Annotated in this window: 63 protein-coding genes and 1 tRNA gene (1 of these 64 only partly in view); 17 read left to right on the top strand and 47 right to left on the bottom strand. The window is 44.8% G+C overall.

All coding sequences use genetic code 11. The features are described from left to right. The 5 genes from HNQ56_RS21650 to HNQ56_RS21630 form a co-directional block, all read left to right on the top strand. Positions 1-66: the 3' end of an ImmA/IrrE family metallo-endopeptidase gene (locus HNQ56_RS21650; protein WP_429150357.1), read on the top strand. 630 nt of this gene lie to the left of the window's left edge; the window shows 66 of its 696 coding nt (coding positions 631-696); the start codon falls outside the window, past its left edge; the stop codon is at positions 64-66. An 86-nt stretch (positions 67-152) separates the two neighbouring features. Beyond that, positions 153-590: a TM2 domain-containing protein gene (locus tag HNQ56_RS21645; RefSeq protein WP_429150355.1), complete on the top strand. Its 438-nt coding sequence runs from the start codon at positions 153-155 to the stop codon at positions 588-590. 168 nt (positions 591-758) lie between these two features. Beyond that, the gene (locus HNQ56_RS21640) at positions 759-1,145 is read left to right on the top strand and encodes a hypothetical protein (protein ID WP_429150354.1); all 387 of its coding nucleotides are present in this window, start codon (positions 759-761) and stop codon (positions 1,143-1,145) included. After that, on the top strand, positions 1,120-1,908 hold the full coding sequence (locus HNQ56_RS21635; RefSeq protein WP_429150352.1) for a class I SAM-dependent methyltransferase: 789 nt from the start codon (positions 1,120-1,122) through the stop codon (positions 1,906-1,908). The genes HNQ56_RS21640 and HNQ56_RS21635 overlap by 26 nt, the downstream gene beginning before the upstream one ends. A 22-nt stretch (positions 1,909-1,930) precedes the next feature. Further along, entirely contained in the window at positions 1,931-2,518 is a 588-nt protein-coding gene (locus HNQ56_RS21630) for a TetR/AcrR family transcriptional regulator (protein WP_429150350.1), read from the top strand. Positions 2,519-2,717: 199 nt separating this feature from the next. On the opposite strand, the gene HNQ56_RS21625 is transcribed toward HNQ56_RS21630, so the two are convergent. The 22 genes from HNQ56_RS21625 to HNQ56_RS21520 form a co-directional block, all read right to left on the bottom strand. After that, positions 2,718-3,245, bottom strand: coding sequence for a DUF3267 domain-containing protein (locus tag HNQ56_RS21625; protein WP_429150348.1), 528 nt, complete (start codon positions 3,243-3,245; stop codon positions 2,718-2,720). A gap of 327 nt (positions 3,246-3,572) precedes the next feature. Beyond that, on the bottom strand, positions 3,573-4,943 hold the full coding sequence (locus HNQ56_RS21620; protein WP_429150346.1) for a serpin family protein: 1,371 nt from the start codon (positions 4,941-4,943) through the stop codon (positions 3,573-3,575). Beyond that, entirely contained in the window at positions 4,940-5,494 is a 555-nt protein-coding gene (locus HNQ56_RS21615; RefSeq protein ID WP_429150344.1) for an RNA polymerase sigma factor, read from the bottom strand. Before HNQ56_RS21615 ends, HNQ56_RS21620 begins: the two co-directional genes overlap by 4 nt. Before the next feature lie 434 nt (positions 5,495-5,928). Continuing rightward, positions 5,929-6,963 (bottom strand): P63C domain-containing protein, encoded by a 1,035-nt coding sequence (locus HNQ56_RS21610; protein WP_429150342.1) that lies wholly within the window; start codon positions 6,961-6,963, stop codon positions 5,929-5,931. A gap of 162 nt (positions 6,964-7,125) precedes the next feature. Then, on the bottom strand, positions 7,126-7,302 hold the full coding sequence (locus HNQ56_RS21605; RefSeq protein ID WP_429150340.1) for a hypothetical protein: 177 nt from the start codon (positions 7,300-7,302) through the stop codon (positions 7,126-7,128). Then, positions 7,289-8,179, bottom strand: coding sequence for a sigma-70 family RNA polymerase sigma factor (locus HNQ56_RS21600; RefSeq protein WP_429150338.1), 891 nt, complete (start codon positions 8,177-8,179; stop codon positions 7,289-7,291). Before HNQ56_RS21600 ends, HNQ56_RS21605 begins: the two co-directional genes overlap by 14 nt. Positions 8,180-8,614: 435 nt before the next feature. Then, positions 8,615-8,791: a hypothetical protein gene (locus HNQ56_RS21595; protein WP_429150336.1), complete on the bottom strand. Its 177-nt coding sequence runs from the start codon at positions 8,789-8,791 to the stop codon at positions 8,615-8,617. A gap of 48 nt (positions 8,792-8,839) precedes the next feature. After that, positions 8,840-9,079, bottom strand: a complete 240-nt coding sequence (locus HNQ56_RS21590) for a hypothetical protein (RefSeq protein WP_429150335.1) — start codon at positions 9,077-9,079, stop codon at positions 8,840-8,842. 56 nt (positions 9,080-9,135) lie between these two features. Next, the gene (locus HNQ56_RS21585) at positions 9,136-9,771 is read right to left on the bottom strand and encodes a hypothetical protein (protein ID WP_429150333.1); all 636 of its coding nucleotides are present in this window, start codon (positions 9,769-9,771) and stop codon (positions 9,136-9,138) included. Positions 9,772-9,786: 15 nt separating this feature from the next. After that, positions 9,787-10,140, bottom strand: coding sequence for a hypothetical protein (locus HNQ56_RS21580; protein ID WP_429150332.1), 354 nt, complete (start codon positions 10,138-10,140; stop codon positions 9,787-9,789). A gap of 1 nt (position 10,141) precedes the next feature. After that, positions 10,142-10,762, bottom strand: coding sequence for a DUF4417 domain-containing protein (locus HNQ56_RS21575; RefSeq protein WP_429150330.1), 621 nt, complete (start codon positions 10,760-10,762; stop codon positions 10,142-10,144). A gap of 507 nt (positions 10,763-11,269) precedes the next feature. Beyond that, positions 11,270-11,431 carry a hypothetical protein gene (locus tag HNQ56_RS21570; protein ID WP_429150329.1) on the bottom strand — a complete coding sequence of 54 codons (162 nt, stop codon included), beginning with the start codon at positions 11,429-11,431 and terminating at the stop codon, positions 11,270-11,272. Beyond that, the gene (locus HNQ56_RS21565) at positions 11,428-11,622 is read right to left on the bottom strand and encodes a hypothetical protein (protein WP_429150327.1); all 195 of its coding nucleotides are present in this window, start codon (positions 11,620-11,622) and stop codon (positions 11,428-11,430) included. Before HNQ56_RS21565 ends, HNQ56_RS21570 begins: the two co-directional genes overlap by 4 nt. Beyond that, complete coding sequence (locus tag HNQ56_RS21560; protein WP_429150325.1) at positions 11,619-12,035, bottom strand: hypothetical protein; 417 nt, start codon at positions 12,033-12,035, stop codon at positions 11,619-11,621. Before HNQ56_RS21560 ends, HNQ56_RS21565 begins: the two co-directional genes overlap by 4 nt. Continuing rightward, on the bottom strand, positions 12,032-12,226 hold the full coding sequence (locus HNQ56_RS21555) for a hypothetical protein (protein ID WP_429150324.1): 195 nt from the start codon (positions 12,224-12,226) through the stop codon (positions 12,032-12,034). Before HNQ56_RS21555 ends, HNQ56_RS21560 begins: the two co-directional genes overlap by 4 nt. Before the next feature lie 132 nt (positions 12,227-12,358). Then, positions 12,359-12,529 carry a hypothetical protein gene (locus tag HNQ56_RS21550; RefSeq protein ID WP_429150323.1) on the bottom strand — a complete coding sequence of 57 codons (171 nt, stop codon included), beginning with the start codon at positions 12,527-12,529 and terminating at the stop codon, positions 12,359-12,361. Continuing rightward, complete coding sequence (locus HNQ56_RS21545; RefSeq protein WP_429150322.1) at positions 12,526-12,747, bottom strand: hypothetical protein; 222 nt, start codon at positions 12,745-12,747, stop codon at positions 12,526-12,528. Before HNQ56_RS21545 ends, HNQ56_RS21550 begins: the two co-directional genes overlap by 4 nt. A gap of 113 nt (positions 12,748-12,860) precedes the next feature. Further along, the gene (locus HNQ56_RS21540; RefSeq protein WP_429150321.1) at positions 12,861-14,777 is read right to left on the bottom strand and encodes a bifunctional DNA primase/polymerase; all 1,917 of its coding nucleotides are present in this window, start codon (positions 14,775-14,777) and stop codon (positions 12,861-12,863) included. Positions 14,778-14,795: 18 nt separating this feature from the next. Beyond that, positions 14,796-15,236 (bottom strand): hypothetical protein, encoded by a 441-nt coding sequence (locus HNQ56_RS21535; RefSeq protein WP_429150319.1) that lies wholly within the window; start codon positions 15,234-15,236, stop codon positions 14,796-14,798. Positions 15,237-15,239: 3 nt separating this feature from the next. Then, positions 15,240-15,407 carry a hypothetical protein gene (locus HNQ56_RS21530; RefSeq protein ID WP_429150317.1) on the bottom strand — a complete coding sequence of 56 codons (168 nt, stop codon included), beginning with the start codon at positions 15,405-15,407 and terminating at the stop codon, positions 15,240-15,242. Positions 15,408-15,642: 235 nt separating this feature from the next. Further along, positions 15,643-15,933, bottom strand: a complete 291-nt coding sequence (locus HNQ56_RS21525; protein ID WP_429150315.1) for a hypothetical protein — start codon at positions 15,931-15,933, stop codon at positions 15,643-15,645. A gap of 24 nt (positions 15,934-15,957) precedes the next feature. Continuing rightward, a complete protein-coding gene (locus HNQ56_RS21520) occupies positions 15,958-16,158 on the bottom strand; it encodes a helix-turn-helix domain-containing protein (protein ID WP_429150314.1) in 201 nt (66 codons plus the stop codon). 149 nt (positions 16,159-16,307) lie between these two features. On the opposite strand from HNQ56_RS21520, the gene HNQ56_RS21515 reads away from it, so the two are divergent. Both HNQ56_RS21515 and HNQ56_RS21510 read left to right on the top strand, forming a co-directional pair. Further along, a complete protein-coding gene (locus HNQ56_RS21515; protein WP_429150312.1) occupies positions 16,308-16,715 on the top strand; it encodes a helix-turn-helix domain-containing protein in 408 nt (135 codons plus the stop codon). Between the two features lie 479 nt (positions 16,716-17,194). Beyond that, entirely contained in the window at positions 17,195-18,406 is a 1,212-nt protein-coding gene (locus HNQ56_RS21510) for a site-specific integrase (RefSeq protein WP_429150310.1), read from the top strand. A gap of 107 nt (positions 18,407-18,513) precedes the next feature. Here the strand turns inward: HNQ56_RS21510 and HNQ56_RS21505 are convergent. After that, positions 18,514-18,586, bottom strand: a tRNA-Thr gene (locus HNQ56_RS21505). Positions 18,587-18,821: 235 nt separating this feature from the next. On the opposite strand from HNQ56_RS21505, the gene HNQ56_RS21500 reads away from it, so the two are divergent. The 4 genes from HNQ56_RS21500 (at position 18,822) to HNQ56_RS21485 (ending at position 22,320) form a co-directional block, all read left to right on the top strand. Beyond that, a complete protein-coding gene (locus HNQ56_RS21500; RefSeq protein WP_429150308.1) occupies positions 18,822-19,487 on the top strand; it encodes a response regulator transcription factor in 666 nt (221 codons plus the stop codon). 149 nt (positions 19,488-19,636) lie between these two features. Beyond that, positions 19,637-20,551 (top strand): ATP-binding cassette domain-containing protein, encoded by a 915-nt coding sequence (locus HNQ56_RS21495; protein ID WP_429150306.1) that lies wholly within the window; start codon positions 19,637-19,639, stop codon positions 20,549-20,551. After that, complete coding sequence (locus HNQ56_RS21490; protein ID WP_429150304.1) at positions 20,544-21,371, top strand: ABC-2 transporter permease; 828 nt, start codon at positions 20,544-20,546, stop codon at positions 21,369-21,371. Before HNQ56_RS21495 ends, HNQ56_RS21490 begins: the two co-directional genes overlap by 8 nt. A 25-nt stretch (positions 21,372-21,396) precedes the next feature. Continuing rightward, a complete protein-coding gene (locus HNQ56_RS21485) occupies positions 21,397-22,320 on the top strand; it encodes a sensor histidine kinase (RefSeq protein WP_429150303.1) in 924 nt (307 codons plus the stop codon). Between the two features lie 66 nt (positions 22,321-22,386). Here the strand turns inward: HNQ56_RS21485 and HNQ56_RS21480 are convergent, their stop codons facing one another. Continuing rightward, a complete protein-coding gene (locus HNQ56_RS21480; RefSeq protein ID WP_429150301.1) occupies positions 22,387-23,421 on the bottom strand; it encodes a TraX family protein in 1,035 nt (344 codons plus the stop codon). A gap of 229 nt (positions 23,422-23,650) precedes the next feature. After that, a complete protein-coding gene (locus HNQ56_RS21475) occupies positions 23,651-24,454 on the bottom strand; it encodes an aldo/keto reductase (protein ID WP_429150299.1) in 804 nt (267 codons plus the stop codon). A 191-nt stretch (positions 24,455-24,645) separates the two neighbouring features. Between HNQ56_RS21475 and HNQ56_RS21470 the strand changes: the two genes are divergently transcribed. Beyond that, entirely contained in the window at positions 24,646-25,047 is a 402-nt protein-coding gene (locus HNQ56_RS21470) for a MerR family transcriptional regulator (protein WP_429150297.1), read from the top strand. Positions 25,048-25,125: 78 nt separating this feature from the next. Beyond that, positions 25,126-27,420 (top strand): leucine-rich repeat domain-containing protein, encoded by a 2,295-nt coding sequence (locus HNQ56_RS21465; protein WP_429150295.1) that lies wholly within the window; start codon positions 25,126-25,128, stop codon positions 27,418-27,420. Positions 27,421-27,565: 145 nt separating this feature from the next. Here the strand turns inward: HNQ56_RS21465 and HNQ56_RS21460 are convergent, their stop codons facing one another. The 20 genes from HNQ56_RS21460 to HNQ56_RS21365 all read right to left on the bottom strand — a co-directional run bounded on the left by HNQ56_RS21460 (position 27,566) and on the right by HNQ56_RS21365 (position 44,756). Beyond that, complete coding sequence (locus tag HNQ56_RS21460) at positions 27,566-27,928, bottom strand: hypothetical protein (RefSeq protein WP_429150293.1); 363 nt, start codon at positions 27,926-27,928, stop codon at positions 27,566-27,568. A 127-nt stretch (positions 27,929-28,055) separates the two neighbouring features. Next, a complete protein-coding gene (locus HNQ56_RS21455; protein ID WP_429150291.1) occupies positions 28,056-28,268 on the bottom strand; it encodes a hypothetical protein in 213 nt (70 codons plus the stop codon). Positions 28,269-28,395: 127 nt separating this feature from the next. Further along, on the bottom strand, positions 28,396-28,851 hold the full coding sequence (locus HNQ56_RS21450) for a GNAT family N-acetyltransferase (protein WP_429150289.1): 456 nt from the start codon (positions 28,849-28,851) through the stop codon (positions 28,396-28,398). Between the two features lie 170 nt (positions 28,852-29,021). Beyond that, positions 29,022-30,080 carry an alpha/beta hydrolase family protein gene (locus HNQ56_RS21445; RefSeq protein ID WP_429150287.1) on the bottom strand — a complete coding sequence of 353 codons (1,059 nt, stop codon included), beginning with the start codon at positions 30,078-30,080 and terminating at the stop codon, positions 29,022-29,024. 45 nt (positions 30,081-30,125) lie between these two features. Further along, positions 30,126-30,632 carry an NUDIX hydrolase gene (locus HNQ56_RS21440; RefSeq protein ID WP_429150285.1) on the bottom strand — a complete coding sequence of 169 codons (507 nt, stop codon included), beginning with the start codon at positions 30,630-30,632 and terminating at the stop codon, positions 30,126-30,128. Positions 30,633-30,815: 183 nt separating this feature from the next. Then, positions 30,816-33,017: a DEAD/DEAH box helicase gene (locus HNQ56_RS21435; RefSeq protein WP_429150283.1), complete on the bottom strand. Its 2,202-nt coding sequence runs from the start codon at positions 33,015-33,017 to the stop codon at positions 30,816-30,818. Between the two features lie 2 nt (positions 33,018-33,019). Continuing rightward, positions 33,020-34,336 carry an ATP-binding protein gene (locus tag HNQ56_RS21430; RefSeq protein ID WP_429150281.1) on the bottom strand — a complete coding sequence of 439 codons (1,317 nt, stop codon included), beginning with the start codon at positions 34,334-34,336 and terminating at the stop codon, positions 33,020-33,022. Between the two features lie 2 nt (positions 34,337-34,338). Next, positions 34,339-36,147: a TerB N-terminal domain-containing protein gene (locus HNQ56_RS21425; protein ID WP_429150279.1), complete on the bottom strand. Its 1,809-nt coding sequence runs from the start codon at positions 36,145-36,147 to the stop codon at positions 34,339-34,341. A gap of 44 nt (positions 36,148-36,191) precedes the next feature. Beyond that, on the bottom strand, positions 36,192-36,752 hold the full coding sequence (locus HNQ56_RS21420) for an XRE family transcriptional regulator (RefSeq protein ID WP_429150277.1): 561 nt from the start codon (positions 36,750-36,752) through the stop codon (positions 36,192-36,194). A gap of 101 nt (positions 36,753-36,853) precedes the next feature. Then, entirely contained in the window at positions 36,854-37,327 is a 474-nt protein-coding gene (locus HNQ56_RS21415) for a GNAT family N-acetyltransferase (protein ID WP_429150276.1), read from the bottom strand. A 48-nt stretch (positions 37,328-37,375) separates the two neighbouring features. Then, positions 37,376-38,242, bottom strand: a complete 867-nt coding sequence (locus tag HNQ56_RS21410; protein ID WP_429150274.1) for a GNAT family N-acetyltransferase — start codon at positions 38,240-38,242, stop codon at positions 37,376-37,378. Positions 38,243-38,409: 167 nt separating this feature from the next. After that, the gene (locus tag HNQ56_RS21405) at positions 38,410-38,847 is read right to left on the bottom strand and encodes a GNAT family N-acetyltransferase (protein ID WP_429150273.1); all 438 of its coding nucleotides are present in this window, start codon (positions 38,845-38,847) and stop codon (positions 38,410-38,412) included. A 154-nt stretch (positions 38,848-39,001) separates the two neighbouring features. Further along, positions 39,002-39,847 carry a hypothetical protein gene (locus HNQ56_RS21400; RefSeq protein ID WP_429150271.1) on the bottom strand — a complete coding sequence of 282 codons (846 nt, stop codon included), beginning with the start codon at positions 39,845-39,847 and terminating at the stop codon, positions 39,002-39,004. 70 nt (positions 39,848-39,917) lie between these two features. Further along, positions 39,918-40,622, bottom strand: coding sequence for a metallophosphoesterase (locus HNQ56_RS21395; protein WP_429150479.1), 705 nt, complete (start codon positions 40,620-40,622; stop codon positions 39,918-39,920). A gap of 142 nt (positions 40,623-40,764) precedes the next feature. Continuing rightward, a complete protein-coding gene (locus tag HNQ56_RS21390; protein WP_429150478.1) occupies positions 40,765-41,340 on the bottom strand; it encodes a DUF1919 domain-containing protein in 576 nt (191 codons plus the stop codon). 82 nt (positions 41,341-41,422) lie between these two features. Further along, positions 41,423-42,598 carry a glycosyltransferase gene (locus tag HNQ56_RS21385; RefSeq protein ID WP_429150269.1) on the bottom strand — a complete coding sequence of 392 codons (1,176 nt, stop codon included), beginning with the start codon at positions 42,596-42,598 and terminating at the stop codon, positions 41,423-41,425. An 88-nt stretch (positions 42,599-42,686) separates the two neighbouring features. Further along, positions 42,687-43,301, bottom strand: coding sequence for an O-antigen ligase family protein (locus HNQ56_RS21380; protein WP_429150267.1), 615 nt, complete (start codon positions 43,299-43,301; stop codon positions 42,687-42,689). Positions 43,302-43,317: 16 nt separating this feature from the next. Then, positions 43,318-43,716 carry an IS66 family transposase gene (locus HNQ56_RS21375; protein WP_429150476.1) on the bottom strand — a complete coding sequence of 133 codons (399 nt, stop codon included), beginning with the start codon at positions 43,714-43,716 and terminating at the stop codon, positions 43,318-43,320. Continuing rightward, positions 43,662-44,201: a hypothetical protein gene (locus HNQ56_RS21370; RefSeq protein ID WP_429150481.1), complete on the bottom strand. Its 540-nt coding sequence runs from the start codon at positions 44,199-44,201 to the stop codon at positions 43,662-43,664. Before HNQ56_RS21370 ends, HNQ56_RS21375 begins: the two co-directional genes overlap by 55 nt. A gap of 15 nt (positions 44,202-44,216) precedes the next feature. Further along, on the bottom strand, positions 44,217-44,756 hold the full coding sequence (locus tag HNQ56_RS21365) for a DUF1919 domain-containing protein (RefSeq protein ID WP_429150475.1): 540 nt from the start codon (positions 44,754-44,756) through the stop codon (positions 44,217-44,219). Between the two features lie 29 nt (positions 44,757-44,785). On the opposite strand from HNQ56_RS21365, the gene HNQ56_RS21360 reads away from it, so the two are divergent. After that, positions 44,786-45,268 carry an NUDIX hydrolase gene (locus tag HNQ56_RS21360; RefSeq protein ID WP_429150265.1) on the top strand — a complete coding sequence of 161 codons (483 nt, stop codon included), beginning with the start codon at positions 44,786-44,788 and terminating at the stop codon, positions 45,266-45,268. Between the two features lie 117 nt (positions 45,269-45,385). Here HNQ56_RS21360 and HNQ56_RS21355 read toward each other — a convergent pair whose 3' ends face one another. Beyond that, positions 45,386-45,811 carry a DUF4368 domain-containing protein gene (locus HNQ56_RS21355; RefSeq protein WP_429150263.1) on the bottom strand — a complete coding sequence of 142 codons (426 nt, stop codon included), beginning with the start codon at positions 45,809-45,811 and terminating at the stop codon, positions 45,386-45,388. 418 nt (positions 45,812-46,229) lie between these two features. Between HNQ56_RS21355 and HNQ56_RS21350 the strand changes: the two genes are divergently transcribed. Continuing rightward, complete coding sequence (locus HNQ56_RS21350; RefSeq protein ID WP_429150262.1) at positions 46,230-47,492, top strand: IS110 family RNA-guided transposase; 1,263 nt, start codon at positions 46,230-46,232, stop codon at positions 47,490-47,492. Between the two features lie 56 nt (positions 47,493-47,548). Here the strand turns inward: HNQ56_RS21350 and HNQ56_RS21345 are convergent, their stop codons facing one another. Beyond that, complete coding sequence (locus HNQ56_RS21345) at positions 47,549-48,172, bottom strand: TetR/AcrR family transcriptional regulator (protein ID WP_429150260.1); 624 nt, start codon at positions 48,170-48,172, stop codon at positions 47,549-47,551. A 227-nt stretch (positions 48,173-48,399) separates the two neighbouring features. Between HNQ56_RS21345 and HNQ56_RS21340 the strand changes: the two genes are divergently transcribed. Together HNQ56_RS21340 and HNQ56_RS21335 are read left to right on the top strand one after the other, a co-directional pair. Further along, the gene (locus HNQ56_RS21340) at positions 48,400-56,247 is read left to right on the top strand and encodes an S-layer homology domain-containing protein (RefSeq protein ID WP_429150258.1); all 7,848 of its coding nucleotides are present in this window, start codon (positions 48,400-48,402) and stop codon (positions 56,245-56,247) included. Positions 56,248-56,716: 469 nt separating this feature from the next. Continuing rightward, positions 56,717-57,157: a sigma factor-like helix-turn-helix DNA-binding protein gene (locus HNQ56_RS21335; RefSeq protein ID WP_429150256.1), complete on the top strand. Its 441-nt coding sequence runs from the start codon at positions 56,717-56,719 to the stop codon at positions 57,155-57,157. The last annotated feature ends 74 nt before the right edge of the window (positions 57,158-57,231 follow it).

The following is a 57,231-nucleotide window of genomic DNA, read 5'->3' as shown; positions in this document are numbered from 1 at the left end:
GGGTATCAGCACTATCAGCCGGAGTTGATAGCGGCAGAAAGCAAATGGCTGTACGGGGGCTTGTAATTTTTTGTGGATATTTATTCCACAACCTGTTATAATATTGTAATCTGGAAACAATATTATATTTATAATATAAGGAGGTTATATTTATGAACTGTTCTCAACACCCGGAAAAGGAAGCATCGGGAACATGTACTTACTGCGGTAAGTTTTTCTGCCCTGATTGTCTGGTTGACGTCAAAGGGAGAAATTATTGCCGGGAGCATGTGTCGGAGGCTTTATCCATTCAACAGACTCAGCAACCCAATATCGTAATTAATAATGCCAATACAAACAGCAATATAAATACAAACAATAATGCTGCGCAAGGCTATATGGTCAGTCCCAAAAGCAGGCTTGTTTCATTGCTGTTGTGCCTCTTTCTTGGGGTAATCGGAGTACATAGATTTTATGCCGGAAAGATAGGAACCGGTATCTTATACCTCTTTACCGGCGGCTTGTTTGGTATTGGAGCTTTCGTTGATTTCCTATTAATTCTTCTTGGGAGTTTCAGAGATAGTTATGGATTGCCCATTAAGAACTGGTAATAAAAACAGAAGAAAGACCGGCCCCTGTCTGCTTGACAGGGGCTGATTTATTACCGGTTAAATTTTTTCTTTTCTTACAGCACTTTTCCCATTCTCTTGACATCTGTCAAATCAAGAATTATACTATATATACGAAATAATTTTTTTAGTATGTATGAGGCTTTCATAATGAAAAAAATCAATTCTATCGGTTACGGTCACAAGATACTATGCGGCGCAGGGGTTTGTCTCATTATTCTGCCGGTAATCTTTCATTTGCTTTCGGCAATGACAGGACAAATGCAGCTTCAACTCTTGGCAAAAGGGTTTCTGGTATTAGGATTTATCATTCTTCTATTTCTTTTTCTTTTGCTCCGAATTGAGTTTTACCAGGACAAGAAAATAGATCAATACTATAGTGCCAACTCCCGCTCTCGCCTGCCGTTAAAAAATGGTTTGTTCGAATGCCAGACCTGCGGAAATAATCAGGTTAAACCGGAGCAGAGAAGCTGTGCTGTCTGCGGCATAAATTTTAAGAATTGGAGTGAAGATGATGGAAACAAAAAACTGCAGTAATTTACCGCCGATATCAGAAACCTTATTTATTCCTCTGGCCGCCCGCGCTGCCGAAACCGTGAGGGATAACCCTGTCATTTCAGACGAAAAATCTGCTGAGATTCTTAAGACAATGAATTTGGAGGATAAAATAACAGACGGCGGCCAGATCTCCACACTGGGCATCCTGGCGCGTACAAGAATTATTGATGATGAAGTAAAGCGTATTGTATCCCAATCTTCCAATGTCGCAATTATTAATCTGGGCGCAGGATTAGACACTCGGTTAGCCCGGATGGATAATGGTATTTTTAAATGGTACGATCTTGATTTGCCGGATGTGATTCAATTTCGAAGACAGTTCTTTTCTGAAAATGAACGTATCCGGTTTATCTCTAAATCGGTCTTAGATCCGGCATGGACAGAGGAAATCTCTCTTCCCGATGACAGCACCGTCATCATTATTGCAGAGGGTCTGCTTATGTATTTTACAGAGGAAGAGGTATCACAAATACTTACGCTTTTAGCAAATCGTTTTCCCGGGGCCCATATGTTTTTCGATATTGTTCACAGCTACTTTATTAATAAGAAAATAAGCAGTACATTTTTGTGGGGAATTGACAGCGCCAAAGAGATCGAGAAGCTGCATTCCGGTATTGAATTAATCCGGTCATGGAGCGCCGGAAATCTTTTGAAAGAGCGTCAGCCCATGCTTCTCAGATTACTGAATGTCTTGCCTGCAACCAGGAACAGAAGTCAGATTCTGCACATTCGATTTAAATAGCAGCATACATGGAGGTGGTTACATGCCGCGTTTCAGCGAAAATGAAAAGGAAAGAATATCCGATAAACTCCTTACTGAGGGTGAAAGGCTTTTTACAATACACGGAATCAAAAAGGTAACAATTGATGATCTGACAGAAGCCGTGGGAATTGCGAAAGCTTCCTTTTATACCTTTTATGAAAGTAAGGAATATCTGTATTTAGACATCGTCCAGAACATACAGCAGAAAATATTTAAAGAACTGGATACTATTTTAGATGCCAACTCAAATTTACCGGACGAAGACCGTATCCTGCAGGTATTTGAGGCTATGAACAAGAAGATGCTGCAATATCCGATTCTGGCCCGTATGGATACGGCAACCGTAGAGTTGATTGCCCGGAAGGTCTCAAGGGAACGGCTTTCCGCCTTCCAGGGACAAAATTTTGATGCTGCTCAATCATTGTATCATCACGGTGTACGCTTTTCCTGCGATATTCAGAAGGTATCCTATGCATTTCAGGCGATTTACCATAGCTGGATGTATCTGCATGATAAAGGCGAGGAAATACAAGCCTCTGTAACCGATATTCTTCTGCGCGGTGTTATCAGCCAAATTATTGCCCGGTAGTGAAAATCAGAATTTCGATTAGAAGAGGCCGATGCAAAAGTGTGTGGTATGTGACAACATATCCTGAGGATGGAGTGTGAAATATCTGTAAAATCAAATCCTCTATGAGGAGGCAGTTAAGACTCTCTCCCAAGGCACCGTCATATATAGTAAATAAAATTTGCTTTGCAATGGCCTCTCTTATACTACTGTCTAAAAATTATTTTGCTTTTGAATACACGGTCATAGACACACCCATATCCTGTATTAATATATCCTCCGGCAATTTTCGCATTATCGCGGAGACATATAAGTCTCCTGCTGCCCCTGACAGATTAGTTATCTGTATATAAAATATGAACCAGAACCAATCTGCCCCTCCAAGGATATTCGCCAGGATAAGTATACTCCCCAGCAAAACCACAGGAGCCAGCGCAATAATCATGTAATGCTTTTTATTAAAAAAAGCCTCACTTCCGGCATAAGCATATAACCCGTTAAATCCATACTTTGCACGAATTCCGCTAAACTTCTTCATAAAAAAGCCATGAACGGCCTCATGAGCCAGCAGGTAGAATATAAGAAGCGGGATAACCAGGGGAAATATAAAGACCTCCCCGCTTTCATTCCGTACTATTCTCGCAAATTCCTTCGTGAGAGGCATAAATACATTGGCAATTAATATCATCATAGCCGCTATGATTAACGCAAGCCCATTGACCAGTAAAGCCTCCTTTTTATTCTTCATTAAATCAATTTTCCTTATTTCTGAATATCCTTCCGGTAAACTAACCATGTCCGTCTCTCCTCTGCAAATAGTACTATTCATCATTTTAAAACAAGTTCTGCTAACTTGCAATATTTGTTTATCGTCATAACGCTGGAGGATTTTAGAAATAACTTGTAAGCGGTATGAATATACTCAATACCCGCCCGGTATGGAGCGGAAACGGGATAAAATGGAGCTTGAGATATAATCCTGATATACGCAGGGAGGGCAGCCGGCTTAACACACTGGCTGCCCTCCCTTGCGGTTCAGCTTCGCTTTCACTGTACTCAAACAGGCTCCGCTGCCTTATTCTGCAGTAGGATTTTCACATATGCCAACAAATAACAGTGTACCGTCAGACGCGGTAATCCCATAAATGAACGGGCGGTTCAAAATCATATCGGCTCTGTCCTTGGGCAGTGCGGCGCCAACATAGTCAATCCTTGTAAAAGCTGCCGCCTCAACACCGTTTTCATCAACGCCGATATGGGTTTCCTGGCTGATATTCGTTATAAAGGCCATTTGCCGGGTAATGCCCGAAAAATCCGCATCCGGCTCAAAGGCTGCCTTCACGCCAAAGCTTTGCAGGGTCTCCGCCAAATTAAACTTTGACCCGAAACTGAATTTGGGAATTTGCCACACGACCTCTCCATGCCCATCCTCTCCCTCCTCAAAGGCTTCTCTCATTTTCTCCTGGGAGGATAACAGTTCCCGCGGGGAAACTCCCTCATCGGGAAGGATAAAAATCATGCGCCCCGCATTTTTCAAGCTGAGACCGGAACGGGTGAACCCCTCCCCTTTTGTAAAGCCCGCCGAAGCATACTTCCGGTTCATGAAATCACAGCTCACCCCGGCAGAGTCCGGCAGGTAGAATATATCCTCCGCCGTTTTTGACTTGTCAAACCGGTCGATCCATTCATCATAGAAATAAACCGTATTGAGGATGGAAAGAACCTGCTCAGGATCAACCTTCACCTCCGGTTTAAGCACGCCGTGCGTCTGATCCGCTATCCATTTCCCCATGGACTGGGCTGTTTTCGTATCGGAAAAGTCCACGCTGAAGGATTGAGCGTAGAAATTCTCGGCTGCATTTTTTATAAAGTCATTTTCCCATTTGATGCTTTGGTCCATCCATAGGGAATTGCCGATTTTCAGCTTCCCTATTTTGTTATCGGTATACAGCCAGCGGTAGAGATTTCCGCACTGTACGGAAAGCATGGCCTGATCCTGCACCCCTAACAGGGAAAGCAGCTCCTCCGCCGTTTTCCCTTTTGCCCCCGTTGCCGCCATCGCCAACGCATAATACAGGGACAACGGAGAATAATTCGTATTTCCGCTGCTGTCCGAAAGGATTTGTGCCGAGGTTTTATAGGAAAATTCATTCAGCACCTCAAAAAAGCCTTCCTCCACCGGATTGCTGTCTATGATGGCCCGCTTTGTTTCGATGTCATCAAAAGCATATGCCTGGGGGAACTTCACATCAAGCAGCGCGCCTTCTGTTTTTCTGCCGAATCGCGGGAAAATGGAGACAGCCACAATAAATAAAGCCAGGCAAGCTGCAATCATCACCGGCCTTTTCCAAGCGTTCCATTCCCTCCTAAGCTTTGTTCTGCCTGCCTCCTCTATCAGGTCATTCGGCACATCTGTAATAGCGTCAAACAGCTTTTTTGCTTTCATAATAAAATACCCTCCTTCTCAAGAGCCAGCTTCAGTTTTTCCCGCAAGCGATGCATCCGGCCGGCCAGCTTGTTAGGCGTGGTGCCGCATTCCTTCGCAAGGCTTTTCAGGCTTTGCCCAAACCAATATCGGCGCAGAAATAAAACACGGTCGTCCTGAGCCAGCGAATATAACCACTCCGCTATAAATTCCGACAACTCATTTGCCTCCATTTCCTTTTCCACGGAACAGGCGGATGGAATGCACTCCGACAGCTCTGTTATAAGCAGATTTACTCCTCCGCGCTTTTTCGCATGACTTGCATACCAGCAGTTGATGGATATATTGCGTGTGATTCGTCCCAAATATGCCGCAAGGCTGTTGGGCTTTTGCGGAGGCATGGTATTCCAGGCCTTCAGGTAGGTGTCATTTACACATTCATCACTATCTTCATGGTTTTGCACAACGCTAAAGGAAATTCCTTTCAGCATCCGCCCGTATTTCGCGTTGCTCTCACTGACTGCCGATTGATCCCGGCTCCAGTATAAATCAATAATTTCAACATCCTCCATAGTATCCCCTCCCTCGCTCAAATATAAGAAGCCCTCACTTATATAGACAGTATTTTTTGAACAATATTCGTTTTCAAAACTTTTTTCAAGATAAATATCCGTAAGACGAGAAACGCCGTGAAGCATATCGCTTCACGGCGTTCCCCGCAAGAGCTTACCCATACATCGCTGTATAAGTAAAGCCTTGAATTGTAAGGCTTTCCATAACAGCTCCCCAAGGGACTCGAACCCTCGACCTACGCATTACGAATACTGAAAATAGCTTTTTACGATATACTGCCATATTTCATAGTATCTCGCAAAGGCTTGTAAATCAAGGCCTTCATGAGTTCATATTTAATTATTATTTCCCAATTCATCATAAAATTTTATATCATTTGAGGTTTGTGTCCGTTGGAAGTCCGTTTTCCTGTTTCGTTCTAAAAAATCATCTATCATGTCAATAATTCGTCCAAATTCATTTCAAGTTGCTCATTAGTATCCTCTAAAGGTTCCGTAATACCATATGATCGTCTAAATACCGTATCAAAATCATTCCATGAATCAAAGCCTCGCATCATAGCCATACTTGTCGAGATTTGTGATTTTAGCTGTATATAACCGTATTCTTCAGTTAAATGCTGAAAGTGTCTATGCTTCCTATAATTTTTATTCTGCACATATGGATTTAACCTTTTAAGTTCCTTCACAACTTCTTCTGGCAATCTGTCATACACAAGATAGTTTGTTAATTTACCAGCATATGGCGTTTTTAGCCTACCTTTATAATCCCATCCTTTTAATCTAAACATCTCTTTATAAAATTCATCTGGAAATGTTTTTATCCATGGTAACAACTCTTGGGATACAAATAATGCAAGAAGCTTTTGAAGCGCTTCTTTTTCTCTATCTGCCTGATATCCTGTCGCTTCATCGATTAACGCTATTATCCCGACCTTAGCCAATGATCTCATTAATATTTCAGCGCTCTGTGCTTTAACTAATTGACTAGGCTTTAGAGCCCCCTCTTCTCGTGCTTTAAGCCATACATCACATACTGCTGGTAACACTAATGCATTATATCCTCTTATTTCACGCTTGCCATCTAAGTAATTTATCATATGAGCTCCACTAAGAAGATCATCTGATATGTAGGGCTTGAGGGATTCAGAAGCTAAGAAAATTGGCAATTGAACACTAACTTTTTCTGACATTTTCTTTCTATTCGCCGCCCCAGATCTAGTTTTTAGTATTGCCTTGGTTATGCTAGTTTCACTTAAGACTCTTGTGCCATCTTCAAGTACTGCACATGGTACAGTTATCTCTCCGATATCTAACTTGCCTTTGTGCGTCACTTTTAATAATTGATTATTCAAAATCCTTCCTCCCTGTTCAATAATTTCCTTTATTATACACCATGTCCCATTTTTCTGCAACAAAAAGACACCTGCCGGAGCAAGTGCCTGATCTGACGTCAGAATACTATTCATTTATATGCTGCCGGTAAACGGCTATGTTATCCGAATTGTTGCATAAAACCCCAGTGTCGGTATTGACTGCATAGGGTTCAACATTATGTCGATGGTGGGCAGCAAAATACCGTATACCGTCATGGGAATCTCCATATCGGAAGATAATACCACTTAATCAGTTCACTCTTCATGCAAGAGGAATGATAGCTCCACCCCCATCACTTCCCCAATCCGGTATGTCAGCCGGTCACCCCAGAGCCTGTTCTGCTTCTTTCTATGTGCGTTATCGCACACCCTCTGGATAGCCTCCCCGGCCGTCCTGTCTATGTAATACTCATGATTTCTATACACTGCCATATCTCCTCATGTCCTCCTCGTTCCTGATCGCTATGCTCTCCACTATGGAAGTGCCAGTATTTCTGAAACTGCTCATACTGCCCCGGTACCCCCTGGCATAGTTGACCTCAAACCTCTCCTCCAGATGCCTGGTTATCCTTGACCTCCTGAGCTTCCTTAATGCGCTGCCTTCTATCTGCCTGGCCATATCCCTGGACTTCCCGATCTGTCCCCCTGTTTGCTCTAAAGTCAGTCCCCTCCGGAACCTGGCCGTAATAACAGTGTTCTCCTCCTGGGTAACATTATCCTTCACGATCTGCCACAGCTCCGCCCTCTTGCTCCGCTCGATCATGCCATCTACAATGTCATTCTCCAGGTCAACGCTGTAATCCCTTACCGTGTCCCCCAACTCCAGCTCCTCGGTACCAGGAAGGTATTCGTCAAGGCTCTGGATCCGGTCAGCACAGACGGCTTTCTTGACCTCTTCCAATGCTTTCTTGCTTATGTTGAGGTAATAGCATAATTCACGGTCTGCCGGTTTCCTCCCCAGCTCCTGCAGGAAGGCTTCCATTACCCTGTGATATTTCCGGATATTGCCCTGCATGGCTACAGGGATCCTGATACAGCGCCCATTGTTTTCAAGATATCTCTGAACCGCCTGCCTGATCCAGTATGTAGCATACGACATGAACTTCACTCCTGCTGTGTCCTCATAGCGCTTCACAGCCTCATACAGCCCAAAATAGGCTTCCTGGAGTAAGTCATCCATTTCATCCCTATAGGCATATTTACGGACAATCTGGAAGATCAGGCGGTAATTCTGTTGGTAAAGCTGCTCTATATTGTTTCCAGGATCAATCCCGTGTTGGATCTGATCCACTAATTCCTCGTTGGTCATAATACCTCTCCCCTATATAAATTAATGATACAGGTTTACAACTACCAGACACCACATAAACCGAAAAACTCTATCGATACCAGGATTTACGAGGGCTGTATCTGTATCATTTTGTAACATTTCTAAGGCCCTATGTGTTAAGTTTTGCAAGGTTAGTAACTGTTAGTCTTTTCGCACACGCTCCCGAGTAGCGCCGGCGCTACTACCGGTCAGAGATTTCTGCTAAAGCTTTACGGGTAGTGCCTTTTTCTCCGTTGTGACCAATTGGTCTAAACGGAAGATCATTCCCTTTTTCTACACCAAACGGATCCACTGTCATGAAACAGTCCAGCCGGCGCGACTGGATCCGAAGTCCGTAGATTTTCGCTGGCGAAAATGGCTTATACGCATAGGATTAAGTTGCGATATCGCAACTGCTGGCGCCGGCATCAGTGATTATCTCATCTCTCTGAGCAGCTGCTCCAGCTCTGCAATCTTCTTCTCCTGCTCATCAATCCGGATAGCCCCCAGGACGGCATTACAGGCCAGAATGATGCTGTTTGCTGACTTGACATCCATTTCCCCATTAGCGACCATGTTAGACACCCTCACTAGAGTTCGCCTTACCTCCATAGGAGTATTCAGTTTTAGCCTGATCTTAGCTGCCATATCATCACCTACCTATTCCAGCAGATCGCCCGATCCGTACCGTGGGGCGCTTATAAGCGCATACATGAACTGGTCCCATTCGTGAGAAGGCTTTCCTGGTGCCCTGTAGTTGGCAGCACTTAAATAATCCAGAAGCTCTTCATAGCCCTTCCCTATATACGGATTACTTACCATTAACCCTCTGACCCCGCCCGGATCAAGCTGCTTCCGTGCCTGGCTGATCAGCTTATCTATATTCTTAATAGCTCTCACTCCTTATCAGAAAATCCCCATACACCCGGTTATGAGCATATGGGGCCATATTACTGCTATAGTAACGATAAATCATCATTCAGTCGGGTGTTTACAAACTCAGCCATGCTGTCCATTGCCAATGATACCGAATTGTTACCCAGGAAGGGATCTCCGGTGCTGGATCCTACTGCTGACATTCCGGGATTAATATGTAGATCAACATTCCCCTTCAACTGTCCCAGGAGCCGCTTGTTATACTCCCTGTTATCAGCCGGGATAAGCCCTGCAAACTCCATAGCCTGGTCATGCTTCGAGATCAGGTTCTTGATTGTGGCCATAGCATTGAAATCATCCCTGTAAGTATCAATGATATTCTGCATATCGTCCCTGTCACGGATCGCCCCGGACTCCAGCATCTTCAGCACATTGGCAAGGCCCAGCTGATACCCGGCATCAGAAAGCCTCCCGGCGCTGTTGGCCTTCCATTTCTCCTGTAAAGCAGCCAGGCCTCCGTCAATATACTCCACGGCCTTATCATGATAGAGCTGCACCGTAGGCTTGAATTCCTCCATTAGCTTATTAATGGCCTGCTCCTTACCGGTATCGGTGTATGCGCTGCTCTGTCTGATTTCATTCAGCTTCACCTGCAGGCTGTTATACCGGTCCTTGAATTCTCCAAATAACTTGATTAAATTTACTTTCTTACTCATAATCTCTCTTCTCCTTTAAATTCTTTTTAGTATTGACTTATAATCCTTCTCCATCTTTGCCCTGCTCATCTTTTGATTCGCCAGGGTCTTAGCTGCCTGGTAGGGATCCCGTCCACCAAAGCTTATACCGCTTTTGCCGCTGGCATAAAAATGCCCTGCTGCTTTTTCAAGCTCTGAGCGTAATTGCTTATCACTCATCTTCTTGACCGGTGTTTTTGGTGGAGTATATGGTTTTTGTGTGCTTCCTCCGCCACCTACACCAGCGGAGGAACGGCTTGATCCCGCTCTTTTCCCTGATGAAGCCGGAGCGGAACCGCCTACACCGCCCGTTGTACTGCTCTTCCCGCTGCTGCTCCCCCTTCCTCCCATCCTATTCGCCTTCCTTTCTCACAAACTTCTCTTGAAAACTGCTGATTGTTACTATTTCACCTGTAACATCCGCCGGAACCGTTCCATGGAATACTACCTTTTCTGGTGTAAGCTTTCTCATCATCTCGATATACCCCCGTATAAACCGTTCCGTATCATCTTTGTTCTTCATACATCCAACACTACTGACGGCTACCGTACATCCGGACGGTATTCCATCAAAACACCAGGAATAGCTGCTCTCGTCACTCCAGGACACGGTAGGGATCACCGTAATGCCGAAGGCCTGGCAGTAGGCTCCTATCCATTGTTTCTTGTAGTGGTTATATATCTGCATTGCCTTCGGCATATCCATGTACAGGCTGTAATCCGGTGTACAGATACATTCAAAGCGCTTGAACATGGGTATGTATCGGTCCGGCATATCCCATAATCTATGGAACTGGTAATCATGCAGGAAGAAATGAATTCCCTTTCCTTCGGGATCCCGACAGCTCTTTGCATAATTGAACGGTATGAATGCATTAGTCTCTAATTTCTCCGGACGCAGCATGGGAAAGCCATATTCCCCGGCACCCGTGAAATTAAGTTTATTCCAGTTTTCTGAATCCCTTTGAAACATCCCGGTATTCCTCCCTTCAAACAAATCCTCTTCCCTTCTTATGAGTAAGAGCCTTTTAACCTCATGCTCAGGAGCCTGGAGCATCTATGACAAAACAGGAAAGGAGGATTCGAATAAACGAAAAAGACGCAGGAACAACCGGAGCTTAACTCCTGATCATTCCCACGTCTTGTAATAAGACTTCCAGCGCATCGGCTGGAGGTACTATCTATTCATTTATTCTAAGCTTATTATACCACCTATGCCAGGGTATCGCAATAGATTTTCTTTAGATGCCCGGCTTTACAGCTATTTCTACATGTCAATATCGTGCTATAAAACCGGGGTTAGAGTATCCTTTTCGTGAAGGAAAGTGGAGGTTACTTTTTAGCTTTCAACTCAATGTAGGCCTTCTTAAAACCATTATGCTCCCTTTCGGAAACCTTTACCCTCTTAACTGGCTGTAGCCTCTTCACAACCTCATCCAGGAATGCCGGGTTATTATAAGATACCTTGATATTGTTCTTGTCAGCTATGCCGATCAGCTCCCTTCCTCACCTTCGGCTGGTACATGCTGCCCATGATATAAAGATACCGGCCACACTCCGGGCAGTGATCCCGATCCAGAGAATGATATGTACCACATTTCAGGCACTTCCGGGAAGTATTAATCATCAGTGTTCTGCTCATGGCTGCACCTCCTGCCGCCTGGCCTGTTCCTTCCTTACATCCTGGAGAAAGAGCTGACATGCCGGGGTATCGATTCCCTTCCTGTTCATCCCCTGCAGGAAGCTGCACTCCGTCTCCTTTAATGCGTCCAGTGGCATTACTGCCAGGAGCTTTCTAATAGATGGTGCTATGTCCTTTGCCGCTCCGCTCATGGCTGCACCTTCTTCCTGCGTGCCCGCTCCGCTCTCTCGCCCTGGATATAACCCCAGTTATAGGCTCTTGTTAGGACGAATACTCCACCATATTCATCCGTAGCATTGATTGCCTTAAGGATGTCTTCTTGCTCCCAGAATGCCTTACTGTTGTCTATCAGCTTGAATTCAGTAGCATATTGCTGCCTAATCTCCTGCCGCCGGTTACGTCTTTTCTGTTCTGCTTCTCTCTCTGCCTTGCGCATTTCCTCCTCAGCTTGTCTTCTTGTAACGGCTGCCCCCTGCTGAAGCTGCTCCGGTGTGACTTGCAGGCATTCCGGATCATGCACTAATTCTTCCAAAAACTCATGGACTTTATCTATCCCTGTTTCATTTAGGCAATGCAAAAGCTTAATACTTTCCACCATGCTCATGGCTGCACCTCCTGTCTATGCTCTTTGCCCTGTGCCATCACATAGCCTAATTTAAATGCATCATTAATGCAGCCATATCTTGATCTATCATTCTTCGCAATAATTGCACTTGCCTGGCTCACGCTGATGCTTTCATCGTTAAGGCTTATATTGTCAATTTCCATTAAAAGCTCCTCGAATACATAACTCATATGTAAATCTGCTCCTTTCTACTTGCGCCGGAGCTTCACCTGTGATAGATTTAAGATGTAATTCCGGCTTTGCTTGGTTGACGGGTTACATTGGCCTTTTCCGATGCGCCAACATTGGAAAGGGCTTTTCTCTTAATTCCCATAGACGGAAGCCACAACATTCAGATGTGATCTGCCCTGGAATGAATCCGTGATGCTATCCAGGATATCATTCAGCCGGTCCAACTGCTCATTTTGTCTTTGGATGCCTTCATTAATACCCTGCAGGGCCTCCAGGATGGATTTTAACAATTCATCGTTCATTCGGCATCCTCCATATACTTATCAAATAGACCTGTCATGTTTGAAACCATTACTGTGTCACCCATAACTGTTACACATACAGTAGCACCCAGTTCAGCTATTACATTCGCTAATGCCATTTCGTTCTTGGGCTTCTGTTTGTTCAATTCTTCGGCTATCATTCTGGCGGCCTTCTCACTGAAGCCTTTAAAGATTATACGGTCACATCCTGCTATCATAATTTTAATCTCTCCTTATTCTTAATAATGTTTCCACCTTTTCCACCATGTCCACCAAATTTCTAGAACCCTCATAAATAAAAGGGTTGATAAGTGGAAACGAACACTTTGTTCTACTCCACTTCTATTCCACTTTCTTGATTGGTGGAAACGGTGGGAATAGTTGAAATAGTTGAAACTGTGGAAACGGTGGAAACATTGCCCCCGACTACAACAAACGGATTATTTAACGTAAATTCATATTCATTTGTTTTGTTCGTAGAGGTCCTATGAAAATCAATGCAATCTATTTCTCTGAGCATTTCAGCAAATTCATTAATTCTCTGTCCCACCTGCTGAGCCTTATCATGGATATGTAACCCGAAGTACTGGCTTGCTTTTATGATTTCGCTTGCTGTCCCTTTCCAGCTACCCCCGTTCTGCTCCACAAGTTTCCTTATGGTTCCTACTATATGGCTGGCCTTATATTCCAGCTCTTTCCGCAACTGCTCCATGTCCTTGTGTGCGCCCAGCTTATTCCATTTGTAGTCAAACTTGCTAAACTTCATTTCATAGCACTGTTCTTCCAGATCACGGCCAGTTATGTAAAACCTTGCAACTTCATCCTCCCGTTTTTCTTTCCTGATGATCCAGGCTACGTCAATGGATCCCATCACCCCAGCTGATCCGGTAAGTTCATTGAATGGATCATCAGGGTGCTTCATCTTTGTGGTATGGGTTACAAGCACGATAGAGATATTCAACTCATCCGCCAGCGCTTTAATCATACCGTAGTCCTCATAATCCCTTTCATAATTATCCTTGATTTTGGTATTCCCGGGACGGATCCGCTTGAACACATCCACAACAACAACCTCTATATCTGGGCGATTCGTTTTCTCCCTTCTGAGCTGATCCTCAAATCCATTCCCTAACATTTCCGCCTTTGTTGCTATATACAAGTTGTCCGGTGCAGGCTGCCCTTTTAATATCTGCTCTAATCGGGTCTTGGGTCTCCGTCTGGTGCTCTCCAGGTCTAAATACAGACAACTGCACTTTTTCGTCTTAAATCCCAGGAAGTCAATCCCTTGGCAGATACTTAAGCACATATCAAGGCACATATAGCTTTTGAATGACTTCGGAGGAGCTCCCAGGACAATAAGCCCCAAGGGTAATAGCTTTTCAACTATGAACTTAAGCGGCGGAATATCCAATCCCTGCAGCTCCTTAGCTGTGATAATGTCAAGGTTACCTTTTGGCTTTACCGGCTTAAATATCCCCTTATCATATATGGTCTGATAATATGGGAAGTTACCATTCTCATATTTAAGGGCGCTGTTGACCAGCTTCTTGATCTCCTTATCTGACAACGGCGGCTGGCACTTCCTTTCATTCTCCTTTGATACTGCCGCCATGATTGCCTCACCGTCGAGCCCCCTGGCCTGCAAGCAACTGGCCATTTTGAACAGGGTATTGTTCCTTTTACCCTCTGGGATAATAACCGGAGAAGTGAAACTTTTCTGCTCCTCACTTTTTTGGTTTAGGAATGTAAGTACAATATCCGGTGCTTCCACAAGTTCAAATTCTTCCGGGGACTGCTCCCATTCATACCGCCTTCCGTTTGGGTGAATACTCGGCGGAGCTACTATATAACCGCCTTCACCACGAATATCAATTCCTTCCATGATTTTCACACGGTTATGAATTAGCTCTAAGCTCCAGTAAAATAAATGATAACCGCCTCTGCCGGTAATTGATTGCCAGGTATCCGGTAGCTTACCATGTACAGCTTCCCAACGTTTTAGAGTATCATAACCATTAATACCCTTGTCCTCGTCTATATCAAGATCTATAACGAGCAACCCTGCTGATATGTACCCGGTAGCAATACCGATATTGGCATTAGGATGCTTATCCCACCATGCATTAATCTGATTCTGATCCGTAGTGGCATCCTTGCAGCCGTTTTGTGTTAATGGCTTTTTATCTCTGGGCAGAAGCGGGAATACTGCCAATCCTTTATTCGCATAGGCAAGCGCCCATTGTTTCATTGTATATTCTTTTGTCACCTAATCACCTACCCGCCTAAGTCTCCCGTATTCCTTCTTTACCGGCTCCGGCTCTGCTTCCGGTAATCCGCTGTTCAGATATTCAATGAGCCTGTCCAGATTTACAAGGCATTTCCGGCCGGCATAGAATACCGGAACCTTCCCCTGCTTTATCAGTCCTCGCAGATAATACTCTGAAATACTGCTTTCCGGATCCTCCTGCTTGAAATACTCCAGCACCTGGGTAATAGTCCGCATCCGGGCGGGTACCTGGCTGCTCTTCGCTGGCTCCTGCTCCGGAAGCTTCTGTACCTTGGGTTCCTCCTGCTTCACTTCCCTCATGCAGATATCTGTTACTCCGTCCTGGCTTAACTGCCCTATGATAGTGAATGCCAGGAAGTCATTGGCTGCCGTTCTGGTGATCCTCTGTCCCCCGTTATTGCCGGTTATTATGTATTGCATCCTTTACGCCTCCTCTCTCTGTTCCATGGCCAGGTCAAGCAGCAACTGCCGATCTGCCGCCTCCATTATCTCATTGTGTCTCCGGATGAAATCCGGGCTTCCTATGCCCAGGCGTTGCCCTTCCTCTCGTATGAGCTGCTCCATCATCTGAGTACATTCCTGAATACTCATTGCACTGCTCCTTTCTTATTCGACGTCGAATAAACTTATTCAATATAGTTCTCCTGGCCTTCAGATCAGCCAATATCTAGATTTCCTTTTACCCTGGCAGAACTGCCGGGTGAAAGTTAAATTACACACACAATAGTTATTTCAGTGTTTGTCTTACATTAGATAATACTTTATACCCCTTCATGTCTTTATTATCTAAAATTCCATAAGCCTATTAGATTACAATTCGTAAATCCTATTTGCGAGATAATCTTTCTGCTATTTGTTTTCTTTCCTCTTCCGTGTACTCCCTTTTTACTCTTTTGGAACGGAAAGATACGAATCCAGCCGGACAAGAATATGTTCTTCCTATGACTTCGCCATTACCTAACTTTGAAACCTTCTCTAACTTCCATTCTGTGTCCTGTAATTCAACTAGTTTGTTTAATTTCGTCATCATTGTGGTATCAGAGGTATAAATTATTGCCCTTTCATCTTCACGGCTAAAATTTATACATGTTTCCTGCTCTTCAATCATTACTGACATATTGACTCCTTTCTAATCCTCAACTTAGTTCTCGATCAGCTCGGTTACATCGACACCAAGAGCAGCAGCTAATTTACCAAGTGTATCCGGTTGAACAGATGTTACTTTACCATTCTTAATACAAGAAATAGTAACACGCCCTATCCCTGATTTTTTCGCTAGAGAATTAACAGTAAAGCTTCCTCTCGCCATTGCAATCAAGAACTTATTCTTTTCAATATTCATTATTGACCTCCTTATATTGATTTATGTATTCATATTCGAATACCATGTATGTATTATAGTATTCTATTTTGAATACGTCAAGACATTTTTAAATAATATTTGCATTTTTGAATACATTATGATACATTATAACCAGGAGGTAAAAACACATGGGAATTAATGAATATATACAGATAGGAAATAAAATAAAAAGAGCCAGGGTAGAAAAAGGATATACACAAAAAGATGTTGCAGACAAATTAAATATTCCTAAATCCACTTATGCGAATTATGAGAATAATCACAGAGAACCCAATATGGATACTCTTGAAGCAATAGCAGGTGTTCTTGGTGTTACTATTGATTATCTTATAGGGTGGGACAGCAATAGACCATTAAAGGATAATTTGAATAATTCCCCGATTGCCGCTAAGTTAGTAGGGGAAACCATCAAAAAAAATATAGATGGCAAGATATTTCAAATCAGCTATAATACAGAAGATTTCACACCAGAGGAGCTGCTTAAAATAATGGAATTTGCTGAGTTTATAAAAACACAACGAGATAAAAGAAAGTAAAAACTATTTAAATTCATTGACAACCTAATATTCTTAATCAGACAGCCGGTGGGGCGCTGCCTTCCGTCCTGAGTCTTGCAGGAAGGGGGTTGGTGCCAATGTATATTACATACAGTGATCTATTCACCTTTGTAATCATGCTTGTAGCTATAATAACCCTTGTCAGAAATGACAAGCAAAAAAAATAGCGCCCCCACTCTGGTAAAGTAAGGCGCTATTTTGCAAATTATTTTCACCAGGACGGATAGGTTCGAGCTATCCTCCGGCTGTCTTGTTAAGTATATTATACACTGCGAGTATGCGCAATGTCAATGTTTTTAAGAGCAAAAAACCGCCCCGGCTGCAACCAGGACGGCTTTCATAAACGATACTATAAACCCATAAGGCTTATATGATGCATCTAATACAAAGTCATTATACCATAAGCCTTAATCAAGTGCATCACAAAACTGATGTTCTACAGAAAGGAAGATGATACAATGGCAAGTAAAACCCCCAGGAAGGACAAAGACGGTAATATCACTTCGTACCAGATCGAAGTATATCGGGGCCGGGATCCGGAAGGTAAGAAGCTTAAGCCTTACAGCATGACCTGGCAGATCCCCGAAGGCTGGAAGTCTGAGAACAAGATTAAAAAGGAGCTTGACCGGGTAGCAGCTCAGTTTGAGATTGATTGCAAGGCCGGAGCTGTTCCACTGGACAAGAAAACATTCAAGGAATACAGTGATTATGTCATGGAGCTGAAAGAACGTGATAAGAAACACCGGACCGTTCACAGGTACAGGCAGCTCCTGGAACGTATCAATGAAGAATTTGGACATATGAAGCTTACGGATATCACGGGTGCGCATCTGAACCGGTTCTATATGAAGTTGGGCAAGCCTGGGGCTAACAAAAAGACCGGGGAACCCCTTTCTCCTGAAACTATTCTCTATCATCACCGGGTTATTCATATGGTATTTGCTCAGGCCGTGAAGGAACATATCTTCATGTACAATATAGCCGACACAGCCACCCCTCCAAAGGTAGACAAGCACGAAGCCGAATTCTTTGAATTGGAAGAAGTTCTTGCTATCCGGGATGCTCTCCTGCAGCAACCTTTAAAATGGCAGTCTATCACAGATCTGCTGATTGATACGGGCGCCCGCCGGGGTGAAGTCCTTGGGCTGCACTGGGAAGATGTCGATTTCAAGAATAATAAGATCGATATTCATGGCAATCTGCAATATACACCAGATCGGGGAATATATCTGGAGGAGTCCACCAAGACTAATGAAGACCGGACTGTTACCATTGCACCGGAGATCATGCGAATCCTTGCCGCCCATCGAAAGGAGCAGCTGCAGTATAAATTACAGTGTGGTGATTACTGGATAGAAACCGGCTTCTGTTTCACCCAGGATAACGGAACTGCAATTCATCCAGATTCCCTTAATAAGTGGCTCCGAGAATTCACAAAGAAATATAAGCTTCCCCATATCCATCCACATAAGTTCAGGCACACCCAGGCAAGCCTATTATATTACTCTGGAGAAGATCCCATCACCATATCAAAACGGCTCGGCCATAAGAAGGTAAGCACTACACAAAACATTTACGGCCACCGTCTCAAAGGCGCCGATGAGCGAGCTTCCGATAAAATAGCTTCTCTCCTTTACCGGAATAACAGCTCAAATCTTGAAGCCAAATGACCGTTTTAATAAATTGTCCGTTATTTGTCCGTTGAATGATACTTCAACCTCATATTTCACAAAATACAAAAGCCTTACAATCCTTGAATTGTAAGGCTTTCCATAACAGCTCCCCAAGGGACTCGAACCCTCGACCTACGCATTACGAATGCGTTGCTCTACCAACTGAGCTAGGGAAGCATATAACACATATCGTCTATTATCCTTGAAACAGACTACTCACCTATTCTATTATAAAGATTGAAAAATATCAAGACCTTTTTTATTCTTCTTCATAAATTTCTTTTTTATTTTTTGATCAGTTTCCTGAATAAACAAGCGAAACTATTTTAAAAGATCCCTAACAAATGTTGATATCTGTCTCCGCACGTAGTATATTAGCTATAAACCACAAAGACAAAGGCGAGGTATCCATATGAAAACAATTGCCATCATTGACGATGATGTCTATATAGGAAATATGCTGGAAGAGGTTCTGCAAAAAGAAGGCTATTCTACTCTTCGGGCTTATTCCGGCACAGAAGCGCTGTACCTGCTGACGCAGAACAGACCGGACCTGATTCTTCTTGATCTGATGCTGCCCGGGCTCTCCGGGGAGGAGCTGCTGCCTCAGCTTCAGGGTATCCCGGTTATTGTCATCAGCGCAAAATTCGATGTACAGAATAAGATCAATCTGCTCCTGGGAGGTGCTGCTGATTATATGACAAAGCCCTTTGACACAGGAGAACTTCTGGCCCGTATCTCCGTACAGCTGCGCAGCGCTGCTGCATCCGGCCAAGCCAACGCACTATCCTGCGGAGATCTGACTCTGTATACCTCTACCCGTGAAGCAGGGGTGCAGAACCGCTTTATTAAGCTTACCCGGACTGAGTATGCCATTTTAAAATTATTAATTCAGAATCCAAATCAGGTCATGACCAAATCTGCTCTCCTTGATTTGATCAGTGAGGACACCCCGGATTGCACCGAGTCCTCGTTGAAGATCCACATCAGCAACCTGCGGAAGAAATTACGGGACATTGGCGGCAGGGACTATATCGAGGCCGTATGGGGAATCGGCTTTAAATTGAATCCGGAATAAATCTTTACCATTTCTTAACCCTTTTCTTTACCGGTTTCTTAACTCTTTGATGTTAGCCTATGGTTGTTAAGGAATTTATCTTATTCCCGGACAACGGGCGGTTCCCCTTTACGGACTGCTCTTATGTATAAGAAAAGGAGGCAACAAAAATGGAATATGTTTTAACAACAAATGCCCTGACCAAACAGTACGGTCATTTCAAGGCATTAAACCAGTTTTCCATGCATGTTCCGAAAGGCGCTATCTACGGCTTCATCGGTAAGAACGGTGCGGGAAAGACGACTCTGATCCGGCTCATCAGCGGACTCCAGATACCAACTGCCGGGGAATACTCCCTCTACGGCAGGAAAAATACTGAAAAAGATATTATAAAGGCCCGCAGACGCATGGGTGCGGTGGTGGAGACCCCTTCTATTTATCTCAATATGACCGCTGCAGACAATCTGAAAGAGCAGTACCGGGTCCTGGGTATCCCTTCGTTTGACGGGATTCCCGAGTTACTTAAGCTGGTGGATCTGGAAGGTACCGGCAAGAAGAAGGCAAAGGATTTTTCTCTCGGTATGCGCCAGCGCCTGGGCATTGCCATCGCCCTTGCCGGAGATCCCGACTTTCTGGTGCTGGATGAGCCGAATAACGGGCTTGATCCCCAGGGTATTATCGAAATGCGTGAGCTGATTTTGAAGCTCAATCGGGAACAGCAGATCACCGTGCTCATTTCCAGCCATATTCTGGACGAACTGTCCCGCCTTGCCACGCACTACGGTTTTATCGACTGCGGCCAGATGATCAAGGAGATCAGCGCAAAAGATCTGGATGCGGTATGCAGAAAATGTATCCGGCTGGAGGTTACCGATGTTAAGGCTCTGATTCAGGTGTTGGACCGCATGGGGCTGGAATATAACATTCTCTCCGGCACTGAGGCAGATGTTTTTGCCCAGCTGAATATTTCCCAGCTTGTTCTGTCCCTTGCAAAGGTAGACTGTGAAATTATTTCCGTACAGGAACACAACGAAGACCTGGAGGGCTATTATGTCAATCTTATGGGAGGTATACAGCATGAATAAATTACTGTCAGCCCATTTTTCCCGTCTGATAAAGGCAAAGTCCTTCTGGTTTGGGATAATTGTTATGTCCGCGCTCATTGCCAACGTTATACTCCAGCAAACCGTTTACGAACCGAACAGTATGGATGTTGTACTTTTTGGGTATGCGATTCCCATCGGCTTTCTTACCGCTGTTTTTTGCAGCCTGTTTCTTGGCACAGAATATAGCGATGGAACGCTCCGCAACAAACTGGTAGTCGGGCATACGAGAAATGCCATCTATCTCTCCCATTTGATTGTCTGTACCGCCGCTGCTTTGCTGATGTCACTGGCTGGTGTCATTACAACGCTTATTATCGGCCTTCCGCTTTTAGGTCCCATACAAATGGACGGCATAACTATCCTTATATTATTTCTGGACAGCATAATGATGATTGCAGCATTTTCTGCCATCTTCACCCAGATTGGTATGTTGATTTCCAATAAAGCAATCACGGCAATTGTCAGCATGATCTGCATTGTTTCATTGATCTTATTGGCTGTCATTATTAACTCCAGACTGCAGGAGCCGGAGACATTCAGTAATTACCTTATGTTAGAGACCTTTGACGGTACAACAAAGGTAACTCCGGGTGCGGCTGAGCCCAATCCCCTTTTTCTTCGGGGTATCAAACGGGCAGTTTACGAGTTTTTCTATGATTTTCTTCCTACCGGTCAGAGCTTCCAGATTTCCAACCGCTCTGCGGAGCACCTGTGGCAGATGCCGCTGTACTCCCTGGTTATCACCATTGTAACATCCTTGTCCGGTTTATTTTTCTTTCGGAGAAAGGATCTGAAGTAATACGTTGAAGGAAGGAGGGGGTCCCATGTTCTGGCTGGGTATCTTATGCGGGGTTCTTATGATTATCATCCTGCTTTTACTATGTAAAATCATATCGCTTCACGGGGCTGCCCGCGAAATCTGTGCGGATTTTACCCTTAAGCTGGAGCAGGATACCAATACCTTGATTTCCCTGTCGTCCCGTGACCCCTATATGCGCAGGCTGGCATTGGAACTCAATATCCAGCTTCGATTTCTGCGGCTGGAACGCCGCCGCTTTCAGCAAGGCGATCTGGAGCTAAAAGAAGCCGTTACGAATATTGCCCATGATCTGCGGACACCCCTGACTGCCATCTGCGGCTATCTGGATTTATTAGAACGGGGAGAAACAACGGCAGACGGCCAGCACCTATCCTATGTTTCGTCAGAGGCCGCAAAGCGGTACCTTTCCATGATCAAAAACCGTTCGGAAATGCTGAAGCAGCTTACGGAAGAACTCTTCCGATACTCCGTTATCATCTCCACCAAGGATGAGACAAGGGAATTGCTGTCCTTAAACCGTGTTCTGGAAGACAGCCTGGCCTCCTATTATGGAGCCTTGACCGGGAGACAGATTATACCGGTCATCTCCATTCCCAAACAGGAGGTGACCCGGACTCTGAACCACGCTGCCCTATCCCGTATTCTGGGGAACGTCCTCAGCAATTCGCTGAAATACAGTGATGGCGATCTCCGTGTCACATTACTGGAAAATGGAACAATGATCTTCACCAATACGGCTGAAAATCTGACTCCTGTTATGGTAGGCCGGCTTTTTGACCGGTTCTATACAGTAGAAACCGCTGTAAATTCCACCGGTCTCGGCCTGTCTATCGCAAAGCTTCTGACGGAACGTATGGGCGGTTCCATCACCGCGGATTATAAGGATAAAAAGATATCCATTACCTTACATTTTCCAGCGGATAGCTGACTGCTTCCAAAGCGGTGCCTTGTATAATAGAACAGCCCCAGCGTTTAAGACGCCGGGGCTGTTCTATTATACAAGCTTCATAATTCGGCAGATCAGATATAAAATCAACAGGTGCGCCGGGTAGAACACATAGAATACATACTTCATCCTCCACCCTCTCGTACCATTATACATTGCAGCGGGAATCAAAGCTAAGAATGCCGTTGCTTCTATGATGCTCATGACTGTCAGCGTTATGCAGGCTCCCAGAACTGCCTTGACATTACTCCTGCGCAGCCAATATACCACTGCAATAGTCAGCACTCCAAAGGCGGAATAATCCGTTTTCAGATACTGAGCCAAGGCCATCCCGGCAATCAGAATCAGTAAATCGGCATATAAAATACCCGCCTTCTGCCTTGTTCCTTTTTTGCCTATGATCCAGTAAACCAGCAGAGCCAAAAGGGATGTTACAATTCCCATGGTAATATAAGCTCCGGTCTCCAGCCGGATATACGATCCTAATTGCGCCGTGCTGAGAACTACGCTGACAAACTGAACGATGAAATAAAAACCATAGGCGATCATGCAGCCTGCCGCAATGGCACCTCCTACCGCCAGCAGCGGCAGCCATTTCTTATCCGCCAGTCTCTCTCTGACCAGCTCAAATCCTATCATGGCTAACAGACCGATCAATAAAGTAAAATATACATTTTGATAAGAAAACTCCAGCAGCTTACCTTTAAGGGCCAGATCAAAAGGGATCTCCGATACCAGGGCAAAGATGCCCAGCCTTATGGCATAGTTCCATTTATTGCGTGTATATTTAAAGCCCTCCACCAACAGGAAACAGAAAATGGGGAATGCAATTCTGCCGATCAATCTCATTATGAGATTGGCAGTATAAATTCCGGCATTATCTATCAAAAAATTCATGGACGCCTGGATATCCGTCCCATTAAGACTCTCCGTACCTCTGATCTGCAGTATCCGATCCAGAATCGTCGCCGCCGTATGATCGATCAGCATTACGATAATTGCTATCAGCTTCAGGGTGCTCCCCGGAATGCCCTTCCTTACTTTCTTTGGTGCTTCCATCATTGTCATAGCAGAATTGTCCATTGTATATCCCCCTAATATTATTGATAAAAGAGTCACAAGGTGCTTGTAACACGTTCAACATGTTATCTTTTTAACATATTAATACATTTTATTGGGGATAGCAATACATTTGTTAAAAAACGCCGCCTGAATATTAAAGCTCAACCGGTCATCCCCAGCTAAACTATAAAACCCAGACGGCATGATCTTTCTTTTTCAGAAAACCCGCTCTATCTCTGACCGTTTATTTCTATATTCGGTCCAGCTCCTTCATATCCTCTGCACTGATCTTAAATTCCACCTGCGCATTTGACAGAATGCGTTCCTCCTTGGTTGACTTAGGGATTACGACCATCTCCTTCTCCAGGCAATAACGGATGCAAAGCTGTGCAGGGGTCACCTTATATTTCTCTGCCATTCTTACAATTGCTTCGTTGTTAATAATCCGGCCCGTCGCCAGAGGAGAATATGCGGTAATCAGGATATCGTGCTTCTGGCAGTAATCAACCACCTCTTCCTGGCGGTCACCGATATGAAAACGAATCTGATTCACCATGGGTACATGCTTGCACATGGCAAGAAGCGGCTCCATATGCTTCGGTTCAAAGTTGGAAATACCGATTGCCTTCACCCTGCCGCTGTCATAGATTTCTTCAAAGGCTTTCCAGCTGCTGATGTTGCCTTCGGTGCAATCCAGTCCGATTTTATCCCAAGGCCAGGGAGCATGAATCAAATACAGATCAATATAATCCATGTCCAATGCCGCCAGGGATTTCTCAAAGCATTCAAGGGCAATTTCATAGCCCTTGAACTGAGCCGGAAGCTTTGTCGTAACAAAGATCTCCTCCCTGGGAATCCCGGAAGCCTTAATGGCTCTGCCCACACTAGCTTCATTGCCGTAAGCCATTGCCGTATCAATATGCCTGTAACCGTGCTTCAAAGCCCAAAGCACTGATTGATATGCTTCCTCTCCTTCCGGTATCTGCCAGGTTCCAAGCCCCAGCTTCGGCATTTTAATTCCATTTCTCAATGTAAAAGTATCCTGTAATATCATAGAACACATCCTCCTTTTCTATGTTAAGATCAACTCATTGACAATATTTATTATAACTGTTAAAGTTTACTTTAAGTCAATAGTTTTATACAAAGTTTTTGTAAAATGAAAAAGTAAAATTCGTCATTCCCTATTTTAGCCTTGCACAAAAAATTTATTCAAAAATTCAGTATTTCAGGAGGTTTCATGCTATGACTTATTCTATCCAACAGGTAGCGAAAAAACTTAACCTAACACCTTCCGCCCTCCGTTATTACGATAAAGAAGGGCTGCTTCCTACTCTTAAGCGGACCAGTTCCGGTATCCGGTCTTTCAGCGAAACAGAGCTTGAATGGCTGGGTTTAATTTGTTGCCTGAAAAACAGCGGAATGCCAATTCAGGATATCAAGCATTTTATGGAGCTATGTTTAAAGGGTGAGTCCACCTGCGAAGAGCGCAGGGAGGTGCTTGAGAAGCACCGTGCCTCTATCTTAAAGCAGATGGAACTTCTTCAAAACAGTCTCTGCATTGTCGATTATAAAATCCAGCATTACAGGGAGATCGGGATATTTCATATTGATAAGGAAGGCGATAGCATCTTAAGGAAAAATTAACTTGTGTGACCATACTTTATGGAATAGAATATGGATATAGCACAAGACTGCTACCATGTGTATAATTGGAGGTGTATTATGAGTATTCGATTAAAAAAGATGGCCGGTATTCTGTTTTTCCTATGCCTGTGTCTATTGGCTGCAAGACCGGCAAAAGCGGCCTCAAATGATTTTCTAATCAAAGACGGCGTACTTGTGGCCTATACGGGATCCGACAAAACAGTAACTGTTCCCGAACGGGTTACCACCATTGGCAAGCGTGCCTTTTTCGACAATGGCACGGTAAAGACCATTCAGCTTCCTGCCGGGGTTACCGTGATTGAAGAAGAGGCTTTTGCCAATTGCGGCTCTTTACAGAAGATAAACCTGCCTGAGGGAGTAAAGCGGCTTCCCTTCCGGGCATTCCTCAACTGCTATTCTCTGAAAAGCATTACCCTGCCGGAAAAATTGACCTATATAGGGGAGGGTGCCTTTTCCAATTGTCAGAAGCTGACTGCTATCACCCTGCCCCGTTCGGTGAAATTCATCAGTATCGAGGCCTTCCGTTGGTGCTATTCCTTAAAAACCGTCACTATCCCAAAGGACAGCAAGCTTTATTATATTGCCACAAGAGCCTTCGAGGGATGCGGAGCCTTAACTTCAATTACTCTTCCGGAAGGGTTTCAGCACCTGAGCAAGCAGGCCTTCCGCAGTTGCTATAAGCTTAAGAAGATCAACATTCCTAACGGTGTAACCACCATATTCGAGGAGACCTTCTCTAACTGCGGCAGTCTGACCTCAATTACTCTTCCTGATACGGTAACTGAGATTGGTTCTTACGCCTTTTCCTATTGCGATAAGCTGACCACACTGAGGCTTCCCGGCAAACTTACCGCAATCCCCTACGGGATGCTTATGGGATGCCGCAAGCTGACCTCCGTTAATATTCCGGATAGCGTTGACCGAATTGGTGCCTATGCATTCTACGGCTGCAGCTCATTAAAGAGCATCTCTCTCCCGAAGCAGCTGGAGACAATCGCTGAGGGTACCCTGGCTCAATGCTCCTCGCTTAAATCCATTACAATACCGGCTTCTGTCACCTACATCGGAAATGAAGCCTTCCAGGATTGTTCTGCAGTCACCTCCATCACTTTACCGGAACAGCTCCAGTATCTTGGTGATGGTGTTTTCCAGAATTGTAAGCAGCTGACCTCCATGGAGATTCCGAAAGGGATTACACGGCTCGGTTCCCGCTTGTTCAGCCATTGTCTCAAGCTGCAGAAGGTGACCCTGCCCAGCACGGTGGTAAGCATCGGAAACGCTGCCTTTTTGCATTGTACCACTCTGGCTGACATCAGTTTCCCCACAAGCCTGCAAACCATTGGCAGTGAGGCTTTCAGCCAATGCCACCAGCTAGAGAAGCTCTCGCTGCCGGAAGGGATCACCCTGATTGGTCAGGCTGCGTTCAGCGAATGCGTTAATTTAAGGGAAATCACACTCCCCCCTGGGCTTATCCATTTGCCGGACTTTCTGCTGAACGGTTGTACTTCATTAACTGCAATAACAATTCCGGATTCTATAAAAACCATTGGTGATTACGCTCTCGGTACTTGCCGCTCACTGACACAGGTTACAGTGCCGGATGGAGTATTCAGCATGGGGAACAATGTGTTCAGGGGTTGCGCCGCTCTTACGGATATCACCTTGCCCAAGTCCCTTCAATCCCTGGGCAGCGGGTCATTTATCGGAACGAAATGGGTTCAGAACCAGGAATTCGACCATATGGTGATCACAAACAATGGCTTCCTTGTAAAATATACGGGTACGGCATCGGAGCTTACGCTTCCTTCCAATGTCAGAGCTCTTGTTACTTCGATCTTTAAGGATAACAACACGCTGACCAAGGTAGTGCTTCCGGACAGCATCACAACGATCCCGGTCAAGGCATTTTACAACTGTAAGAGCCTCCGGGAGGTTCAGCTTCCTGCAAAGCTGCAGATCATTAAGAGCTCCGCTTTCAGCGACTGCGCAAACCTGAGACAGATAGACTTCCCCGGCACCCTTACAACAATTGAAAAATATGCATTTTCCTATTCCGGACTTTCTACCCTGCGTCTGCCCAATAGCCTCACCACACTGGAACCTTACTCCTTCAACAGCTGTGAGTCTTTGGAAGAAGTCTGGCTTTCGGACAGTCTGACAGAAGTAAAGAACTATACCTTTGCCTGGGGACCGGTGTTAAACAGAATTCATATTCCGGATTCCCTGCAAAAGATTGAGGACAAAGCGTTCTATAACTGGAATAATGCAAGCGGACAGATTATTTATTGCAGCCCTGGTTCCGCAGCCCATGAATTTGCACTTGCCAATCAACTTCCCTTTGAGTTTGAATAGCTGAACAAGGAAAAGCCATATGCATATCAATACAAAAACTCCCTCGATTTTCAAGGGAGTTTTTGTATTGGTTTCATTAGTGTATTAGTCTTGATGCCATTATTTCTCCGATCTGAATGGATGCTCTTGGATTCATTTACCTCATTCACCTTCGAACAACAATATCAAATTTTCCTCTGACTTGATCGCTGTCAACACGAAGCTTATAACTCCCTGCCTCTATAGAAAAAGTCTCCTTCTGTGAACAGTCTGTATCAAATGTATATAGGACCTCATTGTTTTCGTTCTGCAATGTAATCAGCGCGTCTCCTTCGTAAATAGATGATTTTACATGGATGGTTATTTCCTCTTTTTCATCAAGTCCGAATCCAATGCTGCTGGCAACCATTTCTGTTTTCTTTACATCTCTATGCATCTCAGCCAGCACGGCGCTTGCACTCCATATATAATAGAAAAGGGCTCCCGCAATTAATACTCCGATTATACTAACTAATTTTATTTTTCTCATCCGCACACTCCTCCTATTCTATCTCGCTTAGAAATATATCAACAAGGATTTAAAAACTTATCCCCTGCTCTCTAACCGCGCTTTCCCAATACTTCTCGGCGATGAACGGCCAAACAGCTTCTCCGGTTTACTTCCTGCACAGCTCCATCGCTCTTGACAGAACATCTGCAGTTACATCTTTTCCTGTTTTTATAACTTCTTTCACCAATACAACCCACATTGGCGCGATTTTACTGAGACCGCTGGTCTCATATGCATCTAACAGGTCCTGCCTTTCATAATCCAGCTGGAAATATTCTTCGCTCCACTCATTTTCTGTTCCATGGAGGATGGCAAGCATTTTTCCAATGCCAAGTAGTTGCTATGTATATCACTTAAAACTGCTATCTCCATTTTCTCTCCTGTTTACCGGACTTTCATTTCAATAATATGCTCAAACCCATATATGTCAATCAAACGAATTATTATCATAGCTTTAATATCATTCCTTTTTTCCCTTCATGGAATCCATATTTCTCATAAAGAGGTCTTCCCACGTCAGTTTCCTGCAGCAAAAAGACATGATATTCTTTAAGCATAGCTGCTTTGATTAATTTATCTAAGATAATCGATGCAATGCCCTGGCGCCTGTATTTCTCATTTACGAATATACTCGTAATGTAAGCGTTTTTTCCCCATGGATTGAAAGAGGAAGGAACGGAATTATAATAGAAAATAATACCGGTGCCAACAACGGATGAATTAGCCTCCGCCAATACAATATCGCATTGATTTTCCTTGAAGCCCTGTTCAAAATAGCTGTATAAATTACTTTTTATAAACTCGTAGCTCTCATCCGCAGGTGTCCTATGGATAAAATCCAATCTGCTTTCAACCAGAAAATCTATATCATCAATCGTTGCATTTCTATATGTGATCTGCATTGGGTTTTCCCTCCACTAAATATTGTTACCAATAGTATATAAATTGGAAGCGGACCGCTGCTGTAAGGGAGCCTGCCTCTTTTTTCATCCTATAAATTCTTTTCTTCATGAATGTCATAAGCTTTCATTTACTGCGAATCATCCAAAATACAGATAGAGCCGTAAAACCCTTACCGGGCAGCGTTATCATAAAGCGTCACAATGCTGTCCATAAGCTCCTGATCCAGATCAAACAGTGATTTCTTATCAAGATGATCCTTAAAATAGGCTGTCTTTAATTCAGCAGTCAGTTCTTCCTTTAATGAATTATTATATTCATCAAAGGCTTTATTGAATTCATTCCGATAGCTATGCGATGCAGCAGAATAATAAACATAATTATGTCCTCTGTCATCATATTTCACAAAATGAAACCTGGGGTTATTGTTATAAGGCTCGTAAAAGAGATTGAAGCTTAGCTCCTGGGAAATCATCTCATCATCTGCGCTATGTATTATCATCACTTCGGTATCCGTATTTTCAAAGCCTTCGATACAGCTATAGGAAGCATATTTTCCAAATTTGATTTTCTCATATAAGGTAAGGAAGGGCATAAGAGCGTCGATCCCATCACCGGCGATCCTTTTTCCTTCTTCATAAATGATGTCCATAGACTTATTAAAACCAGCAACCATAACTACGGCTTTTACCTCGGGATGAAGATTGAGCACACTGCCAACGGAATACCCTCCCCAGCTATGCCCAAACAACATAATGGGTAAGTCCTTAAAGTCTGGCGTTTCCTTTACAAACCGCAGCGCATAATCCAAGTCAATTAATCCCTGGGGTATTCCTCTTACCGCATCGCCTTCACTTTCATCATTTCCCGTTGCGTCATAGGCAAATACAAGATATCCCCTTGATGTGAACAGGTCAGCTACATCCAGGTAGGAGTTATGTCCTCCTCCGCCCAGACCGTGCGCTATCACCACAAGCCCCTTCACATTCTCTAAATCCCTGTAATATTTATAACCAACCAATGTCTGCCCTTGCTTTGACTTGAAGGTATATCTTTGCGAGCTTAGTCCCTCAAATTCCTCCATGCTTCGTGACATTGGTGCATAGGAAGTATAGCGGCTGCCAAAGTTATCCTCATATATCATTGCCGCAAGACCAAACGGAACAACGAACAGCAATGCAATCAAGACAACACCGAGAATGATAATAATTTTTCGTTTTTTTCTACTCATCTGTTTTATTCTCCCCTATAAAGATTAAAGTACCCTATTTACTTACTAGTCAATGATAACATTACCATTAAAATTTTTCCAGTCTTTTAAATATCTCTTGTCAAACTCATTGATATTTTCCGGTAAATTATCCTTCGAAAAGAATTTATGCTTATGTGCCTCTTCCGTATTATGCAAAATAGTACCGTCATAGCTGGAGGTTATGAAAATGATACTGGTGACGCAGCAAATATCATCATTGGGGTATTCAATAACCCGGTCTTCACCGGAATAAATGCCGAAGAGTTTTAAATCCTTTACTTTTATTCCGGCCTCTTCATAAGCTTCTCTTGAAATCGTCTCTACGAATTTTTCACCAATTTCCATTCCCCCTCCAATCAAGCCCCATTTCAAATTATCTTTTCTTTGTTGTAAGAGGATTTCGCCTTTTTCATTTTCAATTATCACACCTACCGCCGAGCAGCATAATGGCGCATGCCCTACTGATTTTCTCATTTCTTTGATATAGTTACCCTTATACTGCTGAAGTAATTTTACATTCTCTTCTTTCATTGTCCTCCTCCAAAGCCCTCAGTTCGAACTAAATCTGGTATTATTTTTAATAAATATAACGAATATAACATATCATCCTAATGAAACAATTACCTTGCACTTTCTGTTATGAAAATGCAAGGCTGTAAGTTGTACGGTATAAATAGTCTTAAATTCAAATCGGTAGGTATGGAAATCGCTTAATTACAATAACGCATTTTTCAGTCCTTCAAAATCAAGATAATCTTCAATGAATTGCTTACGAAGGAGCCCCAGCGGAACGAACTCGTTATACTTCCCGTCGATCTGCACCTTGTCGGGCAGGGGCAGGTCATAAAGGTTCAAATCACTACGGAGAATATCGTAGATAATTTTCTCCAGCTCCTCTTTTGTCCCATCGAAAAGTACCTCAAGATAGACACAGGTGATCCAGGGAAGCTTACTCTTTATTTTTCTGTGGCGCAAAGCGTAGTTCAAGGTCATTAATTGTCTTGTTCCCACCCAGGGGAAGATAGCGTATTTTCTATCGGACAACGGAGTCACCAGATTGTCCAGTATGCCGCTGTTGCGTGCTATATATTGAATTTCGGCTAATCTGTCCTGACAGCGGGCGCTTAAATACGGATAAGTATTGCTCTCTTTCAGAACACTGCATATTTTACGGACAAGAACCGTATGAAGCTCGGCGTTAAAGTCCACATTCCAATCCACAACCGATACACCCGGAACCTTTTTCACAAAGATAACCTTCGATTTTTCATTTACATCCACTGTCTCCCATGCTATGCCCGCCAGCGCAAAACGGGTGCCCACGGGGTAGACCTTATCCACCGTGCCGATGGTGCGGTTTTCATCCTTTACCAGGAGATATTCCGGGGCAAGAAATACGGTCAGGAATTTATGGCTGTTTACGATCTTCTCCCCTTCGCGCCCGATGATCAGCCCGCCATGCTCGGTACGCTGCAGCTGGTCCATGTCAAGCATATGGGAGAGCAGCCATTTATAATCCTCCTGGGGGATGTTTCGAAAGCACCCCAGCGAAAGAACCGACTGGGCAAGGCCCGCGGGGGACATCTCACCGTTGCTTTTCAAGCAGCTCATGGTCTGGTGATACAAAAGATTATACGCATGATTCTGAGGCGGAATCGGCTCCATCCAGTGATCCTTTAAATAAAGCTCAATGATCCCAATGGTTCGGATGAACTCCCAATTAATCGGTCCCAGTATATCGGCGGAATTGATTCTTATACTCTCCACAAAGGTAAAAAGCAGCTGGGGAACCTGTCCCCGACGGCCGCACCGGCCCAAACGCTGGGCGAAGCTGGAGACATTCAGCGGCGCCCCAACCTGAACGGCCTGGTCAAGAGAACCTATGTCAATACCCAGCTCCAGGGTAACGGTGGCTCCGGTCACAATCTTTTCGTCGGCGGATTTCATCTCATCCTCCGTACTTTCCCGCAGAAGAGCCGAAACATTACCGTGGTGGACCCGATATACATCCGGTGCTTTGTTTTTTAAGGCTATTTCCCGTAAATGAGCCATGACAAACTCTGTCTCTTCCCGGCTGTTGGTGAAGATGATCGTCTTTTTATCCAGGGTCTGTTTAAAGAGATATTCATAATGCTCGCGGTCGCCCATGTCTCCTGAATTGACATTCGTAATATTACCGCTCCCATCCCTGGTGACAAGATCACGTTCCTCAGCGTAATTTACAAAGCGTTCGATATGAAGCCTGACACGCTTCTTTCCTTCTTCTACGATTGGTGCGGCACACTGACGGCCGGTTCCGGTATTCAGCCATCTTTGAGCCTGGGAAACATCTCCCAGCGTGGCGGACAAACCAATCCTCCGGGGATTTACATTGGTCAGCTGCTTCAGCCGCTCAAGAACACAGAGCAGCTGCAAGCCCCGGACATCCCGCATGAAGTGATGCACCTCATCGATGATGACATACCGCAGATCGGAGAACATCGACAGGCAGGCGCCGCGTTTATTGGTAATCAGGCTTTCCAATGACTCCGGTGTGATTTGCAGCAAGCCTTCCGGATTTTTAATCAGCTTGTTCTTCTGGGTCTGGGAAGCGTCCCCGTGCCATTTTGTCACCGGGATGTTGGAATCCAGAAGCATCTGCTCCAGCCGCTTAAACTGGTCATTGATCAGCGCCTTTAGGGGTGATATATACATAACTCCCACCGAGCCTGACGGCTTATTGTACAGCTCGGTAAGCACCGGCAGAAAGGCCGCTTCCGTCTTGCCGGAAGCAGTCCCGGAGGACAGGAGCAGATTGTCGTCGCTGTCAAAGATGACCTCGCAGGCGGCGACCTGGTTGCCTCGTAATTCTTCCCACTTGTTTTGATAAATAAATTCTTGAATAAAGGGCGCAAGCCTGTTAAATGCATCCATCATCTTTATACCTCAAATTCCTGGAATTCGCTGTGAATGTCCTCATCGGACAGTCCGCCTTTGGCCATGGTAAAGCTGTTGTTGCCTAAAATCTCAGAAACACTCTTCTGCGGATTCTGGTGCAGGATGTTAATCAACTCGATAAAGTCCCGGATAATCTCTCTGGGAGTAATGTGGGTCTCAGCGCCTACGCGGTTATATTCCACCGTTAAGAAATAGACCAAATCGTCGTGGGACAGGGTAGGCGTGTAATTATAAAGCTGGGCATGGATGTTCAAAAGCTTCTCTACAAGGACATACATCTCCTCCTGTGACAGCATCTGCAGGCGGATGATGGGAGCGGAAAGGTCCTTGATATCAGCGGTAGCGAAGTGCCCCTCCGCCAGCCGTGAGCGTAACGCTTCATAGCTGAATACACCCTTATACTTATCTTCGATGCATTGAGGCGTTCCGCCCATGAGGAAACCGATATGGCTGGCTTTTCCCTGCAATACATCATTATACATGGTGAGGATTTTCTCGTAGTTGTTGGCTCTGGTGATAGAATTCGGTATTTTGAAGATATTGACCAGCTCGTCGATAACGACCAGCATCCCTTTATATCCGGCTCCCACCAGGAACGCGGCAAATATCTTCAGGAAGTCATACCAGGTCTCATCGTTGACAATGAAATTGATTCCCAAATCGTCCTTTGCTTCCTTCCGGGAGGGATATTCCCCTCGGAACCACTTCAGTACATTTGACTTCATCGCCGCGTCGTCCTGCTTGTAAGCCTTCCAGTAAATGACCACAGCCTTGGCAAATTCAAATCCATTGACCATTCCTTCCAGTGAGCTTGCCACTGCGTAAATTTGTCTTTCCACCAGATCGTCAAATTCCTCTTCGCCCACACCGGACTGAGCCTTGACAGCTGCCTGAATACCGGATATCCATTTCTCCAGGATCAACGGAAGCGCACCCCCGTCCGGTTTTGATTTTGTGGAGAGATTCTGAATCAGCTCCTTATAGGTAGCCAATCCCTGGCCCTTGGTGCCGGCAAACCGGCGTTCCGGTGAAAGGTCGGCATCCACCACCACAAAGCCCTTCGCCGTGGCATAATTTCGGATGGTCTGGAGCAGGAAGCTCTTCCCGCTGCCATATTTACCGACAATGAAGCGGAAGGATGCGCCGCCCTCCTCAATCATTTCAATATCATGAAGTATGGCGGCTATCTCCTGAGTCCGGCCTACTGTGATGTATTCCAGGCCGACTCTGGGCACTACTCCGCCCTTCAGGGCGTTGATCAGGATGTTCGCTATTCTGTTCGGTACTTGACTTGCCATACTCATTTTATCAATTCCTTTACTTGTTCTTTATAGTCATTGTATAGAGAGAATTCCTCATCTAAAAGGCTGTCGCCAATGAGGTCCATCGCCTTTTCGTTAATGCCGTCAACAAGAACCTCCTGCATGATGCCGCATTCGTCCGCATATTTCTTTAACTCCATCCCACCGTTCAGGACTACAGATAAGGCTCCGATTTCAACTTTAGTTAGTATATTTTTCAAGCCCTCCCATGCATCGTATACAGGAGTTGAGTTTGTTTCATGCGGTAACTTGGAAGTTGGTTCCGTTTCAAGCGGTCCCCAAGGAGTTGACTCCGTTTCAAGCGGCCGCATAGAGGGCATGTCCTGCATCGCCATATGAAATAAATCAAGCTGCTCCTGAACGGGAATAAACGGCTTTTCCTGCTCCGGCACGATCAGCTTTTCCTGTATAGCCAGAGCTTCCTGTTTAATCCGGAACAATGCTTCAAGATCCACTGTTACGACTGTTTTGGTCGCTTCTTTGTAGAACTCAGCGACTGCACTGTTTATGATTGTTTCAAGGGACAAGCCTTTTTCCTTTAATTTATCCACAGCTTTATTCGTGACCGTCTTAATATTTGCCGAAAGCTTAAACTTAAATTTCGTAACCTTTCTTAAAGCAACTTCCATCTGCTTCATAATATATCCGATCAATTGCCTTCCGCTTTCGGACGTGATAGCCGTATTGAAAGCCCATTTATTATTACTGCATAGATATATTTCATTTTCCGCCAGCACGATGCGCCTGTCCGCCTGCTTCATCCATTGATGAAATACAGCATCCTTGAAGGGCTTCCATTCAGACATTTTCTTAGTAGGCTGAAATACCGCGTCATCAAAACGGATGCCGTTCTCTTCAAATACCTGCCTGAGCTTATTGGTTACGAAACTGAAACAATCCTTGATCAGCTTCCCATTATCATCCGCAAAGAAATTCGACTTCCTTATATCATATTTTGATATCGTGCAGAACAAGTCAAAATTGTCATCGATATCCGTCATTTTCGGATAATGCTCGGTAAGATTATTTGCATCAATAAATTCCTTAAAGGAATGCGGAAGCTCGTAGTAAATATGGTAATCCTTCAGCCACCTCAGCACGTATTTGTCCATCGCCTTATTATAATCACGGAAGGCCCTCCAGAAAGCCATCAGCTGATTAAGGCCGTCCTGCGGGCCGCTCACTCCGATGTTGCCCAGCAGTTCGTAAATATAAAGAAATGCATATGATATGGATATCTCGGCGACATTTCCTTTTCTGACCTCTGTGCGCCAGGTAAAATAGATCCGAAGCTGATCGTAGCCCATCATCTGATAGGTTGGGAAGTATTGCGAAAACGGCGCATTTCCGGAGTAATCATCCGAAAAATCCTTCATAAACATCCCTTGTTTATAAAAGATAATCGCATTATCATGTTGAACCCGCCGATCAAAAAACCTTGTATAGTCATAGTTGGAACGGTACGCTCTTGCAATCTCCCTCATCTGATTAAAGAGTTCCCGTTTTTCATCCTTTTTAGGCTCCTCTATTTTTTGAGGCTCTGCTGCTCTTCGAAACTCTTCTATTTTTTGAGGTTCTTCTTTTTTCTGCGGCTTCAAAACAAATTTACCAACGCCCGGCATAGGGCCGGAATCGTATTCAATCTCATAAAACAAGCCTTCATCAAAGGAAATTGCTTCGCCGGCTTTAGCCTGAGGCAGTCCCTTTGCACCCCCGCTGCCTTGAACCTGCTGCCGTCCGGGGATTTTAAATGACTCGTATTTTTTATCTGTATTAAATCCGTCCATAATCTCCCCCCAAGAAGCTGTTCATAACATGATAATTATATTGACTATCCGACAACCTTTCCAAGTACTTTGAAACTGTCATGAGACTGAATTGGAATGGAGTCATACCTCGGATTCAAGGAAATCAGACACCCCTTCCCTAACTTTTTTAAATAAGTCTCATTGTTCAGGCAGAAGATGCCAATCTCTCCTTCATCCAGAACAGGCTGCCCATGGATAAAGATAATCTGCTGATCTACAAAGCGGGGCATCATACTGTCTCCGCTCACTCTTACCGCATAATCAGCCAGCATGGGGACTGTACTGTCAACCTCAATCATTCCGTAAGACCCCTCATCCAGATAATTGCCGAGACCTGCTGAGACCGGTATGTCATACAGACGTAAGAGCCTTTTGCCGGCGAAGGTCTGCCGTATATCCGCCACCCGGCAGATATCGCAAATAGCCAGGAATGCCTCAATCGTAGGTCTTGATACTCCGGTCTCCCACTTACTGATGGTATATGTTTTTACGTCAAACCCTTTTTCCTTCAAGAGCTCAACCAGCTGTGCACGCGATATGTTTGCGTTCTCTCGAACTTCCAATAATTTTTTACCCAAGTTCATGTCGAACACCTCCCATATCATTATACATTATTTTTTGTTAAAAACAACCTTAAAATCGCAGTTTCTGCAATAAGAAGGCTATCGAAATGCAGAATATACATCTATCCTTTTACTGTATCCTCTCGTTCTAATAAAAAATGAACGATTTTAAGATCCCCATCCATCTCAGTCCTATCTATTTTGAACCCGCATTTCTTAGTATAAAAAGCGATATTATCTTCTTTATCCGCAGGTGTCACTAAGGTAAGCTTATTCCAATCCGAATAAAATTCCAATATAAACTGAAACGCTTGTGTACCAATTCCTTTTCCCTGAAATTCCGGGAGCACACAAAGACATCCTAGATAATAATCTCCATTCCCCCTGTCTGCAACGGAAAGGGCCCCAATAGGATTGTCATCATCATAAATAATATGCTTCGGAATCTCTTCTATGGATGATTCCATGCTTGCCCTTGTCCTGCCGTAAGCAGGGCATTCTCCATACTTAATATAATCATCATAGAATGCTGCATTATAGATTTGAATCACTAAATCTGCATCATCTTTTTTAACTCTAATATATTTTAAATTCATACCTCTCCGTTTCCATCCGGAAGTATCTGTCAAATACAGAATAGCATGCTATACTTGAATGTCTTCCATCGCTTTTTCCCCCATGTAATATTCCATACTGATCTTATACCCAGCTCTGCCATACATATTCACGATATCTGTATATGTATAGCCTAAAACAGCTTTGCTTAATCCTATGTCCTTCAAGTACTTCGTACCCAATATGACCATATTGGTCGCTATTCCTTTATTTCGAGCCTTATGAGCCGTGGCAGTACAGCCGACGCTTCCCATGCCCTGCCCTTCCGCTTCTATACTGACCATAAGGGTGCCCAGTACTTCACTGTCTTTTTCGGCAATCAGCACTAACGTGCCTGTGTCTTTTTCATATATGCTTTTATCCTTATAATATTGTACAAAGTCTTCTTCCGCATCAGATACACATTTTACAATGTTATCGATATCATCCGCGGCGGCCCATCTATAGGTTATTCCGTTTATCGTATCCCCTATAGAATGCTCGGCATAATTAAAATCCTTTAACTGCTGGCTCATGTCAAAGCAACCGCAATCACCCCAGGCATGAATATATCCATCCTTTTTAAAAAAGGTATGAGCTCCGTTATTCATAGGAACACCTGGCATGATATAATCTTTTCCCGCACCGACAGCAACTTTATTAAAACCCTTGGAGGCTATGTATTCTTCCGATTGGATTAGTAATTTGGTGCCAATACCCCTGTTTTGAAATGCTCTATCCACGCAAAGCAAATATATTGTATTTTCATTAATAACAGAAACACCAACTAATTTTCCGCCTTCCCTATAACTTATGATATGGTTGTTTTTATCGCTGAGTATTTCTTTTACAACTTCCTCACTTCGGACTATATCCGGCAGGTTCTCTTTATACATGCTATATATTTCGTCTACCATATTCTGATCTCCTGACTTAATTTTTTATCACTCTGTTACCACCAATCGATTTTTCTCTATAATCCCCTATGTCCATATCATCCCCCATCGGGGGTTCCCATATCGGAACTGCCCGGCAGGAACAAAAAACGTATGGATACCCTGTGCAAAAGCTTTGATATTTTCAATTAACTGATATTTTTATCGAAGCAGTAGGAATCTTTATCATATTCATTACGTTCATAGAAAGCGTGGGCATCCGTACGTTTCACTCCGCTGCACAATATAATAAATGGAGCTCCGGCTTCTTTTGCATAATCCTCCGCATGTCTGAGAAGCCTGCTGCCGATCCCCCTATGCTGAAGTTCCTCTTGTACAGCAAGCCCTTGAATATGCAGGTATCCATTGGGAACCCCCGCTGCCAATACCTGTGTTACTGCAATAAAACCGGCTACTTTATTTTCGTATAATGCTACAAATGTTTTGTAATTCCCTTCCTTTTTCATTTTCTCCATAGTAACAGGAAAATTCTCATTATTAACATTACGGTTCCCCAGAACTTCATTCCATAATAATACAACTGCAAAATAATCACTGACTGCAATTTCACGTATTGTGATTTCCATACCTAACCCCCTGAACATAAATTATATTTAGCAACCTCACTATTATATCATTTTCTTTTTTATCTAACAACATATTCCAATAACCGCCACAGAAGCCGACTGAAATAAAAAACCCTCAGGAGCCTTGATTTTTAAGGCTCCTGAGGGAAATCAACTAAGTCAGGTAGCTATTCCATATATCAAAAAATAGATTACTTCGCTTTTGATACAAAGCATTTGAATTTGCTGCCAGATCATCATAACAAATTACTGCCCTGCAGAGATTCTGAACAATATGGTTGTAGGTATCATCCTGGTTCGTCAAATATTTCTCATAATGTGAAACATTAATATTCCTATACTCTATTTGCTCTGCATATCCGTATCTGTGAAAGTTTGTCTGATATAAATTATCTCTGTCCAACATTTGCAGCACCAGGCATTCCATTAAAAGCATATGTGACAGATGATCTGATATCAGGTAATCGTGACGCAATAATTTTGAAAGTGCCAGTATTGAAGTAAACCAAAAAGAATTTACTTTATCCAGATCCAAGTCAGCCCAAAGATTCTGCGGCTGCTGTGCCGTAATATTCGTCCGCAAATCCGCTTGGGGTAAGGTTGCAGCATTTTCATCACACCTGGTAAAACAGGTAAAATCCATACGAAATCCTGTTTTCAGGCAGATACGCATCCCTTCCTTGCAGCTTTCCTTGTCAAAGCGTTCCTGAAATATAATTCCAAATATCTCATCCTCCATCCCTAATCTGGGGAAATACTTCTTGTAAATCGGAGTGTCTCCGTGAAAATCCTCCGGACTTAACCTCAGCCATGCGTTAAAATCCACATCACTCAAATTATCATGATAGCATAAGGCGAGTCCTTTCCTAATGTTATCATAATCGTCGGGTGACTGAATAAAAACATCCTTAATTGCAACTCTTTCAATTTCCGGGAGACGAAATAGTGTTTTTATAAACTTTATTGCACCCTGCTCCATGGTTTCTTGGTTGATTGTCATTTTATCTTCTCCTCGTCTTAAATTCCGGGCTTCCGGGAAGGAATACCATATCCCCCGTATCGCAGGATTTCTAAATGCCCTTTAAAATAATTATATTTATCTCCGGCGGATTAAAAAGTCTTGGAGGCTTTAGGCTATATATTGCTCCTCTGCTGATAATTCCCTGCAAATTTCCTTCTCTATAATATCCGGCCAAATATTTATCCGTTCCAAATCGATCGATCAGCAGCCTGTTCCTTATATAGGGAAGATTGATTTGCCCTCCGTGCAAATGCCCTGCCAAAACCAAATCAAAGGGGTATTCTGAAATTGTATCGATATAATTTCCCCTATGAAAAAGTAAAATGTTATATCGGTTTTTATCTTGAATTTCATCATATAATGTCTGGAGGTTTTCTTTTAGTTTATTATAAAATACAGGGTTCTGCAAGCTTTTATCATCATAAATAATATCACCGAAGCCGATCAGATTAAAGACACTGTGATTGTATTCGATTTCCACAGCTTTGTTATCAATTATAGTAACACCTTTTTCCTGGGCATATTTATAAAACCTGGCGGTAATATCTTGGGCCATAGGCGCAATTTCATGATTTCCCGAAACCAGATATACCGGCGCAATTTCTGTTAAACCTTCTATTAATTTATCCGCATTCTCACATTCCTTGCCGCTCATATTAATAGTGTCACCGACCAGGGCAATCATCTCCGGCTTTTCCGTTTTCATCTTTTTTATTATTTTCGAAAAATTGGAGCTATTATGAAAGTCGGTAATAAGGCCGATTTTATAACCATCCAGGCCTTTGTCAATTTTGGACGAAACTATATTATATTTTTCACAACAAGGATGCTGTTTTCAATCATAACATAGATGATAAACATCAGTACAATACTAACGGAAATGATTACAAATTTTTTCATTTTTGCAAGTCAAACTCCTTTTCTCCGTTTAACCATTTTGCATAATCAAAGCATTTTTCAAATTCCGGGATTCCAAACAGATCCTTTGCGCTATAAGCACCTAAAACTCCTCTTTTTTCATATTGCTTGAGCTGGAAGGTATATTGAAATTCCTGTTTTTTTAAAGCGGTAAAAATTATCATTCTCTTACATTTTACTTGTTCCAGCCTTATCATATCTTCATCAGACAGTCCGATATCATCTGCTATGATATATAAATTATTAAAGTTCACGGTATCTTTCCGCTTATTCCAAGCCGCATGGGCATCTTCCCAATTTTTATAGTGATTAAAATGTATTTCTACATCATCCAATTTTCCGACGGGATACCGGGAATAATTCGACCGTTCAAGCTCCAGCCCAAGATAATAGGACAGTTTGCCTACGAATTTTACAAAGTCAGGCATAGGTATCCAAAGCAGTACGGTGGGTGATTTGATGGGAAGGTTTAAATTCATGGAAATGATACCGCCTGCTCCTTTTGAGGAAATAATACTCGGTACAGGCAACGAATCATTATATTCCCTTCTCATTCTTTCGATGGACTGCTTTCGTTTCCGCTTGATACCCGGCAAGGAGGAAATTAGAATGGAAATGATTTTTTTTAATATCTGTCTAATCATAAGCGTTTTCTACCAAATCACAAAATTCTTTCACGGCAATTTTATTGTCTGCCCGGATGACAGCGGGTCTTAACAACTGCGGAATTTTACATACCTTAAGCAATAATTCAAGAATTGCTTGTTCCTGATTGTCACAAACAATTCCGGCTTTTGTATCCTCTACCATTTCTTTGGCACTGCAGGTATTCGTGGCAAGGATGGGCAGTCCCAGTGCCTTCGCCTCCATAAATACCATAGGAGCCGCTTCGTGATAAGAAAGTACCAAAAGTGTGGATGCATTCTTCATATATCTATAGGGATTATTGGTTTCCCCATGGTAAATCACACAATCATCAAGTTCATTTTCTTGTATTTTTTGCAGAAGCTCTGTTTTTTGACCGCCGTCGCCTATAATATGCCAGAAAAATTCGCATCCGCTTCGCTTCAGTTTTTTCATAATATCAGCACAGCGCAACAACCCTTTTTCTTCGCTTATTCTTGCAACCGTAAGCAGATTGATTCCTTTCTCATAAATATACGGATCTTCGTTGGCCATTTTTTTTATTTGCTCATAAATGCAGCAGTTATACACACAAGCCGTTTTACCTGCAAGATGGGGCATTACATTTTCAAAACTATTTTTGCAGGAATTCGAAACCAACGCGATTCGGTCGAATTTATCATAGATACCGCGGTTAGATTTATTATTTCCTTCATAATTTGAGAAATCACAATGTACAAAGCTGATTTTCCTGGCGGCTTTTATACTATTAATCACAAATTCATTGCAGCCTCCAAAAAACATCTTGCTATATGAATTTTGCATGTAGGATATTGCCACATCGTATTTTCCATCCATCCCCTGGCTTTTAGTCAGCAATTTAATAATGAAATTATTATGAAACATCCTGCAAAGCAGTGCCAAAACAGCCCTGAGGTAATAATAAAGCACTCCCATCTGCCTGGCTTCCGCCTGGGAAACACCCAACAGGCGTAAAACACCTCTTGCTTCTATAATTTTAACATGATCAGGGACTTCACAAAGTAACGCACCGCTTTTTTTGAATAAAAAAAGGGTAATATCAAATTTGCTGCTAATTTCATTCAGCAGATTCACAAGCGCTCTCTGGATTCCGCCTATATCCAAATTATTATTCACTATCACCATTGACTTCTTCCATGATTTCATTTATGTCCTCCGTTTCCTCCTGTGCTGTGAGCGGCGGCTGGAAGGTCATTGCACACATCAGCAATAGGTTCATATATGGCTTAAAAACCTACATTGTAAGCGACATGGACAATGCAATGATACCAATCATTCCAGCGGATACCGGCGGATTTTTTTTCAAATTACGGACAATTGCCGAAAGGATAAGATATCCGAAGAAAAACAACCCGACGAAGCCCTGATCGCAGAAAACCTGTATCCATTGATTATGGGCATACCTTGCAATTGAATTTGCCTTTTCAAGTATTGGCACAGTAGAACCTATTCCAAGCCCGAAAATCATAGCTTCCGGGTCTTTCACGGACGCCTTTATCAAAGTATCCCATGTTTCAAACCGCCCGGTTCCTTTATCTTTCTCCACACGTTCTATGCTGAATCGCTCACGGGTCTGTTCCGGCAAAGTCGGATAAATCAAAACCATAAACAGGACTGCGAGAACCCCTATCAACAGAAGCACCTGCAATTTCCGTTTCACATCCTCTATTCCAAAAAGAACGTAAAAACCAGCCCCTGCAAATATCGCTATAAGTCCTCCTCTGGAGCCTGTTTTAAATAATACCAGAAGCATTGCAAGCAACAAGGCCGCATACAAAACTCTGCCTTTTTTCTCTTTTGTAAGGTAAGCGTCAAAAGAAACACGCCTATAAATAAAACATCTGATCAAGTATAATAGTTATATCTTAATCAGATGTTTTGTTTTTACATTCTTCTGGTATCTTCTCAGACCAGGGTAATAGATTCTCTAACTCTAAATCCTTTTGGAGTTGTATCTGTTCATAGACATATCTTAAATAATGCTCTGGCTTAAGATTATTAGCTATTGCTGTCTGTACAATACTATATATTAAGGCTGAAGAACCAGCACCATTAGCTGTATTGGAAAATATCCAATTTTTCCTGCCGATTACAAACATTCTAATTGATTGTTCGGCTAAATTGTTACTTAATTGTATTCTTCCATCTTTAAGGAAGGAACATAGATACTCTTTTTGATTAATGACATAAGGCGTGCTTCCGTTGACGCTTACTTTGTAAGATGCATGATTGTATATATCAGCGGAAGTATCAAATACGCACAAAATTGATTCGGATCCTCGGAAAATCCAAATATTGAAAGCGTTATTCTGGTCGCTTCTACGACCTCCTTGCTTATCAGCCCGAAAATCGTGCATATAATTCCTACTATGATCCACGCACTTTCTATCCACCGTTTTTCCCTTTGGTTATAAATTCTTACGCTGAGTACATTAACAAAAATAAACGCTTCTATAAGCCCTTTTATTTGAAAAACCGCATAATCTATTCTTAATATCAGCAGTCCCCCAATACAATACAGCAAATAAATTGCAAAGAACAGATGAACACTGTTTAAGCTAAGTTTACCTTTGCCAAAAAACATGTTCGGAACCAAAACAATCCCTATTATAACTGAAACTATTTTAAGCAGGGATAATCCATAGGTGACTGTGATAATGGTCAACGGCATGCTGATGATATAAATACAAGCTAATTTTGCATACAAGGAGACTTTTTCATTTTTTATATTAATTACCGTGGTATCCAATGAATCACTCCTAAATTAAAAAATTTTATCACCGTTTAACCATTTTACATAATCAAATGATTTTTCAAACTCCCGGAAGCCGTCAAGGTCACGTACGCTGTATTCCCCCATGGCACCGGTTTTAGCGTATCTTTTCAGCCAGTAGGTGACGCCGAATTGCGGCTTGGGCGTTGCGGTAAAGACAATCGCCCGTTTACATTCCACCTTCTGCATTTTTAAGATATCCTCATCTTTTAATCCATTATCATCTGTAATGAAATACAAATTGTCAAAATCGATTCTTTTTGCTCTTTCATTCCATTTGTCTAAGGCTTCTTCTTTTGTCTTAAAGTGATTAAAATGTATTATGATATCCTTTAGTTGTCCGACCGGATACGCTCCGTCGGTATATTTATTATTCGGAGGCAAAAACTCCAATTCACTTGCTAAATATTCTTTCAGATTATAGGCAAACTTGACAAAATCCGGTGAATAAATCCACAAATTAATTGTGGGTGACATAAATTTAAGGCCCAAATTATTATAGATAAGGCCGCCTATACAGGTAGAACAAATGCATACATACTTTTAAGGAGGCGGATATTATGGGATGGCCGACACATATTGTTGCAGCAGGAGGATACGTCTTTGATAAGAATAATAATATTTTAATAGTGAAAACACATAATAGAGGTTGGGATTGTACTGGCGGGCAAATAGAAGAAGGAGAGAGTATTGAAGATGGAGTTATTCGAGAAATACTTGAGGAAAGTGGTATAAGGGCAAAGGTTCAATGCCTTTGTGGAATCTACTCCAACGTGGGAAAGCATTTGTTTTTTGATAGGGTAACTCCAGTTCCAACAAAAGTTATGATGGATTTTATATGTCAATATGAGAGTGGCGAATGTACTTGCTCAGATGAAACCAGCAATGTTATTTGGGTTCCTAGGGACAGGGTATTGGAATATATAACAGCCCCAGCGCAGATTTATAGGTTTAAAAAAATATTGGAATTTAAAGAGCGAATAATATACAGCTCATATGTCACGAAACCTGAATTTCAGGTATTGTCAGAAAGATACATATGAGGATATTTTCGCTTTGAAAAAAAACAAGACCTCCCGGAAAGGGAAACACCAATAAGGATGTTTTCAGTTTTTGAGATTTGCCGCAGGATTTTGAAGTCCTGCGGCTTTTCTCTTGCCTTAAACCTTACCCACAAAGTTGAAATACACATCAACCTGTTGGGTGTAGTTTTTCTTCTTCCATGGCTCACTGCGGTCATGGACAACTATTTTCTCGATAAACTCCCGCACCAGCTCTGGCGTCAGTTCCTGAATATCTGTGTACTTATCCACGATTTTCAGAAAACGGTCGGCATTCAGCATTTTGTGCTTTGCGCCGCCGATGGCCTGTTCCAATTCTGCCGCACGGTTGGAAAGTGCTGTCTTTTCCGTTTCGTAACCGCCCGTCAGCATATGAAATTGCTGTTCTGACAGATGTTCCAGCGCCATCTGTTCAAAAGCTTTCCGGAACAGCTTATCCAGTTCCTCCAAACGCCTCCGTGCTTTTTCCAGCTCACGGGTCTGCGTCGCCATATCTTTTTTAAGCTGGCTGCTGTGTTTTTCCATCGCCCGTTTCAGGAATGTTTCCCGATGTGCATTTGCCTCCAGTGTTACGCGCCGTATCTCTGCCAGCACAATCTGACTCAACGGTGGTATCGGTTACCTTCACGTTGAGTTGAACGGTGGTATAGGGTTTCATTTTACACGTATAATCCAATTATCCTCTTTCAAGGGTGTTTGGATTATTTTCCTTTCTCCCCAAAAGAGTTGGGGTAATCTTATTACTCCGTTATAATAATAAAGCACTGTGGATTTGTTTCTATTTTACTACAGCCTTGACTGTTCGGAGGTGACTCAGACCACAGGTTTTCGTCTTCACTGGTAATTAGCTAGTTAACGCTTCGACGTTTATATTTACGTGAAAACACAGCCGAGATTCTTGTGGAAAACAACAGTGCAAATATTATTTTAGGAGGTATCTATCATGTACTTTGTCGGGATCGACATTTCCAAGTACAAACACGACTGCTTCATCACTACCGAATCAGGCGAGTTTGTTACTAACTCTTTTACCATCAAAAACAACAAGGATGGTTTTCTGGAACTTCTTACAGTTCTAAAAGCACTTAATCCTCAGGAAGAAATACGAATAGGGTTTGAAGCTACTGCTCATTATGCCCTTAATCTGAAGTTATTCCTTGAAAAAGCCCACTACAGCTTCATGGAATTTAACCCTGTACTTCTTGCTAAATATAACAAGTCTCAGACCTTACGACGTACCAAAACCGATGCCATAGATTGCTCTTCTATAGCCCGTTGGTTAATGACAGTAGACTACAAACCCTACCCAGTAGGATTTTATCATACATATTCATTAAAGTCATTAACTCGTCTTCGAGATACGCTTGTAAAACAAAGAAGCTTTTATATTGTTAAGATAACCAATGTTTTGGATCACACTTTTCCTGAATTTAAGCCTTTCTTCCATAATCGTTTCAGTAAGACTTCTTTATATCTTCTTGAAACATACGGATCTGCTGAAAAAATGGCTCGTATGAACTCTGCTTCCTACGATAATCTTCGTAAGATTTCCAGAGGTAAGTTTTCTATGCAGAAGTTCTTAAAACTCAAGGAGCTTGCTACTAATACTGTCGGTGAAGATAATGAAATCTTCTCTTTGCAACTCCAGAGCCTCATTAATCTGCACAACCAAGCTGCTAAAGAAGTTAACTTGATTGAAGAACAAATCATTTCTCTGATTCAAGATATTCAGCCTAAATCACTTACCATACCAGGTATTGGTGCTTTATCAGCAGCTGTTATCTATGCTGAATATGGTGATTTATCAAAATATAATTCACCTTCTCAAATGCTGTCCTTTGCCGGATTAGAACCTGGGTATTATCACCTCCTTTTCTGGCTGTTAGGCCGACAGTCCAAAGGGGTTCCCATATCCCCCTCGGATTTCCGTTGCAGGCTTTGCCTGCAAGCCGTTTTCCGGCGAGTCTGCTACTCGCCTATTCCTGCACTCCGGCCTAAAAACTGCGTTTTTATCCGGTGTTTTCCCCTGCCGCAAGCGGCAGGGTGTCGCTGCGCTCCAAAAACTGAAAACCATGCTTGCACCTCCTTCCGGATAAAAATAAAAAGCCTGACAGAACCGACACGGCTGGCGTCGGATTTGTCAGGCTTTGCTTCTATTCGTTATTCTTCTTTTGGTACGGCCTTCTCTGCCGTGAATTTATGGTAACAGGTCCGGTGAGGTTTGTCAAGCTGGGGCGTGAATGTCAGAGGCGGACAATATGTCTACTTTGCTTTCACTCCCTCAACCAGCAACCGGCAATGCTCCACGGCCTGCACCTTGAGGTCAAAATCAGGGTAGCGGACGCACCATTCATAACTAACGCCCCTTATCGCCATCACAAAATGTCGGGAAAGAGCCTCGGGCGGCAATGAAGATGTGATCTCACCGCGCCGGATGCCCTTGTCCAATATGCTGTAAAACAGCAAATAAAGCTCTCTGCCATAACCCTTGACCGCTTCGGTGTCCACGGTTCCCGTCAGCAGCATCTGATAGATCTTTTTCATATTCTCACAGCCGATGGTATCCACAAGTTCATCAGCTATCTTTTGGGTCAGCGCAAGGAGCACCTCTGAGGCTGGCATCTCATTGGGCAGTGCTTCCACAAAGGTTTTGTAATTCGTATCGGCGCCGGCTACGTAGTCTGCAATTAAAATGGCAATCAGCGCATCCTTTGACTCGAAATGGACATAAAAGGCCCCCTTGGTGATACCGGCTTCATCCGTGATATCCTCTACATTTACGTCAGCGAAGCTGCGCTCTGAAAACAGCTTTTTCGCAATCTCGTACAGCTTCTTTCTCGTTTCTGCTCCTTGCACTTTTCTTTTATCAGGCTTTTTCTCTCTCATGTTTCCTCTCCTCTATTGAATTTTCTTAAAAAGTAAGGTATAATAATCTAAGTAAGTAACCTTGTTCACTAATATGGGTTATTCCACTTTTAGTATAGCATCTAATAGTCTCAAATTCAAGCAGCCCAGCCAAAACGGTCACAGTTCTTGGAATTTGCTTGGCGAAGTGTGCGGGAGCAGTTGTAGATTCAATAGGAGTTTTTATAGTACGAAATGGAGGAAATGGTATGAGCAGAAGAAAAGCGTTTCACAAAATTACAGCCATGCTGCTGTCTGCAATCATGGTTGTGGTAATGACACCTGTGCCAGCATCGGCGGATACAGGTATGCTTTCTGATGGCGCAAGCGGCAAGATAATTGCCTTTGAAGCACTGAAATCAGAGATTGCGGAGCAGAGCGTTTCCCTTGGCACATCCGAAGCGGATTTGGAGCTGCCGGATTCTCTGACAGCGACCATACGGCTTGCGGCTTCTACAGAAGAACCGGTACTGGACTCCGGAGAAGCTGATACGAAACCGGTCAGCGCCGATACGGTAAGCGGGTCAGCGATTGATGTTGACGAAACGGAGGAATCCGAAATCGGCGACAGCGAGGGAGATGAAATCGCATCCCCCTCCGACATGGAAATAACCAAGGACAGCTTTGAAGCCGAACCCACGGAGAAAACCGTGGACAGCGTGACGGAAATCACCGTCTCCCTGCCTGTCACATGGGATTCATCACCGGAATACAACGGTGAAGCAGCGGGTACATATATTTTTACTCCCGAGCTGCCGGAGGGACTTACCCTTGCCAGCGGCGTGGAAGTCCCGACAATCACCGCGACCGTTGGTGCGGTTACCATGATAGGCACAGTTACAGCCTTTGAAGAGTTGCCCGAGAATGTTCGCTGGCAGAATACTACCACACCGGAATTCCCGGAAACCGTAAGCGGTACGGTCGAGGGCGAAGCGGTCGAAATCCCGGTGACCTGGGAGGCCGACCACGACTATGACGCCGAGGCTCCCCAGCGTGGCCTGTATGTGTTCACCGCCGTTTTGGGCGAGGGCTATGGCCTTGCGGACGGCGTGGAGTTGCCCCGCATAACCGTGTATATTCCCCAGACAGTCGGGGGTATGATGGCGCGCATGGCGGGCGGCGGCACAACGTACAGCCTGCTGGAAATTACCACAGCAGCACAGCTTGCCGAGATTGCCACGCTGGTAAACGCGCGAGAAAATGGGCTGGAGTTGTTTTTGTTCAACAATGCGCGCGCAAGTGTCAGTCTAAAGCTTATGAACGATATCGACCTCTCGGCGTACTCTAAAAGCGAGGGGTGGATGCCCATTGGTACAAGCGAATTTCCTTTTACCGGTATCTTTGACGGTAACGATAAAAGCATCCTTGGCTTGTACATTAACCGAAACGTTGATTATCAGGGCTTGTTCGGCTATGTTGGAAACGAGGGAGCAGTGAAAAGCCTGGGCGTGATAAATGTAAATATCACCGGCCGAATTAATGTCGGCAGCGTGGCGGGATGGGTTCGCGGAACAGTGCAAAATTGCTACAGCACCGGCAATGTTACCGGCAGCAGTTATGTTGGCGGCGTGGCGGGAGAGGTTGACGAGGGCATGTTGGAAAACTGCTACAGCATCAGCAACGTCACCTGTACAGGCTCCGGTACAAGCGGCGCTGTTGGCGGTGTGGCGGGGTGGGTTTCCGGAACGGTGCAAAACTGCTACAACACCGGCAACGTCACGGGTGCAGGTACCAGTGTCACGATAGGAGGCATAGCAGGATGGGTCACTAATACCGGTATAATACAAAACTGCTTCAACACGGGCAGCCTCACCGCATCCGCCACAGGTACAGGCATTCTTAGAATTTGTGTCGGTGGTGTAGCGGGGTGGGTTTATGGGACGGTGCAAAATTGCTACAACACCGGTAGCATTACAGGCACAGGCATAGGCCCATCTATAAGCGCTTATGTGGGCGGTGTGACGGGAACTGTTTACGGCACGATACAAAACTGTGCCGCGCTGAATCCTTCGGTTATCGGTTTAAGTGCTGTCGGGCGCGTGGCAGGCAGCATCTCCGGTTCCGGCGCACTGATAGGCAATATTGCCTTTGGCGGGATGACCGACCCCGGAACGGGCAAATTCGGCGGAACTTCAGGCAGCGATGATAAAAACGGCGAAACCAAAACAGCATCAGATATCAAGGCGGCAGGCTTCTTTGAAGAGTTGTTTGGCAATGATACGGCATGGACATATGCAACAGGCAAGCTCCCGGGCTTTGGCGCGGCGATTGATATGCCTTCGCATATCGTAGACGGCAGTGACCCAAACTTCCGGGGCGCGGGCACAAGCGGCAACCCCTACCAGATTATCACCCCCGCCCAGCTTGCCAAGCTTGCGGAGCTTGTAAACACGGGGGACGCAAGCTATAACGCGGCACACTACAAGCTGATAAACGAACTCGACCTTTCCGGCTATGCAAGCGAGGAGGGCTGGGTGCCCATCGGCACCTTCAGCCATCAATTCACGGGCACCTTTGACGGCAATGGCAATAAAATTACTAACTTAACCATCAACCGCGGCACCGGCGAAAATCAAGGGCTATTCGGGTATATAGGCAGTGGCGGAGCAGTAAAAAACCTTGGTTTGACAGGCATCAGCATCAATGGTGCACAAATGGTCGGCGGCATCGCAGGCTCTATGGTAGAGGCCACATTGCAAAATTGTTACACCATGGGCAATATCACCGCTGAAAACTCTGTCGGCGGTGTGGTCGCTTCTGTGGACTACAGCAGCACAGTGGAATACTGCTATAGCACCTGTGAGATCAACAGTACTGGGAGTAAAAGTGGCGAATACCTGGGTGGTGTGGTGGGATATCTTGCCAGCAGTACGGTGTCAAACTGCTACAGTACCGGAAATATTTCTCAGACAGACACAGACCAAAAGGGTAATGCCGGTGGGGTGGTGGGCAAGATAATCGCGGGCAATGTACAAGACTGCTACAGCACCGGCAATATCTCCGGGGCTGAAATAGCCGGCGGCGTGGCAGGGGATGTCTACTCTGGCGTTGGAAGCGGAGGCTCTGCCACAGTGGAAAACTGCTACAGCACCGGCGTCGTCTCTGAAAGCTACAAAGCCGGCGGTGTAGCGGGTCAAGTCTATAAGGGCACGGTAAAAAATTGCGCTGCACTTAACCCCTCAGTCAGTGGTTCAGGCTATGTCGAGCGCGTGGCGTGGGAGTTTAGCAACGCCACGCTGACAGGCAACCTCGCCTTTGATGGTGTGGAAGTCTTAAAAAATACTGCCTCGCAATCCATTACCAGCGATGCAAATGGCGTAGACGGGTTATCCAAACCCGCCGCCGAAATCAGCGTTGCGGGATTTTGGACGACGGCAAGCTGCTTTACAGCAAATTGGGATACCGATATTTGGCATATTGAATCCGGAAAACTGCCGCTTCTTAAAAATATGGACGGACAGCATGCTTACATGCCGGAGCACTTGCTTCTGGCGGGCGCATCCCTCTTTGAGGGTGCGGGCACAAGCGGAAGCCCCTATCTTATCAAAACCGCCGTAGACCTTGCCAAGCTGGCGGAACTTGTATATTTAGGAACCTCACCTTATGCGGATTCAGGAAGGTATTACAGGCTGGTCAACAACCTTGACCTTTCCGTTTATGCAAGCGGGGATGGCTGGAACCCGATTGGAATGAATATGACCTACGCATTCAAGGGCAGCTTTGACGGCAACAACAAAACCATTACCGGGCTGACGATCAACCGTCCGGCGGCTGATTATACCGGTTTATTTGGCTATCTCTACGTCGACAGCAAAGTGCAGAATATCAGAATCATCGACGCAAACGTCATCGGAAAAAACCGTGTCGGTGGCGTAGCCGGACATGCTTGGGGTGCGACAGTAGAGAACTGCGCCGTTATTGGCAACGTATCCGGTGTGGAGAGTGTCGGCGGAACAGTGGGGCATGCCTCAAGCGGTACGGTACAAGACTGCTATAGCTCCGGCCGTGTAACCGGCAGCGGCAACTATGTTGGCGGTATAATAGGGTATCTTGAAATTGCTGTCACTACGGTGCAGCGCTGCTACAGCGACAGCAGCGTTTCCGGTGCGGATAGTGTCGGCGGCGTTGCGGGATTCGTTGGGGTTGCTGCCGTGCAAAATTGCTACAGCACCGGCAATGTCACAGGTGGTCGCTTTGTCGGTGGCGTTGCGGGAGATGTTAGCAGCGGCAGCGTGCAAAATTGCTACAGCACCGGCAGTGTTCAGGGAACGGAGCATGTTAGCGGTGTGCTGGGTTTTCTCGGCGGCGGCACAGCAAAAAATAGCGTAGCGCTGAACCCTTCCATCAACGCAGGCGAATACAATTATGGGCGCATGGTGGGCAATAACACCTCCGGCATTCTCTTAAACAACTATGCGTTCAGCCGCATTCCCGGCACATGGGCAAAGAAGGGTCTAAATGCAAAAGACGGTGCGGATGTGACGTCACAGACCTTGTTTGGCGGCAGCTTCTGGACGACGGCGGAAAATTGGAACACATCTGCTTGGGACAGCGGCGTTTGGACATTCGCCGAGGGTAAGCTGCCCACGCTAAAAGGGCTCACGGGGCAGAACGGCGACGGCGGGCTATATCTGACGGCGCGGGATATCCAGTATGCCACGGTGGGCGCAACAGACGGCCTCACTTATAACGGCAGTGAGCAAGTTCCGGCCATTATCTTTGACGGCGAGACGCTGGTAAAGGACACCGATTATACTGTTGTGGCAGCAGACGGGAGCGCAAGCGACGGTACAAACGCCGGAGAGGTGACCCTGACTTTGACCGGCATCGGCAGCTTTTACGGTACAAGAAACATAACCTACACCATTGATCCCAAACCTGTTACCATTACCCCCAACGCTGGTCAGAAGAAAAAATACGGTGGGATTGACCCTGCACTGGTTTTTGAAAACGATGGCAGTTTGGATTCGGGGGCATTCACTGGCGCGTTAACTCGTGTAGTGGGCGAAGATGTGGGGATCTACGCTATTTCTCTTGGCACTTTAAGTGCGGGCGGCAACTACGCGCTCTCACTCGCTTCCAGTACGGTCTATTTCACTATTGAACAGGCAAAGGTGTCAGAGATCACCACGATTGTGGACAACGCAAACAAAACCGCCTATGAAATGCGCACCGCCACAACTGCACAGGCTGTTGTGGATGCGGCAGGTCTGCCTTCAAGTGTGAGAGTCATCACCGATGGCGGTACGGCAACCCTGCCCATCACATGGGGAACTGCCACAATGTACAACGCAAAGGGTGCGGAGTATGCGGTAACCGGCACGCTCACAGGCAACAGCAATGTTGATCCCAACGGCGTGACCAAGAACATCACCTTCACGATTACCACAGTTACGGCGGTGAACCCAACCTTCGGCGACACTCTGGTGGTTATAAACAGCGACAGCTCGGCTACAGCCGCTGAATTGGGAAGCGCCATTCTCCCCACAAGCGGCAGCATTGCCGTTGAGGACGAAAGCATTGCTTATACCATCAACTGGAACGGCGGAGAAATGCTGGATAGAACGGCTGTGGGCAACGAGCAGACCTTTACAGGCACCGTCAGCTACATAACTCCACCCGCATGGCTGACCCTGCCGGGTGACCATTCCGTCAGTCGCAAGGTATCTGTTACGGCAAAGCAACCCGTTACCATTGGCGGCATCATGACCGCCGATAAAACCTATGACGGCGCGGCATATGCCGCAAGCGGCACGGTGACCGTTGCAGGCGGCTCTGTTCCGGTAAATCAACTGGAATGGCTGTATGAATCCACAGACGGTGTAGGCTACAGCAATAGCACCGCACCCACAAACGCAGGCGCATATAAGTTGACCATTTATGTACCGGAGAGTAACCCCAATTATGCAGGCAGCGAGATATTCAACTTTACCATCGCAAAGCGGGAAATCGCCCTTGTTGCCGATAACAAGACGGTCATTAAGGGCGGCAGCCTGCCGGAGCTTACCTATACAGTGGGCAATTTGGCTCCCGGCAAGACCAAAGCGGATGCCTTGAACGCCGAGCCTGTACTGGCTTGCCCAACCTTTGACGGCAACACACCGGGTAGCTATGCCATAACGCTCACAGGCGGCACGGCAACTGATAATTACACCATTACGACCCGCACAGTCGGAGCGTTGATCGTTGCAGAGCAGACCTATACTGTTACCTTTAACTTGAACGGTGGCAGCCGCACAGGAGGGGGTGAGCTGTCACAGACCATCGCGGAGGGCGGAGCGGCAACTGCTCCCATCGTTACCCGAAATGGCTATACCTTTACCGGGTGGGATAAAGCCTTTACCAATGTGTCCTCCGCTCTGACCGTTACGGCAATCTGGAGCTACAACGGCGGCGGTGGCGGTGGAGGCGGTTCTTATACACCGGATATTCCTGCAACCATTATACCGGAAAAGAAGCCCGACCAACCGGTGATGGCGACGGCTCCTGTCACAGCAACAAGGGGAACAAATGGCACAGCCAGCGCAACCATCCCCGAAAAAGCTATCACCGACGCTATCGCAAAGGCGCAAGCTGACGCAAGTGCACAGGGCAAAACTGCTAACGGCATATCGGTGGCACTGAATGTTACAATGCCAAAGGGCACGACTTCTCTTGCGGCAACCTTGACCCGAAATTCCCTGAACAGTCTTGTAAGTGCTGGGGTAACTGAGTTTGAAATCAGCAGCGCACCGGTATCCCTCAGTCTTGATCTGAACGCCCTAAAGGAAATCCAGAAGCAGAGTAGCGGGGATATCAGCATCACCATCGCCCCGGCGGCAGGGCACTCCAAGGAAGCAAAGGCTCTCCTTGGAAACAGGCCGGTGTACAGCATCACCATCAACTATGTTGATAAAAACGGAAAAACACAGACCATCACCAGCCTCGGCAGCGGAATGGCAACCCTCTCCCTCCTTTATACACCGGGTAAGAATGAGGCTGTGGGCTATCTGTTCGGCGTGTATGTGGACGCAAGCGGAAAAGCACAGCGCATTGACGGTTCCGCATATGACGCAAACAGCGGGAGCCTGCTGATCCCCACCGGCCACTTCTCCGTATACGGCGTGGGCTACACGGCTCCCAGCGCCAAGTTTACCGACATCGGAACCCATTGGGGAAAAGAAGCCATTGATTATGTAGTCGGCAGAGGACTTCTCTCCGGTACATCAAAAACTACTTTTGCACCTGACACCGCCATGACACGGGGAATGCTGGTGACAGCTCTCGGCAGACTGGCAGGCGTGGATGTAAAAGCATACACCACAAACAGCTTTACCGACGTAAAAGCCGACAGCGCCTTCCGTCCCTACATTGAATGGGCATACAAGAAAGGCATTATGCAGGGCATCGGCAATCAACAGTTTGCGCCCGACCGGGCAATCACCCGTGAAGAAATTGCGATTATCTTCGCAAACTACGCCAAAGCCACCGGCTACAAGCTGCCCGTGATCCGTGAGGCCACCGCCTACACGGACGCTTCCAGCATCGGCAGCACCTACAAAACAGCGGTAACTGCCATGCAGCAGGCGGGCATCATGATGGGCGGCACAGGCAACAAGTTTAATCCAAAAGCCAGCGCCACCCGTGCAGAGGTTTCCTCCATGCTCCACCGGTATATCAAGCTGACCATTGACCCCACCACCGCACAAGGGTGGGCACTGAACGATGCCGGACAGTGGCTCTACTACAAGGGCGGCAAGGCTCTCACCGGGACGCAAACCATTGATGGCGTGAAGTATTTCTTTGAAATAAACGGAACGCTGAAAACCGGCTGGGTCAAGGACGGCGACAACTGGCGCTATTACTCCTGCAATAAGGCTCTCACCGGCTGGTGGAACATCGGCAGCGACAGTGCCAAAAAGACCTATTACTTTACCAAGGACGGCCTGATGGTATCCGGCCAGTGGCTGGAAATCGACGGCAAATGGTACTACTTCTATACTGACGGTGCCCTCGCCAAGAGCACCAAAGTGGATGGCTACGAGGTAGACAAAAACGGCGTGAGAAAGACGAAGTAATCGCAACAAATCAATAAAGCTGAAAGTCAAGCAAAGCCTGCCCTCTTACATGGAGGGCAGGCTTTTGCGGCTTTTGACGGATGCTTCAGGTATCAGGATACCGGCTTTCGCTGCTATGGCGAGAGAGGTATCCATATGAAAATATTCCACTTTTATCCCTTTTCAAGGTGTAAATAGAGACAGAACAACTTATACATACTTTCTTTCAGTCTTACAATTTAATCATGTAAATCTAAAAGAGTCAGCATTTTGCCATGGGCATCGTGCTGACTTATTTTTTTCGACAAATCTCCCGTTAGTTTTACATACTATCCCATTTAAAGGCTTTGGCAGCAATCTTTTTATCAAGCCGCGCTGCCGTTCCCCTCCCTCCGATCTGTTTTAGCATTTTCGCAAAACAGATTGGAGGAAAGGAACTTGAAAAATTATAAAGACAGTGATTATGCCCTAAATAAATTCAGCGAGGGCATTGTTTACCGTCGCAGACCGCATTGTAGAAATCATGCTGGAGGACTACCTTGCGGAGAACCCCGGCAAGACGGCACAGGACTTTTTGGAGCTGAAAGCCTTGTCGGATGAAATCTACCATCAGCAAGTCACACATGAAAATCGGACAAGCCGTTTAGATGTGAACATCAATGGGCTGGAGGAAACAGAGCAGCTTGCCGCCCCGCCCCTTGATTTGGACTTGATACATAAAAGCGATACCAGAAAAGCCAAGGAAGCCGCAAAGCGGCTGCTGGACAGCGGAGAATTGACAGAAATCCAGCGGCGCCGGTTTATTCTGCACTTCTTTCAGAATGTATCCCTGCGTCAAATCGCCAAAAAAGAAAACGTACATCAAAGTGCCGTATGGGAAAGCTTGCAGTGGGCATTGAAAAAGCTAAGAAAGTGTTGTCCGGCAAATTAGGAGATACAGCAATCAGCACTTTATTTTAACCTGAATTCGGTGTAGGGCATCATTGATCGTCACTTTATCCGATA

Origin of the sequence: Anaerotaenia torta (assembly GCF_050433395.1) — a bacterium.
Lineage (GTDB): Bacteria > Bacillota > Clostridia > Lachnospirales > Lachnospiraceae > Mobilitalea > Mobilitalea torta.
Note: the sequence above shows the minus strand (reverse complement) of the source record. Positions and strands in the feature narration are given on the sequence as shown.

Coding starts and splice junctions, on each gene's coding strand:
- HNQ56_RS21440 (WP_429150285.1), bottom strand. CDS start 30,632: ATGAAAGAAGAGAATGTAAAATTACTTCAGCAGTATAAGGGTAACTAT.
- HNQ56_RS21470 (WP_429150297.1), top strand. CDS start 24,646: ATGACTTATTCTATCCAACAGGTAGCGAAAAAACTTAACCTAACACCT.
- HNQ56_RS21480 (WP_429150301.1), bottom strand. CDS start 23,421: ATGGACAATTCTGCTATGACAATGATGGAAGCACCAAAGAAAGTAAGG.
- HNQ56_RS21565 (WP_429150327.1), bottom strand. CDS start 11,622: ATGAGCGGAGCGGCAAAGGACATAGCACCATCTATTAGAAAGCTCCTG.
- HNQ56_RS21350 (WP_429150262.1), top strand. CDS start 46,230: ATGTACTTTGTCGGGATCGACATTTCCAAGTACAAACACGACTGCTTC.
- HNQ56_RS21400 (WP_429150271.1), bottom strand. CDS start 39,847: ATGACAATCAACCAAGAAACCATGGAGCAGGGTGCAATAAAGTTTATA.
- HNQ56_RS21610 (WP_429150342.1), bottom strand. CDS start 6,963: ATGAATAGTATTCTGACGTCAGATCAGGCACTTGCTCCGGCAGGTGTC.
- HNQ56_RS21545 (WP_429150322.1), bottom strand. CDS start 12,747: ATGATAGCAGGATGTGACCGTATAATCTTTAAAGGCTTCAGTGAGAAG.
- HNQ56_RS21525 (WP_429150315.1), bottom strand. CDS start 15,933: ATGTCAGTAATGATTGAAGAGCAGGAAACATGTATAAATTTTAGCCGT.
- HNQ56_RS21345 (WP_429150260.1), bottom strand. CDS start 48,172: ATGAGAGAGAAAAAGCCTGATAAAAGAAAAGTGCAAGGAGCAGAAACG.
- HNQ56_RS21435 (WP_429150283.1), bottom strand. CDS start 33,017: ATGATGGATGCATTTAACAGGCTTGCGCCCTTTATTCAAGAATTTATT.
- HNQ56_RS21540 (WP_429150321.1), bottom strand. CDS start 14,777: ATGAAACAATGGGCGCTTGCCTATGCGAATAAAGGATTGGCAGTATTC.
- HNQ56_RS21550 (WP_429150323.1), bottom strand. CDS start 12,529: ATGAACGATGAATTGTTAAAATCCATCCTGGAGGCCCTGCAGGGTATT.
- HNQ56_RS21530 (WP_429150317.1), bottom strand. CDS start 15,407: ATGAGTATTCAGGAATGTACTCAGATGATGGAGCAGCTCATACGAGAG.
- HNQ56_RS21415 (WP_429150276.1), bottom strand. CDS start 37,327: ATGAATTTAAAATATATTAGAGTTAAAAAAGATGATGCAGATTTAGTG.
- HNQ56_RS21465 (WP_429150295.1), top strand. CDS start 25,126: ATGAGTATTCGATTAAAAAAGATGGCCGGTATTCTGTTTTTCCTATGC.
- HNQ56_RS21455 (WP_429150291.1), bottom strand. CDS start 28,268: ATGCTTGCCATCCTCCATGGAACAGAAAATGAGTGGAGCGAAGAATAT.
- HNQ56_RS21405 (WP_429150273.1), bottom strand. CDS start 38,847: ATGGAAATCACAATACGTGAAATTGCAGTCAGTGATTATTTTGCAGTT.
- HNQ56_RS21385 (WP_429150269.1), bottom strand. CDS start 42,598: ATGAAATCATGGAAGAAGTCAATGGTGATAGTGAATAATAATTTGGAT.
- HNQ56_RS21450 (WP_429150289.1), bottom strand. CDS start 28,851: ATGCAGATCACATATAGAAATGCAACGATTGATGATATAGATTTTCTG.
- HNQ56_RS21535 (WP_429150319.1), bottom strand. CDS start 15,236: ATGCAATACATAATAACCGGCAATAACGGGGGACAGAGGATCACCAGA.
- HNQ56_RS21630 (WP_429150350.1), top strand. CDS start 1,931: ATGCCGCGTTTCAGCGAAAATGAAAAGGAAAGAATATCCGATAAACTC.
- HNQ56_RS21555 (WP_429150324.1), bottom strand. CDS start 12,226: ATGAGTTATGTATTCGAGGAGCTTTTAATGGAAATTGACAATATAAGC.
- HNQ56_RS21515 (WP_429150312.1), top strand. CDS start 16,308: ATGGGAATTAATGAATATATACAGATAGGAAATAAAATAAAAAGAGCC.
- HNQ56_RS21475 (WP_429150299.1), bottom strand. CDS start 24,454: ATGATATTACAGGATACTTTTACATTGAGAAATGGAATTAAAATGCCG.
- HNQ56_RS21360 (WP_429150265.1), top strand. CDS start 44,786: ATGGGATGGCCGACACATATTGTTGCAGCAGGAGGATACGTCTTTGAT.
- HNQ56_RS21355 (WP_429150263.1), bottom strand. CDS start 45,811: ATGGAAAAACACAGCAGCCAGCTTAAAAAAGATATGGCGACGCAGACC.
- HNQ56_RS21520 (WP_429150314.1), bottom strand. CDS start 16,158: ATGAATATTGAAAAGAATAAGTTCTTGATTGCAATGGCGAGAGGAAGC.
- HNQ56_RS21570 (WP_429150329.1), bottom strand. CDS start 11,431: ATGAGCAGAACACTGATGATTAATACTTCCCGGAAGTGCCTGAAATGT.
- HNQ56_RS21425 (WP_429150279.1), bottom strand. CDS start 36,147: ATGGACGGATTTAATACAGATAAAAAATACGAGTCATTTAAAATCCCC.
- HNQ56_RS21640 (WP_429150354.1), top strand. CDS start 759: ATGAAAAAAATCAATTCTATCGGTTACGGTCACAAGATACTATGCGGC.
- HNQ56_RS21500 (WP_429150308.1), top strand. CDS start 18,822: ATGAAAACAATTGCCATCATTGACGATGATGTCTATATAGGAAATATG.
- HNQ56_RS21410 (WP_429150274.1), bottom strand. CDS start 38,242: ATGGTAGACGAAATATATAGCATGTATAAAGAGAACCTGCCGGATATA.
- HNQ56_RS21625 (WP_429150348.1), bottom strand. CDS start 3,245: ATGAAGAATAAAAAGGAGGCTTTACTGGTCAATGGGCTTGCGTTAATC.
- HNQ56_RS21490 (WP_429150304.1), top strand. CDS start 20,544: ATGAATAAATTACTGTCAGCCCATTTTTCCCGTCTGATAAAGGCAAAG.
- HNQ56_RS21645 (WP_429150355.1), top strand. CDS start 153: ATGAACTGTTCTCAACACCCGGAAAAGGAAGCATCGGGAACATGTACT.
- HNQ56_RS21595 (WP_429150336.1), bottom strand. CDS start 8,791: ATGGAGGTAAGGCGAACTCTAGTGAGGGTGTCTAACATGGTCGCTAAT.
- HNQ56_RS21495 (WP_429150306.1), top strand. CDS start 19,637: ATGGAATATGTTTTAACAACAAATGCCCTGACCAAACAGTACGGTCAT.
- HNQ56_RS21560 (WP_429150325.1), bottom strand. CDS start 12,035: ATGAGCATGGTGGAAAGTATTAAGCTTTTGCATTGCCTAAATGAAACA.
- HNQ56_RS21580 (WP_429150332.1), bottom strand. CDS start 10,140: ATGGGAGGAAGGGGGAGCAGCAGCGGGAAGAGCAGTACAACGGGCGGT.
- HNQ56_RS21585 (WP_429150333.1), bottom strand. CDS start 9,771: ATGAGTAAGAAAGTAAATTTAATCAAGTTATTTGGAGAATTCAAGGAC.
- HNQ56_RS21340 (WP_429150258.1), top strand. CDS start 48,400: ATGAGCAGAAGAAAAGCGTTTCACAAAATTACAGCCATGCTGCTGTCT.
- HNQ56_RS21460 (WP_429150293.1), bottom strand. CDS start 27,928: ATGAGAAAAATAAAATTAGTTAGTATAATCGGAGTATTAATTGCGGGA.
- HNQ56_RS21390 (WP_429150478.1), bottom strand. CDS start 41,340: ATGAGAAGGGAATATAATGATTCGTTGCCTGTACCGAGTATTATTTCC.
- HNQ56_RS21600 (WP_429150338.1), bottom strand. CDS start 8,179: ATGACCAACGAGGAATTAGTGGATCAGATCCAACACGGGATTGATCCT.
- HNQ56_RS21485 (WP_429150303.1), top strand. CDS start 21,397: ATGTTCTGGCTGGGTATCTTATGCGGGGTTCTTATGATTATCATCCTG.
- HNQ56_RS21605 (WP_429150340.1), bottom strand. CDS start 7,302: ATGGCAGTGTATAGAAATCATGAGTATTACATAGACAGGACGGCCGGG.
- HNQ56_RS21510 (WP_429150310.1), top strand. CDS start 17,195: ATGGCAAGTAAAACCCCCAGGAAGGACAAAGACGGTAATATCACTTCG.
- HNQ56_RS21620 (WP_429150346.1), bottom strand. CDS start 4,943: ATGAAAGCAAAAAAGCTGTTTGACGCTATTACAGATGTGCCGAATGAC.
- HNQ56_RS21635 (WP_429150352.1), top strand. CDS start 1,120: ATGATGGAAACAAAAAACTGCAGTAATTTACCGCCGATATCAGAAACC.
- HNQ56_RS21420 (WP_429150277.1), bottom strand. CDS start 36,752: ATGAACTTGGGTAAAAAATTATTGGAAGTTCGAGAGAACGCAAACATA.
- HNQ56_RS21575 (WP_429150330.1), bottom strand. CDS start 10,762: ATGTTTCAAAGGGATTCAGAAAACTGGAATAAACTTAATTTCACGGGT.
- HNQ56_RS21430 (WP_429150281.1), bottom strand. CDS start 34,336: ATGGCAAGTCAAGTACCGAACAGAATAGCGAACATCCTGATCAACGCC.
- HNQ56_RS21615 (WP_429150344.1), bottom strand. CDS start 5,494: ATGGAGGATGTTGAAATTATTGATTTATACTGGAGCCGGGATCAATCG.
- HNQ56_RS21445 (WP_429150287.1), bottom strand. CDS start 30,080: ATGAGTAGAAAAAAACGAAAAATTATTATCATTCTCGGTGTTGTCTTG.